Genomic DNA, 57,671 nt, shown 5'->3' on the forward strand with positions numbered 1-57,671 from the left:
CGGGCCGACGAGAGCGAGGAGCCGCGCCAGACCGAGGAGCCGCGCCAGACGGAGGAGCCCCGGGAGACGGAGGAGACCCGGGAGGTTCGGGACGAGGACTCCGAGGATTCGGAGGACGAGCGGAAGACGCCCGAGCAGCGGGCGGAGGAGGAGCGGCTGGCCGAGGAGAGGCGCGCGGGGAAGCGCCGGGCGGACGACGTCGGGGACGTGCCCTCCGTCCCGCATCCGCCGCTGAACGACGGTCTCACGATCGTCGCGTCGGAGACCCGCGACAACGTCGACCAGGGCCCGCAGGTGCCGAAGCTCGTCCTCGACCGCGGGGTGCTCGCCGGCTCGCACATGGTGACCAGCCTCGGCAAGCCGGACACCGTGCTGGTCAGGGAGCTCGGTACGAAGATCGCCGAGGCCCTCCCCGCCGACACGCCGAACCGGGAGTCCTTCGCCCGGGCGCTCGCCGAGAGCGTCGCCAGCGGCACGAGCCTGCGTGCCCTGGTGTCGGCCCTGTCCAGGGGGGACGTCCTGCACATCCCGGTCGGGACCGACGCCCGCCAGGGCACCGTCACCATCCGTGGCGAGGTGGCGGACCTGGTGCGCCACACCCGGAAGGAGAAGTTCGAGTACGAGGGCGGCGGCGACCGCGTGGTGACGCTCGGCGAGACCAAGGGCGCGAACACGTCGGGCGGCCTCGGGCTCCAGGGGCGGGGCGACTTCTTCAAGATCATGCGGGTGGCTCTGGACGCCTTCGGCGTGAACCGCGACAAGACGCGTTCCGACGAGCTCACGACCAGCTCGAAGTTCTTCTCGCGGGCCAAGACCACGGAGGTCACCGAGGTCTTCCGCGGGAACCTGCTGGTCGAGGTGGGGTACCAGCCGAGGGGCAAGCGGGAGACCGACATCGCTCCGGCCCGACTGGATCCGAGGAACCGGAACCTCCTGACGACGCCGCTCGAAGTGGGCATCCCGGAGCGCGAGACCCGGCCGTCCACCGAGGCCGACATCAACAAGAACCTGCTGGGCGACCTCGACCAGGACCATCTCCGGCAGCAGCGGCTGCATTCCTCCAACGTCCTGCTGGACGTCCACGTGACCGGCGCGCCCCACGTCCGCACCACGGTGCGGGAGGACGCGGGCGGCTCCGTGCAGATGACGGACCGGAGCAGGCCGCAGGACACCCTGCCGACGCGCCGACAGGCCATGGTGGGTGTGGTCGAGGCCCTTCGCGAGAGCATCGTCCGCGAGAAGGCGACCCACGAGCAGACCGTCCGCGAGCGCACCGCCGACCAGGACGCCGCCGACCGGGACACCGCTCTCGACGACGCCGCCCGCGCCGACCGCACCCGCCGCGAGACGGAGACCGGCGCGAGGCTCGCCCGGGCCGAGGAAGCGCTCACGTACCACGGGAGCGTGCTGTCCGAGCGGCTCGTGGCCGAGTTCGGCTTCCGGCGTCTCCAGCAGGACTTCAAGGGCCTGACGAACGGCGAGTCGGTGATCGTCCGGGTGCCCGGCACCGACGTGTGGGCCGAGGTGAAGGCCGCCAGCCGCGGGATGCGCCTGGTGGCGACCACCAAGGACACCGAGTTCAACACCGGCGCCGGCGCGGCCATGACCAAGCTCCGGCGGAAGGTGGTGACCGGGTTCCTGCAGCTCCAGGGCGGCGGCCGGTTCGGCACCGACGTTCTGAACGTCGGCGCCAGCTACGGGAAGCGATGGGGCAAGGACAGGATCATCGTCTCGGGCCGGACGCTGGAGACCGCGGTCACGACCAAGACCAAGGAGAACGGCGCGGTCCTCGACGGGGACGGCTACCTGGAGGTGACGATCCACAAGGGCGACGAGAAGCTGGGCGACACCATCGAGGTGCCGGTCGGGTTCCGGTCGCTGATGCCTCAGTCGGACCTCCTCGCCAACCAGCAGAAGGGGCCCGTCCTGGAGGCCGAGTACCTCCTCCCGGAGTCCGCCGTCATCCGCGACATCGGTTCGCTCGCCGAGGTGCGGAGCGATCTGGAGAGGGTCGGCCGGGAGCAGTACGGGAGCCTCTGGCCGCAGATCCGTACCGAGGTGATGCAGATCGTCACCCAGCCCTCGCTGGCCTCCAAGCTCGGTGCGATGAGCCGCGGGGACGAGTTCGAGCTGACCGCCTTCGACCGGGACAAGGTGGCCGGCGCGGTCGCCGCACTGGCGCAGCGCGGTCTCAAGGTGACCGTCAAGGCCACGCTGACCCACACCCAGCTCCTCCGGACGAGCGAGAAGGCCGACCTCAGCCGGCAGAACGAGTCCAGCAGCTTCAGGACCGAGCAGCGGTACACCAGTAAGTTCGATCTCAAGCAGGGGGCCGTCGGATACGCCCCGGTCAGCGAGATGCCCTCCGGCCAGGTACAGCTCAGCCAGGAGATCAGGGTCCGCGGCGGTGTCCGGGACGACGTCAACGACAAGCTCTACTCGAACAGCAAGATCCGGGAGGCGCAGGAGATCCACGGCGGGAGGATGAACCTGACGGTGGTCCTGGAAGGCGGCGGGTTCGGAACCCGCGAAGTCTCCGCGGGGATCGACACCGAGTTCAGCGTGAAGTCCCGCACCGACGCGCCGGCAACGGGCGGGCCGGGCCCGCTGCCGCGCAACGAACTCAGTGCCGCCTCCGTGGTGTCGTTCAGGAACGAGCCGGGGACACCGGGCGGTGACCGGTTGTTCCAGGACGTCCGGAACGCGCTGAAGGACCGCTTCCAGTGGCGCGGGGGCGTCTCCGACTCCCTGGAGCGCACCCTCCGGTCGGATCTCGGCGCGGTCGCGATGCAGGCCAAGCTGTCCGAGCTCACCCGGGGCGGGGTGCTCAAGGTGCCGGTCGCCGGCCCGGGCTGGTCGGCCGAAGTGGTCGTCCGGGCCGTATTGAGGGCGGCGCCCGTCACGAAGTACACCGTGAACGACGCCGAGTTCGAGGTCGGGACCCAGAACCGGACGGGGCACGGCGTCATGCGGGACATCCGGGACCGGGTGACGGGGGTCCTCGGGCTGACCGGCAGGGCGCAGAAGGAGCAGGGCGGCGGGCCCGGGCTGACGGTGACGGGCGACTACTCCTACCGTCACGAGTCGTCGACCGGTGGCAACCTGCAGAGCTCCGGCACCGCCGTCAACCGGGCGAAGAACGTCTCGACCGCCGTCGTGTCCGACGTCGACGTCCAGTACCAGGTGGAGATCCGCGGCTGGACGGGCGGGCTGGTCCCCAGCACGACGAAGCTCGACCCGATCACGATGCCGGCGGAGGTCGTCACCCCGCAGTACGGCGTGTTGGCACCGGCCGATGTGCGCGCGGTTCCGGACCGCATCTGGCAGGACCACGTGCTCGGCTCCTCCGACGTCGTCACCAACGTGTTCAGGCCCAGCGGCCCGGCGGCCACGGTGACGCCGACCGACTTCGGCAAGGCCGTCCTGCGGGGGAGCAACGACCCGGGGGAGTTCGGCGGGCGCAACGTACAGGAATGGCTGCACGGGCTCGGCAGGTCCGGCCTCCGCCACAAGCTGTACGACGCGCTCAGCCCGAACAACCTGCACGACCAGCTCAAGACCATGATGTCGGGCCGGGAACTGGTGGTCTCCGACGGCGGTGTGACCGTCAGGATCGGCGCGTCCGTCAAGCGGCTGGCCCACGAGGGGAACACCACGACCACCGAGTTCAACACCGGGACGAACGTCGAGCACACCCACTCGGCGGCCGACGGGGCGACCGGCGGCGGCAGCGGCTCCAGCCACCAGCTGCGGGCCGGGGTGGCCGTCTCGACCGGCCTGTTCTACGCGGGCGACACGCTGGCCGCGTCCTCCAGCAACAGCACGCGCGAGACGTGGTCGAACCGCACCGGCTCGGGCAACACCACCAAGGTGAAGCCCGTGGGCAACGTCTTCACCGGCGAGGCCAACCTGCACTTCTCGGTCGAGTGGAAGGACCTGGTCAGCACCGAGGGCCGGTTCGTCATGGTCACCAAGCGGGCCTACTTCCGGCGCGAGGTCGGCATGGACGTGGTCATCGACATCGCGGAGACCCGGGAGACCGTGCCGGGCAACCCGCCGAACGAACCGACCAAGGTCTTCGTGGCCGCGACCGCGCCGCGCGGCGCGGACCTGCGCAGAGGACTGAACGACGACCGGCCGGTCGCCGAGGCCACCCCGGCCCCGCCCGCCCAGATCCCTCCCCCCCGGGTGTGGACGCACGGGCTGGTCGACACCGATGTGGTGCGCGACGCCGGCATGTCCCCGGACGCGCGGAAGCAGCTGACGGACGGCGCCGAGGAGTTCCTGGGATCGGACAACTGGGACCGCGTCCGGGGCATGGTGGAGCGGATGATCGACCCGGTGGCGCTGGCCAGCCGCCTCGTCACCCCGCACACCCCGGACGCCTCGGCGGGGGACACCCGGAACGACGCCTCGGACCCCGCACCGGAAGGCGCTCCCACGCCCCCGGGCTCCGTCCGACCGACCCTCACGGACGGCCCGGGCAACTCCACCCTCCTCCTGGGACGGACCGATCTGGCCGGCGACGTCCAGGTGGAGGTGCGGATGAAGATCAAGGAGCTGGAGTTCGTCAAGACCGACACCAGGACCGACTCCAACCCGACCAACACGTCGTCGGTCACCGACGGCGTCCGGGCCCAGCGCGCGTTCCGCGTGGCCAACCGCATCACGGGGGGCGTCGTCACCCCCGATACCTTCGGGATGGGCCACGCCAGCCTCCGTGGCGGCATCTACGTCGACACCGCCTACGAGCGCCGGACCGACGTCGAGACGGTCGAGGGCGGCCAGATCGTCAACAACGCCAAGATCTCCACCCCGACCGCGCGGTACCGGGGCTTCGCCGAGGTGGAGGTGATCTACCACAAGGGCGAGCTGACCATGCCCCGCATGGAGCTCATGGCGATCGAGATCGACATCCCCGCCGGTGACACCACGCCGACGCCGGTACCGCACAACGGCTTCCTGCGCTTCCACGAAGAGGCGCAGAGCGGCGAACTCCGCCTGCACGGCGCGCCGCCGGACGCGCTGAAGTCGGTGGCGGGTGCGCTGGGGCTCGACGTCGGCGCGCCCTCCGACCACGAGCGGATCCTGCGCGTCGGCCACATCGCCCGGAGGCTGCTCCCCGAGTCGCTCACCGTCGAGGGCCCCAGGGGCGAGCGGTGGTTGCGCGGCCTCGACCGGCTGCTCGACCTCGCCGCGAACGAGGAGGCCGGGGCTCCCTTCGACCGCCTGCGCGACGCGATGGCGGGCCGGCCGGTGCCGGTCCAGGATCGACGCCGCCTCCAGGACCTCGTCGAGCACGTCGGCGCGGACCCCGATCTGGCGGCGGGAGCCGCGAACGGCCACTGGGAGGTCCTGGGGGCGGGGCAGGAACAGCCGCAGCAATCGCAGCAGGGCGGGCAGCGGCAGGAGCAGCGGCAGCCGGACCTGAGCCTGCGCGAGCCGACCGTCCCGGACGTCCGGTGGACCGCCGACGCCGCCGACACGAGGTCCATGTCCCGACTGCTCGACCGGTTCCGGGCGACCGTCCTCCAGGAGGCCGCCCTCCGGGGGAACGCTCCGAGGGCGGAGGGGGACACCAGGCCGCCGGTGGTCGAGGTCACCCTGGACGGACCGGTCAATCGGGCCCAGCGGGAGGCCGACGCGCTGGAGCGGCGGCTGCGCACGCTGGCCCGGGGACTGACGTACGAGGTGGACGTGGTCATCCGGACTGTGGAGTCTCCGGTGCGGCGAGCGGCAGCCCCGGGCGAACCCGCAGGCGCCGTCCGCTCCTTCCGGATCGGACCGGAGACGCCGGACGCGGAGGACGGCCCGTCGGTGCGGCGTGCGGACGACGGGGTGATCCGGCAGTCGGAGGAGGCATCGGGCGCCCTGCCGGGCGGATCCTTGCCGAACGTTCCGCAGGTGCGGCGTCCTTCGCCGGAGGACGGGGCGGACGACCACGCGGACGATCAGGCGGACGATCAGGCCGATGGCCACGCGGACAACCAGGCCGACGATCAGGCCGACAACCGGGCGGACGATCAGGCCGGCAACCGGGCGGACGAGCAGACGGAGGACGTGCGGGAGGTCCCGGGCGGTCCGCTGTCGTGGAACGGGTCGGGTCCGGGCCAGGGCTCGAACGTACCGCTGACGCGACGGCGGGACGACGAGTCGGACGAGGAGCAGGCGCCGAAGCCGTCCGCGCTGCGCGACACGCTGGACGAGGAGCAGGACGCCGGCCTGATCGTGCCGGGCCTGTCGGAGAGCCGCTCGCAGGAGAGCCGCTCGCAGGAGAACCGGCCGCAGGAGAACCGGTCTCAGGAGGAGCGGTCGCCGGAGAACCGGGAGGTTCCGCTGCTGGACGCCGGTGCGTTCGTGCCGCAGCCGGTGCCGTCCCCGGACGACCCGCGTCGGCGCCCGACCGTGCCGACGGCGAGTACGCGGCACGACGAGTCGGACGACTCGCTGACGTCGGGTTCGTCGTCGCCGATCGAGCGGTCGGAGGGGCTACAGCACGAGCGCACGGAGTCGGGCGATTCGATGGTGACGGCCCCGCTCTGGCCGGTCGACGCCGCGACCTTCTACCAGCACGAGGGTGCGCGGTTGGGGGACGACTCGGACAACGCGTCGGTCGATTCGGACCTGCCGGACCTGCCGCACGAGCGCGACGCGTCGGGCGCCTCGTGGCGGACGGCACGGTTGTACGAGGGCGAGGAGGACTTCTACCAGCACGAGGGTGCGCGGTTGGGGGACGACTCGGACAACGCGTCGGTCGATTCGGACCTGCTGGATTCCCGGAGCGAGCAGTCGGAGGACTCGTGGGTGGAGGTCCAGCCGCCCCGGTTCTACCAGCAGGGCTCGAACGTGCCGCTGGGCAACGAGACGCCCCCGGTGGTCGAGTCGCTGCCGTTGCCGCCGTTGCCGCCGTTGCCGCCGTTGCCGCCGTTGCCGCCGTTGCCGCCGTTGCCGCCGCACGAGGCCGGCGGGCCGCCGCGGATCGAGGAACCCGCTCCCCAGGAGACCCTGGAGGACAGCATCTTCACCGCCCTGACACAGATGTACAACAACGGCGGGGCGGCGGGTGAACCGCCCGGCGGTGCCCGGCCGTAGAGAGGGAGTGGGAGCACCCGAGGTCCTGTCGGCCGGGTGGTCCCACCGACAGGGACTGCATGCGGAGCCGAGGAGCTGCGGTGGGGACGAGCACGGGCGGGAACGGAACGACGGGCATACAGCTGCCGTCGGTGGCCTGGGAGATGGAGGAGGAGGGCGACGGGGCAGTCACGGCCCCGTCGGCGGGTCCGGTGCCCTCCTCCGGTCCCTCGCCCTCCTCCGGAGCGGGCGCGGGCGCCGCGTCCGCTGCCGCCGGGGCTGCCGCCGTGGCGGCAGCGGCGCCTCCCGCGGTGCCGCAGTACGGGCCGCCCACGCCGGAGGCGTCGCCGACGCCGGCGGCCGTGCCCGCTCCGGACCCCGGCTCCTCCGGCAGCTTCCCGGAGGAGCCGGGAGCGCTGGAGCCCGTCGCTCCCGAGCCGGAGGGCGGCGCGCCCGACGGCGCTCTTCCCGGGCGGCGCGCCAGGTTCAAGCGGCCCGCACTGGTCGCCGCCGCCACGGCGGGGGTCGTGCTGATGGGCCTGCCGTTCCTGATCACCGACGGCGCCGACCGCCGGGACGGCCACGGCGGGCGGGGCGACGACCTCGGGGTGAACCAGCCCGACCTCCAGCTCGTCGACGGTCCGCAGATCGACGACGCCCCGGTGCCGCCCGCACCCGTCGACCCGCCCGTCACCGGCGACCCGACTGCGGCGCCCACCGAGCCGGCGCCCGTCCAGGGACCGACCCCGGGCACCCCCGAGACGCCCGTCATCGACGGCGTGCCGGCCGGCCAGCCGGTGACCGCCGCCGTCCCCGGCGCGGCCCCGAACCCGCAGAACACCCGGCCCTCCAACGGCTCCGCCCCGGTGGCCAAGGCGCCGGTGGGCGGTGGGACGCAGCAGCAGGGGAGCGGTGGCGGTTCGGGCTCGCAGCCCGCCCAGGGCCGGCCGCCCGCGGCGCAGCAGCCCGCGCCGCCGCCCGCCGGGCTGCCGCCCGCCGCGCAGCAGCCCGCGCCGCCGGCCGCCGGGCAGCCGCCCGTGGCCCAGCAGCCCGCGCCGCCGCCCGCCACCCAGCAGCCCGTGCCCCCGGTCCCGGCCCAGCCGCCCGCCGCGGCGAAGGCGACCTACAAGGCCGTGGGCGGCACCGGGTGCTCCACCTCCTCCGCCACCTACGCCCAGCACGGCTGGTACGAGCAGGACACCAAGGGCTGGCTGAACAACTCGGCCGGCGGGTACACCGGTTCGGGCTGCAACGGCAAGTACGTGTCGATGCCGATGTCCGGCGCGGAGGCCAAGGACGACACCGACAACTGGGTGCTCTGGACGTTCTCCACGGCGCCGGTGACCAATGGCAGTTGCAAGATCGCCGTCTACGTGCCGAACAACTCGGACGTCAAGGCGGTCGGCGCCGCGCCGGCGTACTACACCGTCCAGAACGCCTCGGGCGGCACGATCGGCGACTTCCCGGTCAACCAGAGGACCAACCGGGGCAGTTGGGTCACCGGGGGGACGTTCGCGGTGAGCGGCGGGAAGATCGCCGTGAAGCTGCACTCGCGCGGCATCGACTGGAACGACAAGGCGCACATCGCCGCGTCCGCCGTGAGTGCCGACTGCACGGCCGCCTGACACCGCCACCCCGGGCACCGCGCCCGCCTGCCCACCGCAGCACGACCCACCGCACCACGACGACCGCAGCACCACCACCGCACCACGACGACCGCTATACGGCGAAGAACCCCAGGAGATGAAGGCCATGTCGCGCCATGTGCTGACGGTGTGCCCGGAGCAGCGCGGCGGCCCGTACCGCACGATCGGCGACGCGCTCGCGGCGGCCCGCAACGGGGCGGTGATCTCCGTGCGCCCCGGCCGCTACGAGGAGAACCTCGTCATCACCAAGATGGTCACCATCACCGCCGAGGAGCCGCGCGGCAGCGTCCGGATCACCGCCCGGCGAGGGTGCGTCGTCCAGGTGGTGGCCGAGGCCGTCCAGCTCACCGGCCTGATCGTGCAGGGGCAGGACGAGGAGCTGCCCGCGGTCGACGTGCCGCGCGGGCAGGCGGCGCTGTCCGACTGCGAGGTGGTGGGCAGCTCCTGGACCGCGGTGCTCACCCGCCAGCAGGGCTCGCTCGCGATGCGCGACTGCCGGGTCACCAACCCGGCCGGCGCCGGCATCGTCGAGACGTCCACCGGCACCAGCGTGATCGAGGACTGCGTCATCGAGCACCTCGGGACGTCGGCCGTGGTGATCGGCGAACGGGCCAACCCGCTGCTGCGCAACTGCGTCCTGCGTGACGCGCGCGGTAACGGCGTCTGCGCGAACGGCGAGGCCCGCGGCACCCTGGAGGACTGCGAGATCTCCGTCACCGACAAGCCCGCCGTCGCGCTGGAGGAGCGCTCCACCACGCGACTGCTGCGCACCACCGTCCACGACACCACCATCGGCGTGTACATCAGCTCCGAGGCGCGCGTCCTGCTGGAGGACTGCACGGTCACCGGCACCTCCGGCCACGGCATCGCGCTCGCCGGCGGTACCGATCCCGAGCTGCGCCGCTGCCGGGCCACCCGTACGGCGGGCCACGGCATCCACGTGACCGCCCGTTCGCGCGGCGTCTTCGAGGACTGCGAGGTGGACGGCGCCGAGGGCACCGGCATCTGGGTGGGCGAGTCCGCCGGCCCGGTCCTGACCCGCACCGTCGTCAAGGACTGCGGCGCGGTGGGCGTCGAACTGACCGGGGGCAGCACCGCCGACATCGACCGGCTGGAGGTCCGGGACGCCACCGGCGCCGGTGTGTCGATCACCGACGGCGCCAACCCCAGGCTGCGCCACCTGACCGTCACCGGCGCGGGCGCCGACGGCGTCGAGGTGATCCGGGACGGCCGGGGCCGGCTGGAGGGCGTCGAGGTGGTGGACGCAGGCCGGTCCGGGCTGCGGATCGCCGACGGCGCCGACACCTTCGTCGGCAACGCGGTGGTGCGCGGGGCCAAGGGGGCGGGCGTCCTGGTCGGCAAGGTCGGCCGGGCCGCACTGCGGGACTGCGAGACCTCCGCTTCCGGGGACGACGGCCTCGCGGTCGAGGACGGTGGCGAGCTGACCTGCACCCGGGTCCGCACCCACGGCAACCGCCGGCACGGCGTGCGGATCGGGGCCGGGGCGCGGGCCGTGCTGACCCAGGTCGACGCGGTGGAGAACATCGGCGACGGAGTGCGCCTCGACTCCGCCGAGGCGGTCCGGCTGACCGGCTGCACGCTGGCCCGCAACCGGGGCTCCGGCCTGCGGCAGACTGCGCCGAGCGAGCGGCTCGCCGTCGAACAGCTGGCCAGCGAGGAGAACGGCCTGCCCGACGCGCACGGCACCGCGACCGCGGCGACCGCCCGGCCCGCCACCGGCGCGGAGACCGCCGACCCCGGCGGGCCGTCCGCGGCCGATCCGGGGGGCCGGCCCGCCGGTGAGGCGGGTCCGGTCGTCGCGCCCGGTCCACTGGAGGTGCTGGAGTCCCTGGTCGGCCTGGCGGGCGTCAAGGAGCAGGTGGCCACCCTGGTCAACCTCAACAAGCTGGCCCGGCGCCGGGAGCTGGCCGGCATGCCGAGCCTCCCGATGAGCCGCCACCTGGTCTTCGCGGGCCCGCCCGGCACCGGCAAGACGACCGTCGCCCGGCTCTACGGCGCCATCCTCGCCGAGCTGGGCGTGCTGCGCAGCGGGCACCTGACCGAGGTGGCCCGGGCCGACCTGGTCGCGTCGATCATCGGCGGCACCGCGCTCAAGACCACCGAGGTGTTCCAGTCGGCGCTCGGCGGGGTGCTCTTCATCGACGAGGCGTACACGCTCTCGGCGGGCTCCGGCGGCAGCGGGCCGGACTTCGGCCGGGAGGCGATCGACGCCCTGGTCAAGCTGATGGAGGACCACCGCGACGACATCGTGGTCATCGTGGCCGGCTACTCCGCCGAGATGACCGACTTCATGGCCAGCAACCCCGGCCTCGCCTCCCGGTTCAGCCGGACCGTCGAGTTCGCCAACTACGCGGTGGACGAGCTGGTCACCATCGTGGAGAAGGCCGCCGGGGCCCACGGCTACGAGCTCGCCGACGGCAGCGTCGAGGCCCTGGCGCTCCTCTTCGAGCAGATGCCGCGCGGCGCGGACTTCGGTAACGGTCGAGCGGCCCGCAAGGTCTTCGAGGAGATGGTCGACCGGCAGGCCACCCGTCTCGCCGCCCAGCCCGAGATCAGCGACCAGGACCTCGCGCTGCTCGTCCCCGAGGACGTCGGCGTCGAGCTCGCGGCCCCCGTGTCGGCGGCCGACGGCACCGAGCCGCTCGCCGAACTGGCCGCCCTGGTCGGCCTGCCGGCGGCCAAGGAGCAGGTCGAGGACCTGGTCAACCTGCTCCGCCAGGCCCGCCGCCGGGAGGAGGCCGGGCTGCCGACCGCGACCATCAGCCACCACCTGGTCTTCGCCGGGCCGCCCGGTACCGGCAAGACCACCGTCGCCCGCCTCTACGGGCGGCTGCTGGCCGAACTCGGCGTGCTGCCCAAGGGGCAGCTGATCGAGACCGCACGCGCCGACCTGGTCGGCCGCTACGTCGGCCACACCGCGCAGCTCACCAAGGAGGCCTTCGAGCGGGCGCGCGGCGGAGTCCTCTTCGTCGACGAGGCGTACACCCTGACGCCCCGGCACGGGGGCGGCGGCGACTTCGGCCAGGAGGCGGTGGACACCCTGATGAAGCTCATGGAGGACCACCGGGACGAGGTGGTGGTGATCGTGGCCGGCTACGACGACGAGATGCGGCACTTCCTCTCCTCCAACCCCGGCCTGGCGTCCCGGTTCTCGCGCCAGATCGACTTCGGCCACTACACGGACGACGAGCTGGTCACCATCGTGACGAACCATGCCGAGTCGGCCGGGTACAGCTGCGCGCCGGAGACGCTGGAGGCGCTCGGGCGACTGTTCGCCTCGGTGCCGCGCGACCGGACCTTCGGAAACGGTCGCTTCGCCCGGCAGACCCTGGAGGGCATGATCACCCGCCAGGCGGGCCGGCTCAGCCGACTGGACGTCGCCGACCTCTCCGAGCTCAGCCTGCTGCTGCCCGGGGACATCGCGGCGGACCGCCTCGGCAGCACGGTGTGAGCGGACGGGCCAGCCGGGCCGGGCGGGCGACCGTCGCGGTGTGTGGTCTCACCCTGCTCGCCGCGGTCGCCCCGTCGGTGGCGGCCGGGCCTGCGGCGGTGGCTGCCGTGCCGGCCGTCCTGCCGGCGGCGCCCGGGGCGGGGCCGACGGCCGCCGTGCCCGCCGCCCCCGCGGTCCCCGCCGCACCCGGCGTGCCCGTCGCACCGGGCGCGGCGTCGGTGCCCGCGGCCCCCGGGGTGTCGCCGGGCGCGGCGGAGCTGCCCGGGGTGGCGCAGACGCTGCCCGACGTCAAGCAGAACGGCTGCCGCAAGCCCTCCACCCGGACCCTGGACCGGCCCGGGTGGGCCCAGGCGTACCTGCGGTCCGACGCCGTGTGGCCGCTCAGCCGGGGCGCCGGCGTGACGGTGGCCGTGATCGGCTCGGGGGTGGACGCCTCGGCGGGGTCGGCGTCCGGTGCACTGGCCGGGCGTCTGAAGCTCGGCCCCCGGCAGTACGGGTCGGGCGACTCGGGCCAGGACTGTGTCGGCCACGGCACGTTCCTCGCGGGCCTGGTCGCCGGCCGCCGGATGCCCGACGGCGGACCGTCCGGACTCGCCCCCGGGGCGACCGTGCTGGCCGTGGCCGCCACCGACGACGCCGGCAGCACCACCTCCGACCTGCTCGCCAAGGGCATCCGCGCGGCGGTCGACGGCGGCGCCCGGATCGCCGTCGTCGCGGCGCCGGTGGCGGAACCCGCGCCGGCGCTGGCCGAGGCGGTCGGTTACGCCGCCGCCAAGGGCGTGCTGCTGGTCGCGCCCGCCGGGCCGGACGGGCAGACGGCCGCCGCGCCGGTGTACCCGGCCGGCTACCCCGGCGTGCTCGCGGTGGCGGGCCTCGCCCCTGACGGATCCGTGCCCGTCGGGGCCGCGGGCGGAGGGGCCTCCGGTGGCGGTGCCGCCGCGTCCGGGGCCGCCGGAGCTCCCGCCGGGCGGGCTTCGCGGGTGGACCTGGCGGCGCCGGGCGAGGCCGTGCAGGCCGTCGGCCCGGGCGGGGGCCACTTCACCGCCTCGGGTCCGAGTTACGCCGCGGCCCTGGTCGCCGGGGCGGCGGCGCTGGTGCTCGGCCGGTCGCCCGAGCTGACTGTCGAGCAGCTCGCCGACCGGCTGCGGGAGACCGCCTACCGGCCCGGCTCCGCGGTGCCCGATCCGGTCGTCGGCTGGGGGGTGGTGGACCCGGTGACGGCCGTCACCGCCCCGCCCGCCGCACACGCTCCGCTCTCACCGACGGACCCGGTCGTCGTCCCTCCGCCCGCCGACCGCTCGGCCGTCCGGCGGGCTTCGGCGCTGGCCGGCGCGATCCTCGGCGGGGCCGCGCTGGTCGGCCTGGCCGCCGCCGCGGTGCGTGCGGGGCGCCGACGGGGCTGGCGCGCGGGGTGATCGCCGACGGCCGCCAACGCCGGGCCAACGGCCCGGTGCCGGTGGCATTGGCGTGACGTTGGCCCGTCGTTGGCGACGGCTGCGAGCGTGGCACCGCCGGGGGGAGCGGTCCGAAGGGAGCGGTACACCCGGCGCACCGAGTCAGCGGTCGAGTGATCGACCGATGCACCGACGAATGTGGTAAGGGACCCAACAGCCGTGGCCATCGACGCTACCGCCCACGACGGAACGACCATCCAGGACTCCGGGTCGCCGAGCCCGGAGAGCACCCTGGGGGGCGAGCGGAGAGGGTCGGAGCCCGCCCGGCGCAGCCCTGACCTGCCCGCGCCCGAGGGGGCGACGGACGGCGGGCCGACGGCGGAGGCGACCACCGTGCCGGCGGCCGAACCGGCGGCCGGGGCCGGGAAGGCCGTCGCCCCGGTGACCGTGCCGCAGGCCGCCCGGCCCACCCTGGACCAGGACACCCTGGCCGAGCTCTTCCGCCTGCACGGCGGCTACCTGCTGCGCGCGATGCTCCGCGTCACCAGCGGCGACCGCGGCAAGGCCGAGGACATCGTGCAGGAGGCCCTGCTGCGCGCCTGGCAGAACCCGGCCGCCATCCACCGAGGCCCCGAGCACAGCCGCCCCTGGCTGTTCACCGTGGCCCGCCGGATCGCCATCGACCACTACCGGATGCAGGCCGCCCGGGCCCAGGAGGTCGCCGACGAGGCGCCCGAGGAGCACGCCGGCGCCCACGACCCGTACGACGAGGTGCTCGCCGCCCGGGACATCGCGGTCGCCATGGCCGAGCTCCAGCCCCACCACCGGGACGTGCTCGTCGAGCTGCACATGAGGGGCCGCTCGATGGCCGAGGCGGCGGTGGTGCTGGGGGTGCCGGTCGGGACGGTCAAGTCCCGCAACTTCTACGCCGTCCGCGCCCTGCGGCCGATCCTGGAGGCGCACGGCATGGCGACGGCCGGCTGACCCGTCGCGCCGTTGCTCCGTCCCGCCGGGTGGGACCGGCCCCGGCCTGTGGGCGTCGGCCGGTTCTCTGGCGGTCCTCTCCGGACCCGTGCGGTTCCTCCGTGCGGCCCCTCCGTGCGGTTCGGCGGAGAAGTCGGGCGGAGGCCGGTGAACCGTCCGGCCCCCGCCGCCCGTTGATCACAGTGGCGGCACCGCCACCGGAGCTCGTTCCCCCCGTGCGGGCACCGGTAGCCACCGCTCCGGCGGGGCAGCAGTCCCTTGCGCGGGACTGCTGCCCCGCCCGGGGGACCGTCAGGTCTGCTCCCGCCCGTCCCGACCGGTCCGCCGGCGGGTGAACCGGGTGTGACGGACCGTCCGTAGTCACTGCTGAGCGGCCGAACTCCCGGCTCCCGCGCCCCGGCGGGTGTCGGGCCCCTGCGGCGGCCCGGTGTTCCCCCTTGTGGGAGGGCGGACACCGGGCCGCCGGTCCTCGGGCCCGCCGACCGGTCCGTTCCCGGCGGTGGAGAGCTCCGGCCGTCCGTGCCCGTCCGAGCCCAGGAGAGTCCCGATGGCCAGACACCGGCTCAGCCGCCGGCGGCGGATCACGTTAGCCGCGACGGCCCTCGCCGCCGGCAGCGCGCTGATCCTCGCGCCGCGCGACGCGCCCGCCGCGGCCACCGCCACCGACCCGGTCGGCCTCAACGCCGCCCACGCCTACCTCGGTTGGGGCGACGCGCCGGACCCGGTCGCGGTCATGAAGGCCACCGGTCTGCGCCAGTTCGCCCTCTCCTACGTGCTCGCCGGAGGTTCCGGCTGCGAGCCGCGCTGGGACGGCTCCCGACCGCTCACCGGCGGCTCCGACGAGGCCGCGATCAAGCGCATCCGCGCCGCCGGCGGCGAGGTGCTCGCCGCGTTCGGCGGCTGGGACGGCGCGAAGCTGGGCGAAGGCTGCGGCACCGCCGCCGAACTCGCCGCCGCCTACCAGAAGGTGGTCGACGCCTACGCGCTCAAGGCGGTCGACATCGACGTGGAGTCCACCGAGCTGACCGACCCGGCGGTGCGGCGGCGGATCGTCGAGGCGCTGCGGACGCTCAAGGCGAAGAACCCCGGCCTGCTCGTCTACGTCACCTTCCAGACCGAGCAGAAGGGACCCGACGCGGACGGCGCCGACCTGATCGCGCTCGCCGCCAAGTCCGGTCTGGTGGTGGACGGCTGGACCGCGCTGCCGTTCGACTTCGCCGGTCGGGAGAGTGACCTGCCCGCCGTGGTCCGGCAGTCCGTCACCGGCCTCCAGCGCGCCGTCGCCACCGCGTACGGGTGGGCGGACGACCAGGCCTGGCGACACGTCGGCCTGGTCGCGATGAACGGCCGCACCGACCAGCAGGGGGAGCAGCTCACGGTGGCCGGCCTCCGCACCGTCCGGGAGTTCGCCGCCACCCACCACCTGGCCCGCCTCGGCCTCTGGGCGGTCAACCGTGACCGGCCCTGCCCGGCCGACGCCCCCGCCGGTCCGACCTGCAGCGGTGTGAAGCAGGCGGCGTACGACTTCACGCGCGTGGTCGCCGGGTACCACACGGACTCGGTACCCGGGGACGTGGGCGGCCCCTGCCGCATCCCCCTGCCGTCGATCCCGCCGCTGGCCGTCCCGTCCGGCTCGGCGTCGGGTTCGCCGTCGAATTCACCGGCCGCCGGACGGTCGGTCTGCCCGACCCCGACCCCGACCACCACCGTGACGCCGACGCCGACCCCCACGGCGACCTCGACGCCCACGTCCGGCGGGTCCCCGTCCGGCACGCCGAGCGCGAGCCCGACGTCCGCGAGCCCGACGTCCGCGGCCCCGGTACCCGGCTCGGCCGTCCCCCCGGCGGTCCCGCCGGCCACCACCGGCGCCGCCCCGGTGCCCGGTGCCGGCGCCGACACCCCGGGCCCGGTGGCCGTGGCCGCACCCGCTCCGGCCCCCGCCCCGGGCGGCTCGCTCGCCGCCACCGGCGCGAGCGGCGTCACCGACACCCTGCTCACCACCTCCGGGGCGCTGCTGTTCCTCGGCGGCGCCATCGGTCTGGTCGGAACCCGTCGCCGCGACCCCGAGGGCACTCCGGCCGGCGGCCCGACCCCGCCCTCGGCCGCCTGACGCCACACCGCACCGGCCCCGTCCGGCGCTCCCGTCGTCCCGGGAGCGCCGGACGGGGCCGGCGGCCGTTCTGGTCGCCGACCGACGCCGGGCGGCGCAGGGCGGTCACCCGCCCCGCGGGGACCCCGGGGACCCGGGGGGTCACCACCCGAGGAGGTAGGCCCCCCGCCGCAGGCCGGCCAGCACGGCTCCGGCCGTCTCCTCCGCCGTCCCCCTGCCACCCTCGCTCCGGTGCGCGCTCGCGCCCCCGTTCAGCACCACGTAGTGCAGCGCCGCCCCCGTCGCCCGGCTCTCCCGGCGGAAGGAGTCCAGCGCCGTCGGCGCGACCGAGCCCTCCACCACCACCTGGTAGCCGCCCGAGGCGAAGGCGAAGGCGGCCTGCGCGGCCGCCGCGAGTGCGGTCACGTTCTGCCGCCGGGCCTCCGGCAGGTGCGGCGCGACGTACCCCTGCCGGACCGCCCGCTGGAAGTCCTCCGCGCGCAGGTGGACGCTCGGGTACAGCGCGTCCGCGACCAGCGGGGCGACCGCACCGATCCCGGCCCCGGCGGCCGGGTCGGAGAGGACGACCACGCTGCCCGCTCCCCGTCCGCCTCCGAGCTCGGGCCCACCTACGGTCGTACGGTTCACAGCTGCTGATCCCTTCACGGGCGGGGAAGGACGGGGAGCCGGGGCGGGACGGCCGGAGCGCGCGGGCCGGCCCGACGCGGAACACAGGCGGGCCGAACCCGGCAAAGCGGACAGCCGACCGCCTCGTCCCCACGAGTGACTGCTGTCGGAGATCAACCTAGTCCACCGCGCGGCCCCGAGTCCTCCCCCTCCCGATACCTCCCGCCGGTCCTCCCCGCGCTCCTCACGCCTGCCCTTCCGGACCTCGCCTCCGGGGCCCTTCGCGCTACTCCGCCACCTGAAGGACGATCGGGTTGGTCAGCGCCGCCATCGGGCCCCACGGCAGGTCCGGCCCCATGGAATTGCCCTTCCCCGGGGTCCCGTCGGCCCTGGGGCGCCGGACCTCCGCCCGGACGAACGCCGCCAGCGAGGCCGTCGTCCGCCAGACCACCGTGCCCGCGCCGTCGGCCGGCAACGACTCCTGGTGCAGCTGGCCCTCGTCGGTCAGGAACCGCACCGTGCCGTTCGGCACTCCCGCGACCGCGAGCCGGACGTCCACCGGCGCGTCCGCCGGGACGGTCAGCTCCTCGCCGATGCCCGCCTGCCGGCCGTTCCCGGTGGCGGTGAACTCCAACTGGACGGTTGCCGATTCGGCCAGCCAGCTGCGCCCGGACCGGATCCCGTCGAGGACGTCGTCCCGGGTCAGGTCCTCGGCCAGGACGACCGTGTGCGGCGAGCCGATCACCTGCGGCGCGCTGTGCGCGTCGCTGTTGCCGACCGCGGGAAGCCAGGACCGGCCCTGCCGCAGCGCCACCGCCAGCTGGGCGTCCCAGTCGTCCACCGCCGACTCGTCGTCGTACGTCCACGGGCCGTTCCACACCTCGACGGCGTCGGCGTCCTCGTACCCGAACTTCCACTGGCAGGCGACGTACGGGCAGAACGGGTGCGCCGGCACCACGAGGCCGCCCTGCCGCCGCACCTGCCGGGCGAAGCGGGGGAACACCTCGTCGCGGGAGCGGTACCGCCAGTCGACGAACCGGCCCGGCTCCAGGCCCAGCGCCAGCCAGTGGCCGTTCCGGGTGGTGACCTCCTCGCCGAGCATGATCAGCAGGTCCGGCCCGGCGAGCGGACCCCAGACACCGTGGGCGGAGGTGGTGTTGTGGTCGGTGGAGACGAGGAAGTCCAGCCCGGCGGCCCGGGCACCGGCCGCCACCTCGGCGGGCAGCCGCCGTCCGTCGGAGTGCACGGTGTGCAGGTGGCAGTCGCCCCGGTACCAGGCCCGCCCGCGCCCCCGCGCCCGCTCCGGCGGGTACGAGGGGGTGAACACGCCCCCCGGGGCCCCGGAGCGGAGGGTCACGTCGACCCGGTACTCCAGTCCCTGGGGTGCCACCTGGTACGGGCCGAGCACGACGTGCCACCGCCCGGGCCGGACCGGTCCCGGCAGGTAGCCGGGGGTCGCCTGCTCGCGGCTCACCGAGAACTCCGTCCGGAACCCGCCCGACCAGCCGCGGAAGCCGCGCCCGCCGAGGTCCGTGCCGCGCTCGTCGAAGAGCCCGATGTCGCAGGAGTTCCCCGGAGTGCCGGCTGGAACGGTCGGCTTGTCGTACCGGTAGGCGACGGCGACCTCCCGCACCCCCGCCGGCACGTCGAACGGCAGGTAGACGAAGTCGGGGGCCCCGGTCGGCAGCCGTCCGGTGAGCGTGATCGTCCGGTCCGCCGCTCCGGGCGTTCCCTCCTCCGCGCGGGCGGCGCCGGCACCCGCCGCACCGAGTGCCCCGGCCGCGCCGGCCGCCCCGGCCGCGAGCAGCCCGCGCCGGCCCAGTAACCCCTTCTCGCCGTGCACATCCTCCGCCATCAGATCCTCCGACTCGCCCGGGACGTTTTCCGCCTCCTACCCGCGCTCCCGCCCGCCCCGGTGAACCACGGGTGAGCCGGACCTCACGTTCACGCGGCAGCCCCGTGAAGGTCGCCCGGGTTGCGCGGACTGACGATCAGTCTCTTCATGGGACGTGGATCATCTGAACATCAGACAGCCCGGGAGGCTCCCCATGTCAGTCAGCCGGCGGACCCTCCTGGCGGTCGCGGCCGGCAGCGCGCTGGCCGCGTGCCGGCCCTCCACCGCGCGTCCGCCGACCCCGCCCGGCCCTCCCACCCCTCCACCGACCGCCTCACCCACGCCCACCCCCGCGCCCACATCCGCGCCCGCAGAGACGCCCACGCCCACCCCCACCGCGGCAGCCGCCTCCGCCCCGGCGGCCATCCCCGTCCCGCTCCCCACCCGCACCACCGTCACCACCCGCTACGCCGAGGCCGCTCCCACCGACTGGGGCCTCGACGTCCCCGGCGTCCTGAGCGCGCTCCCCGACGGCGAGCGCGCCATCGCCCTCACCTTCGACGCCTGCGGCGGACCCGGCGGCTCCGGCTACGACGCCGGGCTGATCGAGGCCCTCCGCACCCACGACGTCCCCGCCACCCTCTTCCTCAACGCCCGCTGGATCGACGCCAACCCGGCGGCCTTCGAGGACCTCGCCGCCGACCCCCTCTTCGAGATCGCCAACCACGGCACCGCCCACCGCCCCCTGTCCGTCACCGGCCGCTCCGCCTACGGCATCCTCGGCACCGGCGACGCGGGCGAGGTCTACGACGAGATCTCCGGGAACCTCGAAAAGCTCACCGCGCTGCTCGGACGGCCACCCCGCTACTTCCGCGCGGGCACCGCCCACTACGACGACGTCGCCACCCGCATCGCCGCCGACCTCGCCCAGCCCGTCGCGGGCTTCACCACCAACGCGGACGGCGGAGCCACCCTCACCGCCACCCAGGTCCACCGCGAACTCCTCGACGCCCCGCCCGGCGCCATCGTCATCGCCCACATGAACCACCCCACCGCCGGCACCGCCCGCGGCCTCGCCACCGCCCTCCCCACCCTCCTCGCCACCGGCCGGACCTTCACCCGCCTCTCCGACGCCTTCCACTGATTCCACCGAGCGCTGCTCCGACAAAGCAGATGTCGGCGGTTCGAACCGCTCGTACGCGTGTGAGGAAGGGCCGGGCGCGCCTCCACCGGGGCGCTGCTGTCGTCCGGTGCGTGAGGTTTCGCGCTCGGGGTGTCGAGAACCGGCGTGCTCAGGCCGGTCGGCTCTCGCCGGCGGCCGCCGCCCCGGTGGCGCGGGCGGTGGAGACCGGGAGGGCCGCGGCCACCCGGAAGCCCGGACCGTACGGGGCCGCACTCAGCAGGCCGCCGAAGAGGGCGACCCGCTCGCGCAGCCCGAGCAGCCCGTGCCCGGTCGACAGCTCCCGCTGCGCGCCCGGGGGCTGCCCGGCGCCGTCGTCGACGACCTCGATGATCAGCGACTCGTCCCAGGTGATCCGCACGACCGCCCGGGTGCCCGGTCCGGCGTGCTTGGTGATGTTGGTGGCCGCCTCCTGGACGAGGCGGTAGGCGGTCTGGCCGACGCTGTCGTCGATCCGCAGCGGCGTACCGCGCGTCTCCAGGGAGATCTGGACGCCGGCCCTGCGGATGTCCGCCAGGAGCCGGTCCAGGTCCCCCAGGCCGTGGGTGTTGCCCTCCTCGGCCGGGGTCTCCGAGGTGCGGAGCAGCCGCAGCATGTGCCGGAGCTCGGCCATCGTGGACCTCCCGAGGTCCTCGATGTGCTCGAAGGCCTCACCGCGCGCCGGGTCCTCGAACGCCGTGACCCGGCCCGTCTCGGCCCGCATCACCATCACCGCGACGGCGTTGGCGACGATGTCGTGCAGCTCCCGGGCGATCCGCACCCGTTCCTGGGTGACCCGCCGGCGGACCTCGGCGACCTCCTGCTGTTGACGCTCCGCAGCCCTCCTCGCCGCCCGGCTCCACCGGGCGAGCCACCAGACCGCGAGGGTGATCGGCAGGTAGAAGGCGATGTTCGCGACCAGCACCGGGAGCGTGGACGACCCGCCGTAGAAGGCCACGGTGGAGTAGATCGCCAGCGACAGCGGCACGAAGGCGAGGGCGAGCGCCGGCAGGGCGACGGACCGCCGGCACTGCTCGGAGACGGTGTAGAGGGCGATCAGCAGGCCGAAACACGGCGTGTAGTCGAAGACGTGGGCGATCGAGAGCAGGTTGGCGCCGGTGGCGATCACCCACACGGCGCCGAACGTGACCACCGGGCGGTGGCGGCGCAGGAGCAGCGCCGCCCCCTCGGCGGCGGCGAGCAGCAGCATCCACAGCCGCTGCTCCCACGTCGTGGAGGGGACGATCAGGGTGCCGAAGTAGAACAGTTCCGGGAAGAGGGCGACGAGCGCCAGCGCGGCGTCCTGCAGCCGGACGGAGCGCACGCCCCGGGCGTCCCCCGTCCGGCCCTGCGGCGTGGTCATCGCGCCCACGGTCCGGTCAGGGGCAGGGCGAGCACGTGCGGCTGCTGCAGCATGTCCTCTCCCCGTACTCCCGGGCGCCGGAGGAGACGTCGCCGTCGGCCGTGAGGGCGTCGAGCCACCACTTCTCCGGCGGGGCGAGACCTTCCGGGCGCACCACGCCGAAGCCGAGCTCGGCGTAGACCGCCCACTGGTCGCCCTGGTGGCGGACGAGGCCCTCGGCGAGCCGGGCCGGCGAGACCCGTTCGACGTGGACGCCGAACCGCGAAGGGCTGATCAGGCTGAGCACGGCCGCCGCCGCGGTGATCCCGTCCCCGTTGACCGCCGACAGGCTCAGCCCGCCGGACAGGACGACCTGGGAGTCCTTCCCGTCTCCGGGTGACCGGGATATTCGCACGAGATATCTCTTCCAGGGGCTGGCGAGTGCCTCGGGAGGATCCGGCACCAGCACGGTCTCCGCGCTGGTCAGGATCCCGTGGGCCAGCGGTTTGCCGAGCTCACCGCCCCGTTGGGCAGGGTGCACGGTGACGGCGACCGCGGGCGCATCGGTAGTGGGCTTTGTACTCATCGTAACGCCTCGGCATCGGACGGGCCCGCCCTGGGGGTGCGGGCGACTACCTCCACAGTCGCCCCGCCCGTGTCCCGGGAGCATGAGCCCGAGGCCCCACCCGGGCCCCGGTTCGCTCGGCGGCCGGGGTGTGCCGGGTCGCTCCGGCGGAGTCGGCCGGGGCGGCCGACCCGGGGTCAGCGGGGGGTGGGTCGGGCGAGGAGTTGGAGGAGGCCGACGAGAGCGACGCCGGCGACGATCTCGCGGCGGTCGATCATCCCCTGGACGCGGTCGAGCGGGATCCACGCGATCCGGTCCGCCTCGTGGGTGTCGACGGGCGGTCCGGTGTGGACGGCGCCGCGGGCGAGGAAGACGTGGTGCCGGGCGTTGCTCATCCCGCCGACGGGATGGGTGTAGCCGAGGGGCTCCACCGAGGCCGGCCGCCACCCGGTCTCCTCCTCGGCCTCCCGGACGGCGGCGGCCTCGGGGCTCTCGCCGGGCTCGACGATGCCGCAGGGGATCTCCCAGCCCCAGGTGTCCGTGGTGAACCGGTGGCGCCAGATCATCAGGACCTCGTCGCGCTCGTTCAGGACGACGGCTGCCGCGACCGGCGCCCACTTCACCAGGTGGTGCTCGTAGCGGGGCATCCCCTCCGGCTCGACGTCCACCAGGTCGAGTTCCACCCAGGGGCTGGAGTAGACGGTGCGGCTGCCATGGACGGTCCACTCGCTGCTCACGGGTACCTCTGTTCGGGACGGGACGGTCCGCGCCATCCTGCCAGAGGCGCCGGGCGGGGCCCCGCCTACGCCTCCGGCAGGACGGTGATGGCGGTGGCGAGGAGGCCCCGGTCGACGCGCCAGCGGCCCGCGAGGGTGGGGAGCGGCGAGGGGACGAGGAGGGTGGCGTCGAAGGTGCCGTCCGGGCGGAGGGTGAGCTCGGCCTCGGAGAAGTCGAGGAAGCGGTGGGTGAGGGGGAACCAGGTCTTGTAGACCGACTCCTTGGCACTGAACAGGATGCGGTCCCAGGGGACGTCGGGGTGGGCGGCGGTGAGGGCCGTGTTGCGGCGCTGCTCGGCGGGCAGGGCGATGGCGTCGAGGACGCCCTCGGGCAGCGGCAGGGCGGGTTCGGCGTCGATGCCGACGGAGACGACGTCACCGGCCCTGGCCACCGCGGCGGCGCGGAAGCCGGCGCAGTGGGTGAGGGAGCCGATGACGCCGTCGGGCCAGCTCGGCGCGCCGCGCAGGCCGGGGACCAGCGGGCGGTACGGGACGCCGAGCCGGCCGAGGGCCAGGCGGGCGCAGTGACGGACGGTGGTGAACTCGCGGCGGCGGGAGTCGACGGCGCGGGCGACGACCTCGGCCTCGGCCGGTTCGAGCCGGGCCTCGGCCGGGTCGTCGTAGGCCGTCTCGACGACGACGGACGCGGGCAGGAGTTCGCCGATCACTGGTCCCCCTCAAGAAGTTGCTGGCCGGACGAGGGTAACGCGGGGCTACTCGAAGGCGGCGGCCGCCTCCCGCAGTGCCCCGGCGACGGTCTCCGGGTCGTACGGGGCGGGTTCGCCGGGCAGGTAGGTGACGGCGCGCAGGCCCCCGCTGTACCGGAACGAGCGGTGGCGCTCGTACAGCGGCCAGGAGACGGGGGACTTGCGGTCGACGCCGACGCTGATGCCCTGGAACGGGGCCATGCCGATGAGCTGGTGGACGGGGCCCAGCCGGCCGGTCTCGATCCCGTCGACGAGGACGCGGAACTCCCACCTCAGGTCGGCGACGGCCGTGGCCTCGACGGTGACCAGCCGGGCGCCGGGGGCGAGCGGGCCGGCGTCGGCCTCGGTGAGGTCGCCGTACTGGTTGTAGGCGAGGCGGAGCCGGCTGTCCTCGACGTAGAGGCTGTAGCCGCCGCCCTGGTCGCCGTGGGAGACGAGCACGCCCTCGTCCTCGGGGCCGTGGCGGTCCAGCTCGACCTCGATCGCGAAGGAGCGGAAGGAGATCAGCCGGGAGGAGCGGTAGCGCTCCAGTTCGGGGGTGCCCGCGAGCAGCCGGACCGGGCGGCGGAGGCGGGCGTCGTCGGGGTGCCGCAGGGCGAGGGCGCCGCTGCCGTCGGCGAGGGGGAAGACGCCGTTGCGCCGTGCGGCGGTCTCCCAGGCGGCGGCGAGTTCCTTCACCACGTCCGGGTGGCGGTCGGCGACGTCGTGGATCTCGGTCGGGTCGGTGCGCAGGTCGTGGAGCGCCCACTCGCCGTCGTCGTAGGGGGTGCCGGGGCGGTGCAGGGTGACGAGCTTCCAGCCGTCGCGGTAGTAGCTGCGGTTGCCGGTCATCTCGCAGTACTGCTCGTGGTGGGTGGAGCCGGCGGTCGCCTCCCGCAGGACGGGGGCGAAGCTGACGCCGTCGAGGGACTGGACGGGCCGGCCGGTGCGGTCCGACGGGCGTTCCACGCCCGCGAGTTCGAGCAGGGTGGGGAGGATGTCCGTGACGTACTGGTACTGGGGGCGGACGCCGCTGTCGCCGTCGGCGCGGGGCAGGCCGGCGGGCCAGGAGAGGACGAACGGGACGCGGACACCGCCCGCGTGGGTCTGGCCCTTGTAGAGGCGGAACGGCGTGTTGGAGGCCATGCCCCAGCCGCGCGGGTAGTGGACCAGCGACTGCGGGCCGCCGATCAGGTCGATCTCGCGCCGGACGTCGGGGTTCCAGTCCGCCGGCAGGTTCGGATGGTGGACGAAGCGGCTGAAGTAGCTGCGGGTGCCCTCGGCGCCGCCCTCGCCGGTGCCGCCGTTGTCGGAGGTGAACACCACGATGGTGTTGTCGAGTTCGCCGAGTTCGGCCAGGGTGCCGAGGAGTCGCCCGAGGTTCTGGTCGACGTTGTCGACCATCGCCGCGTACACCTCCATGTAGCGGGCGTACAACGTCTGCTGGACCTCGGTGAGTTCGTTCCACGGGCCGACCTCGTACCCGGCCTCGGAGTTGCGGTCGGGCAGGTCGGTGCCGGGCGGGAAGTGGCCGGCGGCGAGCTGGCGGGCGAACCGGGCGGTGCGCAGCTCGTCCCAGCCCTCGTCGTAGCGGCCCCGGTGCCGGGCGAGGTCCTCGGGCTTGGCCTGGAGCGGGCCGTGCACGGCGTTGTGGGCGAGGTAGAGGAAGAACGGCTTGTCGGCGTCGTGGGCGCGCAGCGAGGTGACCATGGAGATGGCCCGGTCGGTGATGTCGTCGGTGTAGTAGTAGCCGTCCGGCAGCTCGTCGATGTCCAACGGGCTGTTGTCGCGCACGAGTTGGTGCGGGTGGAAGAGGCTGGTGAGCCCCTCCAGGACGCCGTAGTACTGGTCGAAGCCCTTCTGCAGCGGCCAGTTGGCGCGGTTGTCGGCGGCGTTGGAGGCGGAGTCCCGGGTGAGGTGCCACTTGCCGACGGCGTAGGTGGCGTAGCCGGCGTCGTGCAGCAGTTCGGCGAGGGTGGGGATGTCGCCGGCCACCTCCATGCCGTAGCCGGGGAAGCCGGGGTCGGCGTTGGCGACGAAGGAGTAGCCGACCCGGTGCGGGTTGAGGCCCGTGAGCAGCGCGGCGCGGGCGGGCGAGCAGAGCGGCATGGTGTGGTAGTTGGCCAGCTTGACGCCGCTCTCGGCCAGGGCGTCCAGGGTGGGGGTGGGGATCTCGGCGCCGAACGGGCCGATGTCGCTGTAGCCCATGTCGTCGACGAGGACGACGACGATGTTGGGCGCGCCCTCGCGGGGGCGGACCCGGTCGGGCCAGGCGGCGGTGGACTCGCGGAAGGTGCGGCCGACGGTACCGGGGAAGCCCGCGTAGGGGTCCCGGTGGTGGGGGTCGGCGGCGTCCGGGCCCGTGGCGTCCGTGGTGTCCGCGGGCCGGTGGTCGGGCGTGCTGCTCATGCGGTGCTCCGGGCGGTGAGGGGGGTCGGCGCCGCCAGCTGCGGTACGGCGGAGAGGAGTTCGGCGGTGTAGGGGTGTTCCGGCGCCGTGACGACGCGGTCGGCCGGTCCGGTCTCGACGATCCGGCCCCGGTGCATCACGGCGATCCGGTGGCTCACCTGCCGGACCACGGCGAGGTCGTGGGCGATGAAGAGGATGGCGAGGCCGAGTTCGCGCTGGAGCCGGGCGAGCAGTTCGATCACCTGGGCCTGGACCGAGACGTCCAGCGCGGAGACCGGCTCGTCGCAGATCAGCACGCTGGGTTCGGGGGCCAACGCCCGCGCGATGCCGATGCGTTGACGCTGTCCTCCGGAGAAGGCGCGCGGGTGGCGGTCGGCGGTGGTCGGGTCGAGGCCGACCTGCTCCAGCAGTTCGGTCACCCGCTTCTCGCGCGCGGCCCGGTCGCCGTAGCCGTGGGCGATCAGCGGTTCGGCGACGATCTGCCCGGCGGTCATCCGCGGATTGAGCGACGCGTACGGGTCCTGGAACACCATCTGGAGTTCACGCCTGGCGGCACGCTCGCCGCCGCGCCCGAACTCCTGGCCCCGGAATCGGATCTCGCCCCCGCTCGGCGCGTGCACCTGGACCAGGGCGCGGGCCAGTGTGGACTTGCCGGAGCCGGACTCGCCGACCAGGCCGAGGGTCTCGCCGGGGTGCAGCACCAGGTCCACGCCGTCCAGGGCGGTGACGGCGCGCCTGCGCGAGCCGTACGTCTTGCGCAGGCCGCTGACGGCGAGGAGCGGCTCGGCGCCGGGGGTGCTGTTGGCGGCGGCCCCGGAGGGCGCGTCGAGCCTCGGGACGGCGGCCAGCAGCTGCTTGGTGTACGGGTGTTGCGGTGCGCCCAGGACGTCGGACGTCTCCCCGGACTCCACCACCCGGCCGTGCCGCATCACCAGCAGCCGGCGGCAGGTCTGGGCGATGACCCCGAGGTCGTGGCTGATCACCACCAGCGCGGTGCCGGTCTCCCGGTTGATCCGGGTGAGCAGGCGGAGGATCTGCTGCTGGACGGTCGGGTCGAGTGCGGTGGTGGGCTCGTCGGCGACCAGGACCTCGGCGTCGTTGGCGAGCGCGAGGGCGATCATGATGCGCTGGCGCTGGCCGCCGGAGAACTGGTGCGGGTGGTCGCGCAGCCGGTCGGCGGCACCGGGGATGCCGACCAGGTCCAGCAACTCGACTGCCCGGGTGGATCGTTCGGCCCGGTCTGCGGTGCCGTGGGCGCGCAGTGCCTCGTCGAGTTGGCGGCCGACGGTGAGTACCGGGTTGAGCGAGGACATCGGGTCCTGGAAGATCATCGCGATCCGCCGGCCGCGCAGCGCGCGCAGGGCCGGTTCGGGCAGGGCGGCGAGGTCCTGCCCGGCCAGCTCGACCGAGCCGCCGGTGATCCGGCCGCCGGCCGGCAGCATCCGCAGCAGCGCCAGCGCGGTGGTGGACTTGCCGGAGCCGGACTCGCCGACCAGGCCGAGGGTGTCCCCGGCGGCCAGCTCGAAGCCGACCCCGTCGACGGCGGTCACCGCGCCGGCGGTTCCGGCGCCGGGGCCGAAGGTGACCGTCAGGTCGCGGACCCGGAGGACGGTGCGGGCGGCGGAACCGGGGGAACCGGCGGCGGTTCCGGCGGCTCCGGTGCTTCCGGTGGCGTCGGTGGGCCCCGCGTCGCCGGGGTGGGCGTCGGTGGCGCCGGGCACGACGCGGGTGTCCCGGACAGGGCTGCTCATCGGCGGATCCCCCGGTTCAGGGCCTCGGCGATCAGCGTGAAGCCGAGCACCAGCGCGGTGGTGGCGGCCAGCGGGGCCGCCGCGAAGGTCGGATGGGTGGAGAGGTAGCCGACGGACTGGCTGAGGATGGAGCCGAGGGTCGGCTCCGGCGGGCGGACGCCGAGCCCGAGGAAGCTCATCGCACCCTCGATGAAGACGCCGATGGAGAGGGCGACGGCGGTCTGCACGATCAGCGGGTCGACCGCGTTGGGCACGACGTGCCGCAGCAGCACCCGCCGCCGGGTGGCGCCGCCGACCCGCGCGGCGAGCGCGTACTCGCGCTCCCGCTGGACCAGGATGCCGGAGCGCAGCTGCCGCCCGAAGCCGGGGATCTCGGCGAGCGCGATGACGATGAACACCGGCCAGCGGCCCGGCCCGAGCACGGCGGTGACGGCGAGCGCCAGGATGATGCCGGGGAAGGCGAGCACCAGGTCGAAGGAGCGCTGGACGGCGACGTCCGCCCACCGGTGGGAGGCGGCGAGCAGGGCGAGCGAGCAGCCCAGCAGCGCGCCGACCGGGACGGCGCCGAAGGTCAGCGCCAGGTCGGTGGTGATGCCGTGCAGGACCCGGCTGAAGAGGTCCCGTCCCAGGTCGTCGGTGCCGAACGGGTGCTCGGCGCTCGGCCCGGCGAGGGCGAGGGCGCTCTGCGCGTTCGGGTCGAGGTCGGTGAGCAGCGGGGCGAGCAGGCCGGCGAGGGCGACCACGCCGACCAGGGCGAGGCCGGTCAGGCCGCGTCCGGTGAGCAGCCCGGCGAGGTAGCGGTTGCGGCGCCGCGCCGGCGGCGGGGCCGGGGCGGTCGGTGACGGGGCGGGGGCGGTCAGGGCGGTCATCGGTTACTCCCACCGGATCCGGGGGTCCAGCCAGGCGTACGCCAGGTCGGTGAGCAGCTGGACGGCGACGTAGACGGCGACGATCAGCAGCAGGAGGTCCTGCACGACGGGGTAGTCGCGGCGGATGACGCCCTGCTCGATCAGCTGGCCGAGTCCGGGCCAGGCGAAGATCCGCTCCACCAGCACCGCGCCGGCGACGAGGTGGCCGACCTGGAGGCCGAGCACGGTGACGGCGGAGGGCAGCGCGTTGGGCAGGGCGTGCAGCCAGACGATGCGGCGCCGGGAGACGCCGACGGCGGTGGCGGTGCGGACGTAGTCCTCGGCGAGGGCCCGTTCGATGCCGTCCTTGAGGTAGCGGGCGAGGACGGCGGCGCTCGGCAGCGCGAGGCAGACGGCCGGCATCAGCAGGTACTGGAGGGCGAGGTCGGGGGCGTCGAGGAACGACTCGTGGCCGCCGGCGGGCAGCAGGCCGAGGGTGACCGCGAACAGCAGCACCAGCAGCACGCCGGTGACGAACGGCGGGACGGCCAGGACGGCGGTGGTGAAGGCGTGGACGGCGGCGGCGACCGGCCGTCGGCGGGCGGTGGCGCCCAGGACACCCAGCGGCAGGGCCAGCAGGACGACCAGGAGGAGGGCGCCGAGGGTGAGTTGGACGGTGGCGGCGATGCCGTTGCCGATCAGGTCGGAGACCTGGCCGCCGATCGCGTAGCTGGGCCCGAGATCGCCGCTCAGCAGGTTGCCGATCCAGGTCAGGTACTGGCCGACGAGCGGTTCGTCCAGGCCGAGTTGGGCGCGGATGGCGGCGACGGCCTGGGGTCCGGCGTCCGGTCCGGCCAGGGTGGTGGCCGGGTCGCCGGGGATGAGGCGGAGGATGAGGAAGACGAGGAAGGAGGCGAGGAGCAGGACGAGCAGCCCGGAGGGCAGCCGCTTGAGGAGGAAGGTTCGCATCGGTCGGGCCGTCCGTCAGGCCGTCAGGTAGGCGTCGTCGAGGTTGAGGTAGCCGAACTTGTTGAGGGTGGCGCCGCGGACCTTGCTGCCGGCGACCTCGGTCAGGCCGGCGATGGCGAGGTCGATCACGAACTGCTCGTCCAGCAGGACGTCGGTGATCTGCTGGTAGAGCGCCTTGGCCTCGGGGCTGTCGCTGTCGGGCCGCTTCCACGCCTTCTGCACGATCTCGGTGTAGGCGGGGGAGGAGAAGTGCGAGCTGTTCTTGGCCTCGTTGAACGGGTAGGCGCTGACCGCCAGGGTGGCGGGGTGGAGCTGGGCGAAGCCGTGGCTGAGCGTCCAGAGGGCGGGCATGGTCTGCGAGATGAGCTGCTTCTGCATGGTCGGCGAGTCGGTGGGCTGCAGCACGGTCTCGATACCGACCTGCTTGAGGTCGTACTGCAGGATCTGCGCGATGGCCGTGTTGCCGGGGTCGTTGGAGTGCGCGAAGGGCAGGGTGATGCCCGTCAGGCCGGCCTCCTTGAGCAACTGGCGTGCCTTTTCCGGGTCGTGGCGGTAGCGGCCGGCGGCGGCCTCGCTGTACGCGGGGGAGGACTTGGGCCAGGGGGTGGAGGACACGGTGCCGTAGCCGCCGAGCGCCTGCTGGACCAGCCGGTCGCGGTCGACGGCCCAGGCGATGGCCTGGCGGACCCGCTTGTCGGAGACGTGCTCACCGGTCACGTTGGCGCCGATGTAGTGGGCGCCGGCGCCGGTGTCGTACGAGGTGATCCGGAACTGCGGGTCCGTCTTGAGGGTGGCGACGTCCTTGCCGCGGATGCTGTAGGAGAGGTGCGTCTGGCCGGTCTTGAGGGAGGAGAGCAGCGACTCGGCCTGCGGGACGATCCTGATCTCGACGCCGTCGAGGTAGGGACGGCCCGGGTTCCAGTACTTCTCGTTGCGGGCGAAGGTGATCGAGCTGCCCGGCTTGCGGTCGGTGAAGGTGTACGGGCCGGTGCCGATCAGCTTCGTCCCGGCGAAGGCCTCCTCGACGCTGGCCGAGTCCGGGATGATCATGAACTCGAAGAGGTCGAAGATGTTGCTCACCGGGTGCGCGAGGGTGAGGGTGAGCTCGAAGTCGCCGTTCTTGCGGAAGTCGGTGACGGCGGCGGCGGTGGAGCGCAGCTGGGCCGAACGGACCGGGTTCTGGAGGTTCTTGACCGCGAAGACCACGTCGTCGGCGGTGAACTTGCGGCCGCTGTGGAAGAGCACGTCGTCGCGCAGCTTCAGCGTGACGGAGGTGCCGTCCGGGGAGACCTGCCAGGAGGTGGCCAGTTCGGGCTGCGGCTGGAGCCGGTCGTCGTACCTGGTCAGGGTGTTGAAGACCAGGCGCTGGACGAGGGTGTTGGCGCTCTGGGCGAAGAGCAGGGCCGGGGTGAAGTCGACACCGGCGCCGACCGTGAGGACGCCGCCCCGGCGAGGGCTCGCCGCGTCGCCCGCGGGGGCGGTGGCGGTGTCGGCCGCCGAACGGCAGGCGGCGAGCGTCAGCAGGCCGGCGCCGGCCAGGCCGCCACGGAGCAGGGTCCGGCGGGAGAGCCCGGAGGCGGACGGAGCGGGGAAGACGGGCATGGGCGGAAGTCCTTTGCGGTGAAGAAGGGTCGGCGGGCGACGGTCGGCGGGCGGGGCGGTGGGCGACGGGGCGTGGTCGGCGGGCGACGGTCGGGGGACGGTGCGGGCCCGCCGGCGGTCAGCCGAGCCGGACCGGGACGGCCGGCGGGGCCTCGGCCGCCGCCGCCATGGCGTGCAGCGGCCGGGCGTAGAGGGCGGCGAGCGCTGCCGCCCCCGCCGCCACGGCCAGCACGTCGGCCCCGCGCTGCTGGGCGATCAGCAGGTCGGCGTCCCGGCGAAGGTGCGAGCGGAGCGCGAACTCCTCCCGCACCACGTCCAGGTAGGCCTTGTCCAGCAGGGCGAAGGTCTCGGTCAGGACCAGCAGGTCCGGATTGACCACGTCGGCGAGCAGTGCCAGCGCGCGTCCGACGGTCGCGGCCCGGCGCCGGACCAGCTTGTCGGCGCGCGGGTCGCCCGCCAGTACGGCGGCGGTGAACTCGGTGCGGTCCGGTTTGCGGGTGATGCCTTCGGCGGCCGCCGCCTCGAAGAGCGTGGTGTCCGAGGCGGCGACCGCCAGACAGCCGGTGCGGCCGCAGTGGCAGAGTTCGTCGCTGTCCGCCACGGGGAGGTGGGCGACGTCCCCGGTCGGGGACTGCGGTCCGACGTGCACGGTGCCGGCCACCGCGAGCGCGGCGTCCACCACGTGGCCGACGAACAGGTGCACCATGGAGCGGCGGGCCGCGGGGTGCCCGAACAGGATTTCCGCCTGGGCCAGCGCCCGGGCGTGGTTGTCCACCTGGACGGGCAGGCCGGAGGCCTTCGCCAACAGCTCGCCGAGCGGCAGGTCCCGCCAGCCGAGGGGTTCGTGACGGACCATCATTCCGCGTTCCCGGTCCACCGCGCCGCCGGTCACCGCGCCCAGGCCGACCGGCGTCCGGCCGTCCGGCACGGCGGCCAGCAGCCGGGGCAGCCGCTCCAGCAGCGGTCGGAGCACCGCGTGGCCGGTGCGGCCCCGGTTGCTCAACTCCTGGCGGTACAGCACGTTTCCGCGTAGGTCGAGGAAGGCGAAGGTGGTGTACGGAACACCGATGTGCAGGCCGGCGACGGCGAGCCGGCCGGTGTCGACGTCCACCGGGAGCTGCGGGCGGCCCACCGTCCCGGCGCCGCCGCCCGCCAGTTCGGGCCGCTCGCGGAGCAGCCCGAACCGGGAGAGGTCGACCACCTGCCGGGACACCGCGGCCGGACTGAGTCCGGTGAGCGCGGCGACCCGGCTGCGGGCGACCGGACCGTGGTCCAGCACCGCCCGCAGCACGGCCGCGGCGTTGACGTCCCGCCGCTCGTCCCCGGTGCGGGGCTTCTCGGCCGGGGGCGGGGATGCGGTGAACATCGGCGGTCCTTCGGGGCGTCGGGGGCGATGGGTGCCGGGGCGGTGGGCGGTCCGGCGAATCCGGCGGTCTGCCCGGGTGGCGCGGTGTCGCGCCCCCCCGGCCCCGCGTCGGGTTCGCAGGGCCGGGGCGGGGCCGGCGGGGTCAGCCGCGGGCTGCGGCCTCCAGTTCCTCGGCCGGCACCAGACCGGCCACCTTCGGCGGGTCGGCGGGCTCCAGCAGCCGGCTCGGCACCCCGTCCACGCCGACCGGCAGGTCGCCGTCCAGGGTGATCCGGCGGACCAGGCGCGGCTCGTCGCCGTAGTCGTTGACCGCGTAGTGCTGGGTGGCCCGGTTGTCCCAGATGACGACGTCACCGACCTGCCAGTCCCAGCGGACGGTGTTCTCCAGGCGCTCCACGTACCGCTGGAAGAGCGTGATCAGGGCCCGGCTGTCGGCGCCCGAGACGCCCTGGATCCGCTGCGCGAACGCGCCCAGGAGCAGGGTCTTCTCACCGGTCACCGGGTGCACCCGGACCAGCGGGTGCTCGGTCTTGAACGCGGTCGAGACGAACACCTGACGGAACAGGTTGGCGATCTCGGCGTTGTCCGCGAGCTCCGGGCGGAGGGCCAGGCTGGCCGCGTAGTCGTAGTCGTTGGTGTGGACGGCGCGCAGCGACTCGGCCAGCACCTTCAGCGGCTCCGGCAGGTCCTCGTACGCGGCGACCGTGTTGGCCCACACGGTCGATCCGCCGGCCGGCGGGAGCTCCAGCGAGCGCAGGATCGACGCCTTCGGGTAGGACGGGACGAAGGTGACGTCGGTGTGCCAGTTGTTGGCGCGCACGCCCTTGGTGGCGTCCAGCTCGAAGATGTAGCGGCCGTCCGCGCTGGGGACGGTCGGGTGGCCGACCGGGTGGCCCAGCAGGCGGGCGAACGCCTCGTGCTCGGCGTCGTCCAGGTGCTGCTGGCCGCGGAAGAACAGGACCTTGTGCGCGTAGAGCGCGGCCTCGATGGCGGCGACGGTCTCGGTGGGCAGGTCGCCGCCGAGGCGGACGTCGTTCACGATCGCGCCGATCCGGCCGGCGGCCGGGGTGAGGTCGAGCTCGGTGATCTGGTTCTGGGCAACGCTCATGACGGTTCCTCAGCTCTCGTGGGGAGGCGGGGTGGAGGGGAGTGGGAGGCCGCTTCGACGGCGTGCCGCGGTGCGCCGGGGCGTGACGGCGGCAGGGCCGGTCGCGGGCAGGCGGAACGGGAAGCGGGTGACGTGGGTGCGGCGGTGTGCGGGCCGGCCGCGGCCGGACGGGCACAGCGGGGCGGCGCGCCACCCCGGGTGCGGGTGCGGGTGCGCCGGTCCGGGGACGCGGTCGGCGCGGCCCGGACGGGTGTCAGCGGGCGAGCGCTCCGCGACAACAGCGGCGGCGACACGGGCCCCGGCGGGCGGGGCCGTGCTCGGCACGGTCAACGGTGCTCATCGGCCCTCCTTCCGGGCGTTTCGAGTGGCTCGGCGCTCATGGTGCTGAAGGCGCGGCCTCCCTGTCAATCGTCCGTTCTGCCTGGTGGACAGGGGTGTTGCGGCGCTGTGGCGCGGTGTTGCGGCCGATGTCGGGGTGATGTCGGGGGTGCGACGGCGGAGTGTTCCCGCCTGTCGGGGGAGTATCGGGATTACTAACTTTCGCAGCGGAAGAAACCCCGGAGGAGGCCCGCACGCATGCGAAAGGCCCGCCCGGAGCAGCTCCGGACGGGCCCGCGTCGCCCCGTGTCACGTCAGGAAGCCCGCGACCTCGGCCGTGAACAGTTCGGCGTCGTCGAGCCACGGGTAGTGCCCGGCCTTCGGCTGCACGGCCAGTCGGCCGGTCCGCCGCGCCCGGAGGCGATCGCCTCCAGCGCCGCGTACGCCTCGGCGAACCACGGCTCGCCCCGGTGGAGCCGGGCGGTCTCGCGCACCGGGTCCCCGCCGGTGCGGGGGAGCCGGCCCCGTCAGGCGCCGAGCAGGCGGGCGAAGTCGAGCCCGAGGCTGCCGAGCACGGGCAGTGCGCCGAGGTCGGTGACGGCGCCGACGGGGATGCTGTAGCCCTGGTTGACCTCCCGGTGCGCAGGGGCAGGCGCGTTCGCGGGCGCATTCACCGGAACCGGCACCGGCGCGGCGGCGGCCTGGCCGGCGGCCGTCCCGAGGAGCGCGGCGGCGCCGAGCAGCACGGCCAGGACGGTGGGGAGGGCGGTGGGGAGAGCGGTGCGCACGGGGGCCTCCGAGGACGCGTGGACGGTGCCGGGTCAACGAGCCGGGGGACCGTGCGGTCACGTGTCGTCCCCCCTTCGGCCGCGGTGGTAGAGCCCCCTGACCAGTGTTCATGGCGGCACGTCACATGTCTGTGCCGGCCGGGCCGGGCCTGCCTACCGTCCTCCGGCGCCGGCTCCGGGGCCTGCGGGAGCATCCCCCTCTCCGACCCGGTCACCGGCTCCACCCCGGGCTGAGCGGGCCCGCCGGCACCTGCCGGCCCGGCCGTCCCTCCCTGACAGGGTGCAGGGGCGGACGGCCGGATTCCTTGCACGGTGGCGGTGGTCCGGGAGCCCGGGGCGCGCGTAGCGTCCGGGGATCCGGGAACGGCGTGAGTGGAGGTCGGGGTCGTGGCGTCTGGCGTTGCGGGTGTGAACGGCGGGGTGTCGTTCTGGTGGCGGCAGCTGGGGGTGCCCGAGGCGCGGCCCGCGCTGCCCGGGGACCTCGACGTCGACGTGTGCGTGGTGGGCGGCGGGTACACGGGGCTGTGGACGGCGTACTACCTGAGGAAGGCCGACCCCGGGCTGCGGATCGCCGTACTGGAGGCGCGGTTCTGCGGGTACGGCGCGTCGGGGCGCAACGGCGGGTGGCTCTACAACGGGTTCGCCGGGCGCGGCGCGTTCGCCCGGCGGTACGGGCGGGAGCGGGCCGCGGCGATGCAGCGGGTGATGGACGCGGCCGTCGACGAGGTCGCGCGGACCCTGGCGGCGGAGGGCGTCGACGCCGACCTCGTCCGGGGCGGGGTGCTGGAGGTGGCCCGGACACCGGCCCAGCTGGCCCGGCTGCGGGCGTTCGCGGACGCGGAGGCCGCCTACGGACCGGGCCGTGTCGAGGAGTTGAGCGCGTCGGAGACCCGGGAGCGACTGCGGGTCGAGGGCGCGCTCGGCGGGGTGTGGAGCCCGCACGGCGCGCGCGTGCAGCCCGCCAAACTGGCTGCGGGGCTGGCGGCGGCCGTGGAGCGGCTGGGCGTGGCGGTGTACGAGGGAACCCCGGTCACCGAGATCCGGGGTGGCGACCGGCCGGCCGCCGTCACACCGCACGGCACCGTCACCGCCCGGTACGTGCTGCGCGCCACCGAGGGGTTCACCGCCGGGCTGGCCGGGGAGCGGCGCACCTGGCTGCCGATGAACTCGGCGATGATCGCCACCGAGCCGCTGCCGCCGTCGTTCTGGGCCGGGGCCGGCTGGGAGGGCCGCGAGGTGCTCGGGGACTTCGCCCACGCCTACATGTACGCGCAGCGCACCGCCGACGACCGGATCGCCCTCGGCGGGCGCGGCGTGCCCTACCGCTTCGGCTCGCGGACCGACACCGACGGCACCACGCAGGAGGCGACCGTCCGGCAGCTGCGTGAGGTCCTGGACGCCTTCTTCCCCGCCGCCCGGTCCGCCCGGATCGACCACGCCTGGGCGGGTGTGCTCGGCGTGCCCCGGGACTGGTGCGCCACCGTCGACCTGGACCGCCGCACCGGGCTCGGGTGGGCCGGCGGGTACGTCGGCAGCGGGGTGACCACCACCAACCTGGCCGGGCGGACCCTGTGCGACCTCGTCCTCGGCCGCGACACCGAGCTGACCCGGCTGCCCTGGGTCGGCCACACCGTCCGCCGCTGGGAGCCCGAGCCGCTGCGCTGGCTCGGCGTGCACGCCCTCTACGCGGTCTACCACGCCGCCGACCGTCAGGAGGCCGCCGGTCGTCCCACGACCTCCCCGCTGGCCCGCCTCGGCGACCTGGTCGCCGGCCGGTAGGCGGGGGCCGGCGGACCGGGGCGCGCGGCACCGGTCCCCGGGGGCCTCGGTGGCGGTCGCGGGCCGGGCGGGCGCGGACGGTCGGCCACGCCGGACGCGTCGCCCTCACCGGGGGTGCCGCCCGGCCCCGCCTCCTCCGCACCGAAGGCGCGGCGCACCGACGAGGGCGGCCGGAGTGTCGGGTGGGGCGCAGGCCCGGAGTGTCGGGCGGGGCGCAGGCCGGTGCTCCGGCGCGGGCTACGCCGGAGGGCGGTAGCGGGCCCCTGGCGGGGAGGTGGCCCGGGGGGAGCGGATAGGCCGGTCGGAGCCTGCCCGCTGGCGGGTCGGGGAAGGACACCGGACGGTGGGGCGAGGGCGGACGGTGGAGGTGAAGTGGGTGCGGACGTGGCGCGTGGCGGTGGGTGTGGCGGTGCTCGCGGCGGTCGCGGCGACGGTGCCGACCGGGCAGGCGACGGCGGGGCCCGGATGGGCGGTCGTCGTGGTGGACCAGGCGTCCCGGCGGGTGCTGGTGCTGCAGAGCGCCGAGGAGCTGATGGCCTACCGGGGGCCGGACCGCCTGCCGGTGGTCTGGTCGTGGTCGGCGGACACCGCGCCGGACCTCGACGACCTCCGGCCGGAACGCAGTTGGTCGATGCCGGACGAGGCGAAGAGCCGGGTGCGGCACGGTCGCCGCTACCTGCTCACGACCGCCTCGGGCGGGCTGGCGGCCGCGGTCGACACCGCGACCGGTGCCGCCGCCTGGGCGGTCGACACCGGTCCGCTCGCCAACCCGCACAGCGCGGAGCTGCTGCCGGACGGGAACGTCGCGGTGGCGGCCTCCACCGGCGGGTGGATCCGGCTCTACACGGCCTCGCAGGGGCCGCGGAGCTCGGTGCACGCCGAATTCCGGCTCCCGGGCGCGCACGGCGTGCACTGGGACCGGCGGACCGGACTGCTCTGGGCGGTCGGCGACGACACGCTGACCGCGCTCCGGGTGGGCGGCACCGCGGCGGCGCCGACCCTGACCGCGGTCCGGGCGGTGCCGTTGCCGGAGCCGGGAGGTCACGACCTGGCGCCGGTGCTCGCCACGCCCGGGCGCTTCTGGGTGAGCACCGCCGGGCACCTCTGGCGGTTCGACCCCGCGACGGACCGCTTCTCGAAGGTCGGACTGGGCGGCGAGCAGGCGGGGAGGGACGTCAAGAGCGTCGGCGACGAGCCGGGTTCGGGGCGGTTGCTCATCGCGGCCCCGGACCACGCGGGCCCCTGTTCCTGGTGCACCTCGGTGCTCTCGCTGCACCGTCCGGACGCCGTCCGGAGGTTGCCCGGCGCCTGGCTCTACAAGGCGCGCTGGTGGACCAGTTGGGGGAGCGCGGCGTGAGCGGAAGGCCCGGGGGAGCGACCGGTGGGACTATGGGACCGGGCTGGCATTCGGTGGATGCGGCTGATTTTATGCAGCGGCAAACTACTCCAATGGTGGTCAGTTTCCGCTCTGGTTCCGTAAACCATCCGCGAGGTGCCCGGGCTGGGATAGCGTCCATGGCGCCGGGGGGACTCGAACCACTCACTGGGTTCGAACATCAGACAATGCCGTATCCGTTTCGGGAGAAAACTGTGCGCAATTGCCTTTCGGAAAACCGGTCGGACACCGTCGACGAACTGCGGCTCGCCGTGGACTCGCTCGCCGCGTTCCCGGCCCGTGACGCGGCCTCCGGGGCCGACGTCCCCGAGCGTTTCGCGGCGGTGGCGGAGCTCTGCCGCGCCGTCGACGGGGTGCTCGACAGCCTGGTCGTCCAGGCCGCCGCGGAGGCCGCCGAGGAGGGCTGGACCGCCGCCCGGATGGCGTCCGAACACGCCGTCTACTACGCGAGGTTGCAGCGGGCGCTGCTGCCCGCCGGGGCTGCCGCCGCCGGTCGGGGCGACGCCGGGCCGAAGCAGCGGTGAGCGCGCCGCACACGCACGCGGCGCACGCCAACGCGCACGTCCTGGCCTGTCCTACCCGGTGGAGCGACGTCGACGAGAACGGGCACATCAACAACGCCCGGCTGGTCTCCTACGTTCAGGAGGGAATTTACGACCTGTTCTGTCACCACGCGGTCGCCGTCCGGGATTCGCTATTTCCGTCCGGATTCCTGATCGCCCGGCACGAGATCGATTACCTGGAGCAGCTGCACCATCAGCCGGAACCATTGCTGGTGCGGTTGAGCGTTGAACGTCTGGGGCGCAGTTCCGCGCATGTCGTGGTGAATGTGTGCCGCGACCCGCGGACGTATATGCGGGCGCGGACGGTGGTGGTGGCCCGGGACGAGGCGTCCGGCCGGTCCCGTACGCTCAGCCCGTCCGAGCGGAGCTTCCTCTCGGCGTTCCAGCCGGTGGACCCGACGGCCGAGGGGCCGATCGCAGACGGATCGACGGGCGAGGGCCCGGCGCAGCCGCCCCGCGTGGCGGTGAAGTCGCCGCGCGGTCCGGTGGCCGCGCCCGTGCCGGCCCACCACCGGCCCCGCCGGCGCCTGCCGGGTCTCGGTGCGCTGACCCGGAGTGTCCCGGTGGGGTCGTACCGCCACCGCGGGCGCTGAGCCGCCGCGCGAGGCCGGGACACCGCGCGCACCGAACCATCGCGTGCGCCGATCCACCGCACGCGCCGAACCACCGCGTGAGCCGACGCCGGGCACAGGAAGTCGACTGGGGCTTCTTCCTGTGCAAGGGGTGGGAGGTGGTGTCCGGCGCGTACCGCTCCTCAGCCGCCGACGGTGGCGCGGAAGAGCTCCGCGCCCGGGCCGGTGAGACGGACGGGACCGGCGCCGGGGCGGAGGTAGGCGGAGCGGCCCGGGGGGAGGTCGAGGCCGGCGCCGCCGGGGGCGCGGAGGCGGGCACGGCCCGCGGTGCAGAGGAGGATCTGCGGGGCGTCCGCCAGGTCGACCCGGACGGGTACGGCCGTGGGTCGTAGCCGTGAGAGTCGGAACTCGGCAGCGGGCGAGGGGAACTGCTCCTCGATCCCGCCGCCCGGAGTGTGTGCACCGTCCGGGGTGCCCCCGTCGTCGGGGGTGCGGGCGGTCAGTACGGCCGGCTCGCCGGTGCGGAACGCGGTCACCGCGAGCAGGCCGTCGACGTCGACGTGCTTGGCGGTGAGGCCGCAGCGCAGCACGTTGTCCGAGTTGGCCATCAGCTCCACGCCCACCCCGCGCAGGTAGGCGTGCGGCACGCCCGCGTCCAGGGAGAGCGCCTGACCGGCCCGGAGCCGGACGTGGTTGAGCAGCAGGGCGGCGACCAGCCCGGGGTCGCCGGGGTGGTCCGCGGCGGCGCGGGCGTACCCGGCGCAGGCTTCGGCGAACGGGCCGCCGTCCGCGGCGGTCCGCTGCAGGGCGGCGGTGACGGCGGCGAGGTCGCCGGCCCCGGGGCGGGCTACCTCCAGGACGTGCCGCAGCAGCGCGGGCAGCACCTCCGCGGCGGGGAGCCGCCGGAGCGCCGCGGCCCACGGGGCGATCAGCGGCACGGCCAGCCGGTCGAACAGCACGGCCGTCGCTGCGGCCGGGCGGAACCCGCAGAGCGCCTCGAAGTCACCCAAAGCACAGATGAGTTCGGGCTTGTGGCCGCGGTCCCGGTAGACCCGGTCCGGGGCGTCGAGCGGGACGTCACGGGCCTCCTCGGCGGCCCAGCCCGCCTCGGCCTGGGTACGGGTCGGGTGGACCTGGAGGGAGAGCGCCCGGTCGGCGGCCAGCACCTTGAGCAGGAAGGGGAGCCGTGGGCCGAACCGCCGGACGGTCTCCGGCCCCAGCAACTGCGCGGGGGCCTCGGCGATCAGCCGGTCCAAGGGGCGCGGTCCGTGCCCGTCGTCGAGCACCGACGGCGCGGACGGGTGTGCGCCCATCCAGAGTTCCGCCTGCGGCGCGCCGGTCGGCGGGGTGCCGGTGAGCGCGGGGATGGCGGTGGTGGAGCCCCACGCGTAGTCGCGCACGGGATTGGCCAGCAGGGCGAACGGGGGCGGCGCGGACGGGGGTGTGTGCGCGGGCGGGGCGGACGACGGGGTGGGCATGCGGGTGCTCCGGGGGAGGGTCAGCGGCAGAGTGCGGCGGCGCCGATCAGGCCCGCGTCGGTGCCGAGTTCGGCGCGGCGGACGTCGAGCCCGCGGACGTACGGCAGCGCGGCGTACCGGTCCAGGTGGCGGGCGAGCGGGTCGAACAGGGCCGGGCCGGCGGCGGCGACCCCGCCGCCGATCACCACCCGGTGCAGGTCGACCAGCGAGGCGGTGGCGGCGATCCCGGCGGCCAGTGCCTGGGCGGCCCGGTCGTAGGCGGCCACCGCGACCGGGTGGCCGGCCAGCGCGTCGGCGGCCACGGCGCGGGCGGAGCGGTCGTCCCCGGTCGGGCGCCAGCCCCCGGCGAGGGCGCGGCGGGCGATCGCGGTGCCGCTGGCGAGGCCCTCCAGGCAGCCGCGCGAGCCGCACGGGCACGGGTCGCCGTCGAGGTCGACGGTGATGTGGCCGAGGTGGCCGGCGTTGCCGCTGGGGCCGGGCCGGACGGCGCCGTCCAGCACCAGCCCGGCGCCGACGCCGGTGGAGACGACCAGGCAGAGCGCGTTGTCGGCGCCGCGTGCCGCGCCGCGCCAGTGCTCGGCGGCGGCCATCGCCACCCCGTCCCCGGCCAGGACGACGGCGCGGGGGCCGACGGAGGGGTGCGCGGCGACCTCGGCGGTGAGCGGGAAGTCGCGCCAGCCGGGGATGTTGACCGGGCTGACGGTGCCGTGCCCGAGGTCCACCGGGCCGGCGCTGCCGATGCCGACGGCGCCGACGGCGGCCCACCCGGGGGCGGCCGCCAGTTGGTCCAGCACCCGGTGCACGACGGCGAGGACGGCGGCGCCGGGGTCCCGGGCCGGGGTGGGGAACCGGACCCGGTGCGCGAGGGCCCCCGCGGAGTCGACGAGCGCCCCGGCGATCTTGGTCCCGCCGATGTCGAGTGCGGCGAACAGCGGCCCGGCGGCGGAGCCGGCGCCCGCCTGCGCGTCGGGGGCCGGCGCGGCGGAGGCCCGGGCGGAGGAGGGCGGCGTGGGGGCGGTCATGGCGGGTGGCTCCGGGGCGGGGTACGGGCCCCCGCCCGGGGGCCGGGCGGGGGCGATCGATCGCGACGGCGACGGGGCGGACCGTCGACAGGGACAGCAAACAGGATCAGGCCGAGGGCGTCAGCCTCAGGGTGACCAGCTCGAACGGCCGCAGGCTCAGCGTGACGCCGTCGCCGTCCACCACGACCTCGCCGCGCGTGCCGTCCCACGGGCGCTCCAGCAGGTCGCAGGGCACCGCGGCGGCCGGCCGGAAGGACGTGCGGAGCCGGCCCCGGGCCCGCCCGCCGCCGGCCTCGTAGACCCGGACCACGAGGTCGCCGCTGCCGTCGTCGGCGAGCTTGACGGCGCTGACCACCAGCGCCGCCTCGTCCAGCTCCACCAGCGGCCGGACCGCCTCCGCCGAACCGGTCACCCGGCGCTCCGGCAGGCCGACGGCGTACCCCTCGCGGACCGCGTCGCCGATCGCCGCGCCCGGCACCAGCGCGTGCCGGAACCGGTGCACGCCCTGGTCGGTCTGCGGGTCGGGGAAGCGCGGCGCGCGCAGCAGGGAGAAGCGGACGGTGGTGGTCGTCCCGCCGTCCGTCGCGCGGACCGCCCGGGTGACGTCGTGGCCGTACGTCGAGGGGGTGACCAGCGCGACGCCCCAGCCCGGCTCCTCCAGGTGGACGAAGCGGTGGTTGCAGGCCTCGAACTTGGCCGCCTCCCAGCTGGTGTTGGTGTGGGTCGGGCGGAACTGGTGCCCGAACTGGGTCTCGGCCGCGTACCGCTCGGTGTGCACGTCCAGCGGGAACGACGCCTTGAGGAACTTCTCGGTCTCGTGCCAGTCGACCTCGGTGTCGATGTCCAGGCGCCGCGACCCGGCCCGCAGGCTCAGCGTCTGGACCACCGTGGAGGAGCCGAACGAGCGGGCCACCCGGACGGCCGCCTCGTCGGGGGAGGAGACGGACACCGCGACCTCGTCCGCCGCGGTCAGGTCGGTCACGGTGTTGCGGTAGAACTGGTCCACGTCCCAGGCGTCCCACATGTTGGGGAAGTCGGGGTGCAGCTGGAGCAGGTTGGCCCGGGCCCCGGGGGCGACCGTCTCCCGGCCGCTCGCCGCGTCGACCGCCGAGACCACCAGCCCGTCGCCGTCCACGGCCACCGACAGCAGGCCGTTGTCCAGGACGAAGCCGCCGCCGTCGCGCGCCGTCACCGTGCAGCCGCCGCCCGCGCCGGTCGCCGGCACCGGGGACGCCCCGCCCGCCGGCACCGCCGAACGGACGTGCGGGGCACCGTTGAAGACCAGCTCGCACCCGCCCGCCGCGTCCCCGGCCAGGGCCTGCTGGGCCGCGCCGATCAGTTCCTCCAGCTCCGCCGCCAGACGCGCGTACGTGGCCTCGGCCTCGCGGTGCACCCAGGCGATCGACGAGCCGGGCAGGATGTCGTGGAACTGGTGCAGCAGCACCGTCTTCCAGATCCGGTCCAGCTGCTCGTACGGGTACGGGTGGCCGGTGCGCAGCGCGGCGGTGGCGCACCAGAGTTCGGCCTCGCGCAACAGGTTCTCACTGCGCCGGTTGCCCTGCTTGGTCCGCGCCTGGCTGGTGAGCGTGGCCCGGTGCAGCTCCAGGTAGAGCTCGCCCACCCAGACCGGCGGCTTCGGGTACTCGGCCTCGGCCTTCTCGAAGAACTCGGCCGGCCGCTCCCAGCGCACCGTGGCCGAGCCCTCCAGGTCGCGCAGCCGGGCCGCCTTGGCGATCATCTCGCGGGTGGTGCCGCCGCCGCCGTCGCCCCAGCCGGTCGGCGCGAGCGAGTGCCGGGCGACGCCCTTGTCCTTGAAGTTCCGTGCCGCGTGGGCGATCTCGCTGCCCTTCATCGAGCAGTTGTAGGTGTCCACGGGCGGGAAGTGGGTGAAGATCCTCGTGCCGTCGATGCCCTCCCAGAGGAAGGTGTGGTGCGGGAACTTGTTGACCTGGCTCCACGAGATCTTCTGCGTGAGCAGCCACTTGGAGCCCGCGTTGCGGATGATCTGCGGCAGGCCGCCGGTGAAGCCGAAGGTGTCCGGCAGCCAGGCCTCCTGGTTCTCGACCCCGAACTCGTCCAGGAAGAACCGCTTGCCGTGCACGAACTGACGGGCCATCGCCTCCGAGGACGGCATGTTGGTGTCCGACTCCACCCACATGCCGCCGGCCGGCACGAACCGGCCGTCCGCGACCGCCTTCTTCACCCGGGCGTACACCTCGGGGCGGTGCTCCTTGATCCAGGCGAACTGCTGCGCCTGGGACATGGTGTAGAGGAAGTCCGGTTCGTCCTCCAGCAGCGCGGTCATGTTGGCGGTGGTGCGGGCGACCTTGCGGACCGTCTCGCGCAGCGGCCAGAGCCAGGCGGAGTCGATGTGGGCGTGGCCGATCGCGCTGATCCGGTGCGCGGACGGCACGGCGGGCGCGGCCAGCACCTCGGTGAGGTGCGAACGGGCCCCGGCCGCAGTGCCGTTGACGTCCTGGAGGTCGATCGCGTCGAGTGCCCGCTCGACCGCCCGCAGCAGCTCCCAGCGGCGGGCGCCGTCGGCCGGCAGTTCCGCCATCAGCTCGCCGAGCACCTCCAGGTCCATCACCAGCTGCCAGACCGTCTCGTCGAAGACGGCCAGGTCCATCCGCTCCAGCCGGTACTGCGGCTTGCTCCCGGCGGTCTCCTTGTCGCCCAACTCGGTCGGCAGGAAGGGGTGGTAGTCCAGGATGACCGGGTTGGACGCCGCCTCGACGTGCAGCAGCACCGGCTCGCCGCCGGCCGCCGGGGAGGCGACCCGCACCCACTGGTTCTGCGGGTTGAGGCCCTTCACGGGCGTGCCGTCCGGCCGGTAGACCAGGCCCTCGCACTGGAAGCCCGGCATGTTGGCATCGAAACCGAGGTCGATCAGGGCCTCGACCGTGTGCCCGGCCCACGCCTCGGGCACGGTGCCGGTCACGGTGATCCAGCTGGTGCCCCACGGCGCACCCCAGGCGTCGCCGACGGCGATCGGCGAGCGCGGCGCGGCCAGGCCCTCGGCGACCGGGACGGGCTCACCGGGCGCCGTCCAGATCGTGACCGAGAGCGGGACGGACTCGGGGTGGACCGCCGGGCGGATGCGCTCGTCCAGGACGCGCTTGAGGCGGGCTTCGACCAGGCTGCGGTCATCGTGCATGTCAGCGGACTCCGTTGTGCGACTGAGGGGGAACGAACGTGGGAGGGGTCGTCAGCGTACGTCGTCCGGGTGGACGACCTCGGTGATGCCCCGGGCGGACAGGTGGGCGGGATCCCCGGCGTGTTCGGCGAGCACCGCGGTCGGGCGGGCGCCGTCCTCGGCCAGGCGCATGAACGCCTCGAAGACGCTGCCGCCCGGGCCGCAGACCGAGCGCTTGGGTGCGGTGACCTCGTCGCCGGTGGCGACCACCACCGCGGTGGTGCGCGGGGCCGGTGACCGCCAGCCCTCGCGGACGGCGGTGACGGCGGCGGCCAGCCGGGCGCCGACCGGCTTGACCCGCCGGTCGGTGGTGAGGATTCCCAGGCTGTACTCCAGCTCGGGGAAGTCGGCCAGCGCGCGGTCCACGTCGTGCGAGCACCACCAGGTGACGCCCCACAGGTCGGGGCAGTCCAGGACGGCCTCGACGGTGGCGCCGGTGAACCGGGCGGCGTCCTCGGCGGCGATGTGCGGGGCGGGGGCGCCGACCTCCTGGAGCCAGACCGGCCGGTGCGGGTCCGGCGCCCAGGCCTTCGACAGCTCGACCAGGTAGGCCGCGTGCTGGTCGGCGGCGGTGGAGCGGGCGCCGTAGCGCTGCGCGGTGCCGTTGAACACCCAGGAGTGCACGGCGGTGGCGGCGCCGATCCGGGCGGAGTGCCAGGGCGTGAACGGGTGCTCGTCCAGGTACCAGGCGGCGTCGTAGGAGGCGTGCAGGTGGAGCCGGCCGGGCGCGCCCTGCTCACAGGCGCCGACCATCCGGTGCAGCCAGGCCTCGACCTGCCCGGGGGTGGCCCGGTCCGGGTCGGGGTGCGGCTCGCCGGAGAACTGGTTGACCTCGTTGCCGACGGTCATGCCGAGGAAGTGGGGCCGGTCGGCGAGGGCGGCGGCCAGGGTGCGCAGGTACTCGGCCTGGCCGTCGAGGACGTCCGGGTCGGTGAAGATGTTCCGCCGGTGCCAGGTCTGGGTCCACGAGGGCTGGAAGTCGAAGCTGGAGAGGTGGCCCTGGAGGCCGTCCACCGCGACGTCGAGTCCGCGTTCACCGGCCGCGTCGGCCAGGTCGACGAGCTGCTCGACGGCGCGCGGGCGGATCAGCGTGCGGTTGGGCTGGAAGAGCGGCCAGAGCGGGAAGACCCGGACGTGGTCGAGGCCGAGCGCGGCGATCGAGTCGAGGTCGGCGCGGACGGCGTCGAGGTCGAAGTCGAGCCAGTGGTGGAACCAGCCGGCGGTGGGGGTGTAGTTGACGCCGAAGCGCGGGGGTGCGGCGCGCGGCCGGGAGGCGGTGGGGCGCGGGTGGGGGGCGGTGGCCGGGGAGAGGGGCTGGGCGGCGGTCATGCTCGGTGCGCTTCCTCGGTGGGTGCGGCCGTCGCGGGGCGGTCGGGGCGGCGACGGGTGGTCGGGGCGGCGACGGATCGGCGACGGGTCGGGCGGGCGGCGGGCTATCCCTTGACGGCTCCCTCCTCCACGCCCTTGAAGAAGAACCGCTGGCAGACGGCGAACACCACGACGATCGGCAGGAACGCGATCATGGTGCCGGCGGCGATCAGCCGGGGATTGGCGCTGAACGTGCCGTTCAGGTACTGGAGGCCGACGGTCAGCGTGTACTTCTGCGGGTCGTTGAGCACGATCAGCGGCCAGAGGAAGTCGTCCCAGGCGCCGATGAAGGTGAAGATCACGATCACGCTGAGCATGCCGCGGACGTTCGGCAGGCCGACGTGCCACAGGCGCTGCCGGACGTTGGCGCCGTCCACCAGCGCGGCCTGGTCCAGTTCGGGCGGTACGGCGGCGAACGCGGTGCGCATCAGCAGCACGTTCAGCATCGCGATCGCGCCGGGCAGCGCCACGCCGGTCAGTGAGTTGGCCAGGCCCAGCCCCCGCACGGTGACGTACTGGGAGACGATGGTCGCCTCGCCGGGCAGGATCAGCGTGGCCAGGAGGAGGCCGAAGAGCAGTCCGGCGCCGCGGAAGCGCAGTTTGGCCAGCGCGTAGCCGGCCAGGGTGCAGCCGACCACGTTGCCGAAGATCGCGATCGCGGCGACGACCAGCGAGTTGGCGGCGTAGGTCCAGACCGGGATGGTGTCGGCGACCTTGCCGTAGTTGGCGAAGGTGAGGTCCTCGGGGAAGAAGCTCGGTGTCGAGGTGTAGACGTCCTCGTCGGGGCCCTTGAGGGAGGTCGAGAGCTGCCAGAGGAAGGGGCCGATGACGAGCAGGAGGACGGTCAGCAGGAGCAGGTAGCGCCCGGCCGTCCGGACCGGGCCGGGGTTGTGGAGGCTGCGGGGCCGCGGTGCGCGGCCGGTGCGCGGTCCGGGTCTCCCGCCGGGCGGGGCGGCGGTGGCGGTGGCGGGGTCGGCGGCGGAAGCGGGGGCGGCGGGCCGGGGCGGCGGGACGGGGGCGGCGGTGTGGGTCACGGTTCAGGCCGCCTTCCGGTTCAGGCGCGTCAGGAGCAGCATCGGGCCGAGGGTGATGACGAAGAGCAGCAGGCTGAGCGCCGACGCGTAGCCGAGGTGGCCGGTGAAGCCGCGGCTGTACATCTGGATCAGCATGACCACCGACATGTCCCGGCCGCCGGGGCCGCCGGTGCCGTTGGAGAGCACGTACAGCTCGGAGAAGACGCGCAGCGCGGAGACCGAGATGAGTACCGAGACCAGCATCATGGTGGGCCGCACGCCCGGCAGGGTGACGTGCCAGAACCGGCGGACGCTGCCCGCGCCGTCGACGGCGGCGGCCTCGTGCAGCTCGCGGCCGACGTTGGCCAGGGCGGACAGGTAGATCACCATGTAGTAGCCGAGGCCCTTCCAGGTGGTCAGGGCGATCGCGCTGAAGAGCAGCAGCCAGCGGTCGGTGAGGAAGGGGACCGGGGAGTCGGCCAGCCCGGTCTGCCGCAGCACGCCGTTGACGAGGCCGCGGTCGTCCAGCACCCAGCCCCAGATCAGGGCCACCACGACGGCGGAGGCGACGACCGGGGTGTAGAAGGCGGTGCGGAAGACGGTGATGCCGGGGAGCTTGCGCCGGACCAGCAGGGCGAGCAGCAGGGGCAGCACGGTCAGCAGCGGCAGGCAGATCAGCAGGTAGACGGTGCTGTTGAGCAGGGCGTCCGCCAATTGGTCGTCGCTGAAAGCGCGTTCGTAGTTGTCGAGGCCGGTGAAGTGCCCGCCGCCCAGGGGCTTGGCATTGGTGAACGAGAGGATCACCGTGTTGATCGCCGGCCAGAGGTTGAAGACGGCCAGCCAGATGATCGCGGGCCCGGCGAGCAGCCAGGGGGTGAACCAACGCCGGTGGGTCATGCCGATGCCTTCCTGGGGCGAGCGGTGCGGGTCGTTCCCGGCGGGCGGCGGCCCGGGGGTGCCGCCGCGCCGCCGGTACCGGTCGGTCCGGTGCGGGATCAGCCCTTGAGCAGCTGGTTGCACCGCTCCACGGCGGTGTCCAGGGCCTGCTTGGAGCTCGTGTCCCCACTGATCGCCAGGGCGATCTGCTGGTTGATGACGGTGCTCATCGCGTCGTCGACCTGGACGGGCTGGAGGATCTTCGCCTTGGCGAGGGAGGTGAACGCGACGACCTTGGCGTCGCCCGCGTTGGTGCCGTCGCTCCTGCTGAAGAACGGGTCGCCGGCCGAGGTCTTGGTGGACGGGAAGATGCTGGTCAGCTGGGCGAACCTGGCCTGGTTCTCCGCGCTGGTGACCCAGCGGGCCAGGGCCACCGCGGCGGCCGGGTTCCTGGTGCTCTTCGGGATGGACAGGCCCTGCACGTAGAGCGGCGGGGTGCCCATCGCCGGGGAGGAGAGCATCTTCGGCGCGAGGGTCGGGTTGTCGGTGGCGAGGCTGCTGATGAAGTTGCCGCCGCCGGTGGTCCAGGCCGCCGTGCCGGCGTTGAAGAGCTTGGAGTTGCCGGCGTAGGTGTTGGTGAGGACGTCGTTCGGCAGCAGCCCGTCCTGGTACGCGGCGCGGTACTTGTCCAGTAGCGCGGCGGCCTCGGGGGTGTTGAAGGTGAACGACCTGCCGTCGTCGGCCATCACCTTGACGCCCGCGTTGACGAGGTCGCCGAGGCCCGGCTTGCGGCTCATCAGGTAGGTCGAGCCGCCGGACTTCTCCTTCATGGTCCGGGCCTGGGCGATCAGTTCGTCGAGGGTGCCGGGGAGGTTCTTCGGGTCCAGCCCGTTCTTGCTCAGCAGTTCCGAATTCCAGTAGTTCACATCGGTGTTGAGGTACCACGGGTAGCCGAAGGTGCCGTCCTGGCCGGCGAACCGGTAGGCGTCGACACCGCCGGCCACGTACTCCTCGGCGAGTTTCGGATCGGCCTTGGCCACGTCGAGCAGCAGGCTCTGCCCGGCCAGCGGGAGGGCGAAGTCCGGCGGGAGGTTGACCACGTCGGGAAGGGTCCCGGCGGCGGCCTGGCTGAGCACCTTGGCGGAGTAGCCGTCGCCCGGCTGGTCCAGCCACTCGACCTCGACCCCCGGGTACGTCTGCCGGAAGCCGTCGATCACGCCCTGCACGTAGGCGGTGAACTTCGGCTTCAGCGCCCAGGTCTGGAGCGAGACCTTGCCCTTGACCTCGCCGGTGGCGGCGGCGACCTTCGCCGCCGTGTCGTCGCTCCTGTCGTCGGAGCTCAGTCCGCAGCCGGTGAGCACGGTGGCGGCCACCGCCGCCGTCGTCACTGCCGCCCAGATTCTTCGCATGAGGGTCTCCCGGTCCTGGGGAATGGGTGGGGGATGCGTCTTCGGGGATCGTGCTGGGGGGTGGTTCGGGGATTGCGCCGGATTGTGGAACCTGTCTTACTAAACCGGTCTAGCTATGCCAGGGACTATGCTCCCGCCTAAACTTGGATGTCAAGAGAGGAGTCGGAACCCGTGGGCAGACCGACGATCGCCGACATCGCGCGCCAAGCCGGTGTCTCCAAGGGCGCGGTGTCCTTCGCGCTCAACGGGCGCCCCGGGGTGAGCGAGGCGACCAGGGCCCGGATCCTCCGGGTCGCCGAGGAGATGAACTGGCGGCCGCACAGCGCCGCCCGCGCCCTCGGCGGGGCCAGGTCCGACGCGGTGGGGCTGGTGATCGCCCGCCCGGCCCGGACCATCGGCGTCGAGCCGTTCTTCAGCCAGCTGCTCTCCGGCCTCCAGGCCGTGCTCTCCGCCCGCTCCGTCGCCCTCCACCTGATGGTGGTCGAGGACACCGCGGCCGAGATCGAGGTCTACCGGCGCTGGACCTCCGAGCACCGCGTCGACGGCTTCATCGTGGTCGACCTCCAGCTGCGCGACCCGCGGCTCGCGGTCCTGGAGGAACTCGGCCTGCCCGCCGTCGTGCTGGGCGGCCCCGGCAAGGGCGCCGGCCCCCTGCGGATCTGGGCCGACGACCGCGAGGCGATGCTCTCCATCGTCGACTACCTGGCCGCCCTCGGACACCGGCGGATCGCCCACCTGGCCGGGCTGCCGCACTTCCAGCACACCCAGCGGCGGATCCGCGCGCTGCGCGACGCCTCCCGGCGGCTCGGCCTGGAGGAGGCGCTCTCGGTGCCGACCGACTTCAGCGACGCCGAGGGGGCCGCCGCCACCCGCGCCCTGCTCTCCCGGCCCAGACGCCCGACCGCGATCGTCTACGACAGCGACGTCATGGCGGTGGCCGGCCTCGGGGTGGCCGGCGAGATGGGCGTCGCGGTGCCCGGCGAGCTGTCGATCGTCTCGTTCGACGACTCGGTGCTCGCCCGGATCGTGCACCCGCCGCTGACCGCGCTCAGCCGGGACACCTTCGCGCTCGGCGAGCAGGTCGCGCGCAGCCTGCTCGCGGTGATCGACGACGCCGGGCCCGGCCGGGACCTGCAGATGCCGACCCCCCGGCTGACCGTCCGCGAGTCCACCTCGCCGCCCGGGGCGGGTTCGTCGGCCGCGACCGGCCCGGCGCGGGGGGCAGGTTCACCCTCCGGGGTGGCCTTCGCGGGCACCGTTGACAGCGGCTCTGAACCGGTTTAGCCTCGCTGCGCCGAGCGACCCCCGCTCGGCGCGCCACCGTGGGCGGGCGTCCGCCGAACCGCCCACGGTCACTCCGCCGGTCCGTACGCACCTGGAACCGCGCGTCCTTCACGCCGCCCCAGAGCCGCGCGCCCTCCGGCCGCAGGAACGCCCGGCATCACCACGCACGCATGCACCCCCGGGCCCGCCCCCTTCCGGGCGGTCCGCCCCACCCTCCTCCGCGCGATCGGAGCCACCGCATGTCACGACGGATATCCCTGCTGCTGAGCGCCGCTCTCGGGGCCGCCGCCCTGGGCACCGCACCCACCGCGTCCCAGGCTGCCCCGACCCCCGCCGCCCCCTCCCCGGCGGCCCCCGCCGCGGCGAACGCCGCCGCCGGCACCCAGCCCTACGCCTCCTACTGGTACCCGAACACCCTGCTGAACTGGGACCCGGCCACCGATCCGGACGCCCGGTTCAACCGCTCCCGGGTCCCCCTCCAGCCGCGCACCGGTGACCCGGCGCTCAGGGCCAACCCCAACGCCCGGGCCGGCGAGGGGAAGATCGCCTCCCTGGTCTCCTTCGGCCCCACCTCCAACAACCCCTCCCAGGGGTCCGCCGACCCCCACTACTACGCGTTCGGCTACTGGCAGTACGTCGACAAGCTGGTCTTCTGGGGCGGTTCGGCCGGCGAAGGTCTGATCCTGGCACCCAACCCGACCGTCATCGACGCCGCCCACCGCAACGGCGTCAAGGTCTACGGCACCGTCTTCTTCCCGCCCGCCGCGTACGGCGGACAGCTCCAGTGGGTCCGCGACTTCGTCCAGAAGTCCGGCTCCCGCTACCCCGTCGCCGACAAGCTGGCCCAGGCCGCCCAGTACTACGGATTCGACGGATGGTTCATCAACCAGGAGACCGGCGGCGGCGATTCGGCCCTCGCCGGTGAGATCCGCAACCTCATGCAGTACACCAGGGCGCAGACCGCCACCGACTTCATGTGGTACGACGCCATGACCGAGTCGGGGCCCGTCAACTGGCAGAACGCGCTGACCTCCGCCAACGACGCCTTCCTCCAGGAGGGCGCCCGGCGCACCTCCGACTCGATGTTCCTCAACTTCAACTGGTCGTCCGGAGGGCTCGGTTCCTCCCGGACCCTGGCCCGCGGCCTCGGCCGCAGCGAGTACGAGCTCTACTCCGGCATCGACACCGAGGCCAACGGCTACAACACGGGTGTGGACTGGAACAGCCTCTTCCCGGCCAACGGCCCGCACACCACCTCGCTCGGCCTCTACCGGCCCGAGTGGACCTGGAAGTCCGCCGCCGACCGCGCCGACTTCCTCGCCAAGGACGCCCGCTACTGGGTCGGCGCCAACAACGACCCCTCCAACACCTCGACCTCGTCCGGCTGGAAGGGCCTCGCGAGCTACGTCGCCGAGTCCACCCCGATCACCGCGAAGCCCTTCGTCACCAACTTCTCCTCCGGCGAGGGCGACTTCCACAACGCGGCCGGCACCCGGGTCGCCACCGGCGGCTGGAACAACCTCTCGCTCCAGGACGTCCCGCCCACCTACCAGTGGCTGGTCTCCTCGACCGGCGCCAGGCTCACCCCGTCGGTCGACTTCACCGACGCCTACGAGGGCGGCTCCTCGCTGCGGCTGACCGGCAACCTGAACGCCGTCAACACCGTCCGGCTCTACCAGACCAGGCTCCCGGTCGCCGCCGACAGCAAGCTCTCGGTCGTGGTCAGGACCCCGGCCGCCGGAGCCACCGGCCTCAAGGCCGCGATCTCCTTCACCGACGCGCCGACGACCTTCACCACCCTCGACCTCGGGAGCAACTCCGGTACCGGATGGGAGCGCAAGACCCTCGACCTCTCCGCCTACGCGGGCCGCACCATCGCCCAGATCGGTCTCCAGGCGGCCGGCTCGAACCCCTCCTACGACGTGAGGATCGGCCAACTCGCGCTGTACGACGGCGCGGTGGACGCGCCCGGCGCACCCGGCGGGCTGACCGTGCTCGGCGCGAGCGACGTGGTGGCCGGCGCCAGCCAGTCCCTCCGGCTCTCCTGGACACCCTCGACGAGCGGCGCCGTGCACCACTACGAGCTGTACCGGCGCAACGCCGACGGCACCCGCGGCTACCTCGGCGCCACCCCCTCCGACGCCTACTACGTCAACCGGCTGGACCGGGTCGGCACCGAGGCGAACACCGTGATCGAGGTCGAGGCCGTCTCCACCGAGTACGGCCGCTCCACCGCCGCCGCCACCACCGTCTCGTGGACCGGCACCCCACCGGCCGGCGGCAACCTCGCGCTCAACCGCCCGGCCGCCGCCTCCGGCCAGTGCAACACCGGCGAGGGCCCGGCCAAGGCCGTCAACGGCACCGTCAACGGCGGCAACGGCGACAAGTGGTGCACCACCGGGAGCAGCAAGTGGCTTGAGGTGGACCTCGGTTCGGCCAAGGCGCTGTCGAAGTTCGTGGTCAGGCACGCCCAGGCCGGTGGCGAGAGCGCGAGCTTCAACACCCGCGACTTCACGGTCCAGGTCCGCTCGGCCGACACCGACCCGTGGACCACCGTCACCACCGTCACCGGCAACACCGCGGGCACCACCACCCACCCGGTGAGCACCACCGCGCGGTACGTCCGGCTGGTGGTCACCAGGCCGACCCAGGGCACCGATCCCGCCGCCCGCGTCTACGAGTTCGAGGCCTGGGGCGCGTAGGGCGTCGGACACGCCCGGATCTCCGCCCCACCGAGGAAAGGACCCGCCCCCGTGCCGGTCACCATCACCGCCGTCGAGAGCACGGACCTGTTCGTCGGACCCGAGGAGGCCCCGCGGCAGCTGCTGCGGGTCACCCTCGACGGCCCGCCCGCCCGGATCGCCGTCACCGGCCCGGGCGTGCGCGGCGAGATGTCCGGCACGGGGCTGGTCGAAGTCCCCCTGGAGATCACCGGTGCCGCGGTCGGCGCCCGACTCGCCGTCGAGGTCACGGCCTTCGGCGCGACCCCCGGCGCCGCCGGGACCGACGCCGGCGCCGGGACCGGTGGCGCCCGCGCCGAGGGCGTCGTCGAGGTCGCCGAGCCCGGCTGGACCATGTTCATGGTCCCGCACTTCCACTACGACCCGGTGTGGTGGAACACCCAGGCCGCCTACACCTCGCCCTGGGAGCTCCTCTCCGCCGACGCCACCACCCGGCCGCTCTGGGAGCGCAACGGCTTCGCCCTCGTCGACGCCCACCTGGACCTCGCGCTGCGCGACCCGGTCTACACGTTCGTGCTCGCCGAAGTCGACTACCTGAAGCCGTACTTCGACCAGCACCCGGAGCGCCGCGCGAGCCTGCGCCTGCTGCTCGACCGCGGCCAGGTCGAACTCGTCGGCGGCACCTACAACGAGCCGAACACCAACCTCACCGGCGCCGAGACGACGATCCGCAACATCGTCCACGGCATCGGCTACCAGCGCGACATCCTCGGCGGCGACCCTCGGACGGCCTGGCAGCTCGACGTGTTCGGCCACGACCCGCAGTTCCCCGGCCACCTCGCCGCCGCCGGGCTCACCGGGAGCGCCTGGGCGCGCGGTCCGTTCCACCAGTGGGGCCCGATCCAGAAGAACTTCCGCGAGGCCAAGGACGACGCGCGGGTCATGCAGTTCCCCAGCGAGTTCGAGTGGATCGCGCCCTCGGGCGACGGCGTGCTCACCCACTACATGCCGCACCACTACTCGGCCGGCTGGTGGATGGACTCCTCCGCCGACCTCGCCACCGCCGAGCAGGCCGTCTACGAGCTGTACCGGAAGCTCAAGCCGGTGGGCGCGACCAGGAACCTGCTGCTGCCGGTCGGCACCGACTACACCCCGCCCAACAAGTGGGTCACCGAGATCCACCGCTCCTGGGCGGGCAGGTACCTGTGGCCGCGCTTCGTCTGCGGGACCCCGCGTGACTTCCTGGACGCCGTCCGCGCCGAGCTGGCGGAGACCGGTCGCCGGCCCAGCCCGCAGACCCGCGACATGAACCCGGTCTACACCGGCAAGGACGTCTCCTACATCGACACCAAGCAGGCCCAGCGGGCGGCCGAGGTGGCCGCCGTCGACGCCGAGAAGCTCGCCACCCTCGCCGTCGTGCAGGGGCTCGGGCGGTACCCGTCGGCCGCGCTGGACAAGGTCTGGCGCCAACTCGCCTACGGCGCGCACCACGACGCGATCACCGGCTCCGAGTCCGACCAGGTCTACCTGGACCTGCTCGGCGGCTGGCGGGAGGCGTACGACCTGGCGGCGGACGTCCGCGACCGGGCGCTCGACGCGCTGGCGGCCCGGATCGCCACGACGGGGGAGGGCGACGCCGTGGTGGTCACCAACACGCTCTCCTTCGACCGGACCGACCTGGTGGCCGTCCGGCTGCCCCCGGGAACCGTCGACGGGGAGGGCCGCCCGGGCGTCCGCGTGCTGGACGACACCGGGGCCGAGGTGCCCGGAGCCGTCGACCGCGGCACCCTGCGCTTCCTGGCCGAGGACGTGCCGGCGCTCGGTTGGCGTACCTGGCGGCTGGTCCCTTCGGCGGCCGGCGGCGGCGACCCGGCCTGGTCCGTCGCGGAGGGCCTCACCATCGCCAACGGCCGCTACCGGGTGACCGCCGACCCGGCGCGCGGCGGCGGCCTCTCCTCCGTCCAGGACCTCCTGCACGGAAGGGAGTTGATCCAGGACGGCCGGATCGGCAACGAGCTGCGGGTCTACGAGGAGTACCCGCAGCACCCCGACTTCGGCGAGGGCCCCTGGCACCTCGTCCCCAGGGGGCCGGTGGCCGGCTCCGGCGATCAGCCGGCCGAGGTCCGTCGCGAGACCGGACCGCTCGGCGAGCGACTGGTCGTCCGCGGCACCGTCACCGATACCGCGCCCCATGACGGTGCCGGTGCCGGGGCCCGGGGCCTCCGGTACGAGCAGACCGTCACGCTGTGGCGCGGCCTCGACCGGGTGGACTGCCGGACCAGGGTCGTCGACTACACGGGCGCCGACCGGCTGTTGCGGCTCCGCTTCCCCGTCGACCTGCCCGGCGCCCTGCCGGTCAGCGAGGTCGCCGGCGCGGTCGTCGGACGCGGCTTCGCCCTGCCCGACGTCGACTCCGCCGAGGCGCCCTGGACCCTGGACAACCCGGCCAACACCTGGTTCGGTCTCGGCGCCACGGCCCGGGTGACGCTCACCGATCCGGTCTCCGGCGCGGTGCTGGGCGATCGCGCGCTCGGCGTCGCGGAGGTGATCGTCCCCGATCTCGCGTCGGCCGCCGACGCGCGGGAGCTGGTGGTCGCGCTCGCCCGGGTCGGAGTCACCGCCACCACCTCCGGAGCCGACTGGGCCCGGTACGGCTGGCTCGACGTGGACTCCAACCTGCCGGACTTCCGGATCCTCCTCGGCGGACCGGAAACCAACGACGCCACCCGGGAGTTGTTCGACCGGGTGGGTGCGGAGTACGCGGCCGTCCTGAAGGAGCGCGGCGCCGTCTGGGTGCCCGCCCGCACCCCGCTCGCCGAGGTCTGGCAGCCCGGCGCGGACCTGCGTGACCTGAGGGCCCTGCCGGCCCTGGTCGTCACCGACCCGGCCCCGCTCACCGCCGACCTCGCCGACGCCCGGATCGCCGCCGCCTGCCCGGGGCCTCTCCCCGACACCGAACAACTCGTGGACCACACCGCGGCGTTGCTGAGCTTCGGTCTGCCCGGCTTCGCCGTCGATGCCACCGGTGCGCTGCACCTCTCGCTGATGCGCTCCTGCACCGGGTGGCCCTCGGGCGTCTGGATCGACCCGCCCCGGCGTACCCTGCCCGACGGCGCCTCCTTCCAACTCCAGCACTGGACCCACGAGTTCCACTATGCGCTGACCGGCGGACCGGGTGACTGGCGGGAGCAGGAACTCCCGGCCCAGGGGCAGGAGTTCACCCATCCGCTGTACGCCCGGCTCGCCCCCGCCCAGGACGGCCCGCTGCCCGGCACCCTCTCCTGGCTGCGGGTCGAGCCGGCCCGCCGGACCCTGCTCGGCGCGCTCAAGCCGGCCGGCAACCCGATCGCGCACGGCTCGACCGCCCCCTGGGACGGCCGACTCGCCGTCCGGCTGGTCGAGTCCACCGGCCTCGGCGCGGCCGTCACCCTCGGCGGCGCCCTCGGGCTGACCGACCTGCACGCCGCCGACCTGCTGGAGCGGCCGACCGGCCCGGCCGATCCGGACCTCGCGGGATCCCGGATCGCCACCGTGCTGGCCCGCCCCGCGGTGGCGGAGCCGGCCGGCGGCCCGGTCCTCGGCCCGGTCGCCGAGGCGGCCCAGCCCGTGCACGCCCGCTACTGGCTGCACAACCGGGGCCCGGCGCCGCTCGGTTACCTCCCGCTCTCGGTCGGCGCCTCGCCCGGCCTGCTGCGGACGGCGGGCGAGCCGGTCACGCTCTCGGCGGCCCTCTCCTCCCACCTGCGGGACGCCACCGTCGAGGGCACGGCGCGGATCCTCGCGCCCGACGGGTGGGCGGCGAGCCTCGGCGCCCGCCCCTACCGCCTGGAGGCCGGCGGACACCTCCGCTTCCCCGTCACCCTCACCCCGCCCGCCGGTACCGCCCCCGGCCTGTACTTCGCCGCGGTCCGGCTCACGCACGACGGCCAGGACGTCGAGGACGTGGTCACCGTCGCCGTCGGCGACCTGCCGGAGATCCTTCCGGTGCCCGGCGACACCCCCGAGGACTGGACCGCCGCCCAGGGCACCCGGTCCGTGGAGGGGCGTGACACCGGCCTGACCGTCGAGGCGGCCACCGCGTCGGTCCGGCTGACCCCCGGCGTCGGCGCCGCCCTCGGCGTCCGCCTCGTCAACCGCACCCGGGGCGAGATCCGCGGCGAACTCCAGCTCGTCTCGCCCTGGGGCACCTGGGAGGCGGTCGGCGCGCCGGTCCGCGGCTTCACCCTCGCG

General features: G+C 74.4%; 34 protein-coding genes and 1 pseudogene (1 of these 35 running past the window's edge). 14 read left to right on the top strand and 21 right to left on the bottom strand.

Annotation, left to right across the window (positions count from 1 at the left end; translation table 11 throughout):
- From PUR61_RS21685 to PUR61_RS21710, 6 genes and pseudogenes are all read left to right on the top strand, one after another.
- Positions 1 to 7,092 (top strand): annotated as a pseudogene (locus PUR61_RS21685) (hypothetical protein); the annotation flags it as partial.
- An 80-nt stretch (positions 7,093 to 7,172) separates the two neighbouring features.
- Positions 7,173 to 8,696 carry a hypothetical protein gene (locus tag PUR61_RS21690; protein ID WP_329880892.1) on the top strand — a complete coding sequence of 508 codons (1,524 nt, stop codon included), beginning with the start codon at positions 7,173 to 7,175 and terminating at the stop codon, positions 8,694 to 8,696.
- Between the two features lie 127 nt (positions 8,697 to 8,823).
- Positions 8,824 to 12,189 (top strand): right-handed parallel beta-helix repeat-containing protein, encoded by a 3,366-nt coding sequence (locus PUR61_RS21695; RefSeq protein WP_329880893.1) that lies wholly within the window; start codon positions 8,824 to 8,826, stop codon positions 12,187 to 12,189.
- Positions 12,186 to 13,604: a S8 family serine peptidase gene (locus PUR61_RS21700; RefSeq protein ID WP_329880894.1), complete on the top strand. Its 1,419-nt coding sequence runs from the start codon at positions 12,186 to 12,188 to the stop codon at positions 13,602 to 13,604. The genes PUR61_RS21695 and PUR61_RS21700 overlap by 4 nt, the downstream gene beginning before the upstream one ends.
- A gap of 198 nt (positions 13,605 to 13,802) precedes the next feature.
- Positions 13,803 to 14,567: a sigma-70 family RNA polymerase sigma factor gene (locus tag PUR61_RS21705; RefSeq protein WP_329880895.1), complete on the top strand. Its 765-nt coding sequence runs from the start codon at positions 13,803 to 13,805 to the stop codon at positions 14,565 to 14,567.
- Between the two features lie 547 nt (positions 14,568 to 15,114).
- Entirely contained in the window at positions 15,115 to 16,677 is a 1,563-nt protein-coding gene (locus PUR61_RS21710; RefSeq protein WP_329880896.1) for a hypothetical protein, read from the top strand.
- Positions 16,678 to 16,818: 141 nt separating this feature from the next.
- Here PUR61_RS21710 and PUR61_RS21715 read toward each other — a convergent pair whose 3' ends face one another.
- Both PUR61_RS21715 and PUR61_RS21720 read right to left on the bottom strand, forming a co-directional pair.
- A complete protein-coding gene (locus tag PUR61_RS21715) occupies positions 16,819 to 17,304 on the bottom strand; it encodes a hypothetical protein (RefSeq protein WP_329880898.1) in 486 nt (161 codons plus the stop codon).
- Between the two features lie 265 nt (positions 17,305 to 17,569).
- Complete coding sequence (locus PUR61_RS21720; RefSeq protein WP_329880899.1) at positions 17,570 to 19,138, bottom strand: CehA/McbA family metallohydrolase; 1,569 nt, start codon at positions 19,136 to 19,138, stop codon at positions 17,570 to 17,572.
- 193 nt (positions 19,139 to 19,331) lie between these two features.
- Between PUR61_RS21720 and PUR61_RS21725 the strand changes: the two genes are divergently transcribed.
- Positions 19,332 to 20,261 (top strand): polysaccharide deacetylase family protein, encoded by a 930-nt coding sequence (locus PUR61_RS21725; protein ID WP_329880901.1) that lies wholly within the window; start codon positions 19,332 to 19,334, stop codon positions 20,259 to 20,261.
- 148 nt (positions 20,262 to 20,409) lie between these two features.
- Here the strand turns inward: PUR61_RS21725 and PUR61_RS21730 are convergent, their stop codons facing one another.
- The 12 genes from PUR61_RS21730 to PUR61_RS21785 all read right to left on the bottom strand — a co-directional run bounded on the left by PUR61_RS21730 (position 20,410) and on the right by PUR61_RS21785 (position 34,804).
- Positions 20,410 to 21,639, bottom strand: coding sequence for a sensor histidine kinase (locus PUR61_RS21730; RefSeq protein WP_329880903.1), 1,230 nt, complete (start codon positions 21,637 to 21,639; stop codon positions 20,410 to 20,412).
- Positions 21,640 to 21,655: 16 nt separating this feature from the next.
- Positions 21,656 to 22,204 (bottom strand): hypothetical protein, encoded by a 549-nt coding sequence (locus tag PUR61_RS21735; protein WP_329880905.1) that lies wholly within the window; start codon positions 22,202 to 22,204, stop codon positions 21,656 to 21,658.
- 176 nt (positions 22,205 to 22,380) lie between these two features.
- Positions 22,381 to 22,920 (bottom strand): NUDIX hydrolase, encoded by a 540-nt coding sequence (locus PUR61_RS21740; RefSeq protein ID WP_329880907.1) that lies wholly within the window; start codon positions 22,918 to 22,920, stop codon positions 22,381 to 22,383.
- A gap of 65 nt (positions 22,921 to 22,985) precedes the next feature.
- Positions 22,986 to 23,627: a 4'-phosphopantetheinyl transferase family protein gene (locus PUR61_RS21745; protein ID WP_329880909.1), complete on the bottom strand. Its 642-nt coding sequence runs from the start codon at positions 23,625 to 23,627 to the stop codon at positions 22,986 to 22,988.
- 45 nt (positions 23,628 to 23,672) lie between these two features.
- Positions 23,673 to 26,054 (bottom strand): arylsulfatase, encoded by a 2,382-nt coding sequence (locus PUR61_RS21750; protein WP_329880911.1) that lies wholly within the window; start codon positions 26,052 to 26,054, stop codon positions 23,673 to 23,675.
- Positions 26,051 to 27,805 (bottom strand): ABC transporter ATP-binding protein, encoded by a 1,755-nt coding sequence (locus PUR61_RS21755; protein WP_329880913.1) that lies wholly within the window; start codon positions 27,803 to 27,805, stop codon positions 26,051 to 26,053. The genes PUR61_RS21750 and PUR61_RS21755 overlap by 4 nt, the downstream gene beginning before the upstream one ends.
- Entirely contained in the window at positions 27,802 to 28,674 is an 873-nt protein-coding gene (locus PUR61_RS21760; RefSeq protein ID WP_329880915.1) for an ABC transporter permease, read from the bottom strand. Before PUR61_RS21760 ends, PUR61_RS21755 begins: the two co-directional genes overlap by 4 nt.
- A 3-nt stretch (positions 28,675 to 28,677) precedes the next feature.
- Entirely contained in the window at positions 28,678 to 29,622 is a 945-nt protein-coding gene (locus PUR61_RS21765) for an ABC transporter permease (protein WP_329880916.1), read from the bottom strand.
- Between the two features lie 15 nt (positions 29,623 to 29,637).
- Complete coding sequence (locus PUR61_RS21770; protein WP_329880917.1) at positions 29,638 to 31,224, bottom strand: ABC transporter substrate-binding protein; 1,587 nt, start codon at positions 31,222 to 31,224, stop codon at positions 29,638 to 29,640.
- Positions 31,225 to 31,342: 118 nt separating this feature from the next.
- Positions 31,343 to 32,590, bottom strand: coding sequence for an ROK family transcriptional regulator (locus PUR61_RS21775; protein WP_329880919.1), 1,248 nt, complete (start codon positions 32,588 to 32,590; stop codon positions 31,343 to 31,345).
- Positions 32,591 to 32,732: 142 nt separating this feature from the next.
- Positions 32,733 to 33,698, bottom strand: a complete 966-nt coding sequence (locus tag PUR61_RS21780; RefSeq protein ID WP_329880920.1) for a TauD/TfdA dioxygenase family protein — start codon at positions 33,696 to 33,698, stop codon at positions 32,733 to 32,735.
- Positions 33,699 to 34,543: 845 nt separating this feature from the next.
- Complete coding sequence (locus PUR61_RS21785) at positions 34,544 to 34,804, bottom strand: hypothetical protein (protein ID WP_329880921.1); 261 nt, start codon at positions 34,802 to 34,804, stop codon at positions 34,544 to 34,546.
- 387 nt (positions 34,805 to 35,191) lie between these two features.
- On the opposite strand from PUR61_RS21785, the gene PUR61_RS21790 reads away from it, so the two are divergent.
- The 4 genes from PUR61_RS21790 to PUR61_RS21805 all read left to right on the top strand — a co-directional run bounded on the left by PUR61_RS21790 (position 35,192) and on the right by PUR61_RS21805 (position 39,135).
- On the top strand, positions 35,192 to 36,583 hold the full coding sequence (locus tag PUR61_RS21790) for an NAD(P)/FAD-dependent oxidoreductase (RefSeq protein WP_329880922.1): 1,392 nt from the start codon (positions 35,192 to 35,194) through the stop codon (positions 36,581 to 36,583).
- 376 nt (positions 36,584 to 36,959) lie between these two features.
- Positions 36,960 to 37,940, top strand: a complete 981-nt coding sequence (locus PUR61_RS21795) for a DUF6528 family protein (RefSeq protein WP_329880924.1) — start codon at positions 36,960 to 36,962, stop codon at positions 37,938 to 37,940.
- A gap of 233 nt (positions 37,941 to 38,173) precedes the next feature.
- Entirely contained in the window at positions 38,174 to 38,503 is a 330-nt protein-coding gene (locus PUR61_RS21800) for a hypothetical protein (protein WP_329880926.1), read from the top strand.
- Positions 38,500 to 39,135 (top strand): acyl-CoA thioesterase, encoded by a 636-nt coding sequence (locus tag PUR61_RS21805; protein ID WP_329880928.1) that lies wholly within the window; start codon positions 38,500 to 38,502, stop codon positions 39,133 to 39,135. Before PUR61_RS21800 ends, PUR61_RS21805 begins: the two co-directional genes overlap by 4 nt.
- A gap of 161 nt (positions 39,136 to 39,296) precedes the next feature.
- Here PUR61_RS21805 and manA read toward each other — a convergent pair whose 3' ends face one another.
- The 7 genes from manA to PUR61_RS21840 all read right to left on the bottom strand — a co-directional run bounded on the left by manA (position 39,297) and on the right by PUR61_RS21840 (position 49,476).
- Positions 39,297 to 40,592, bottom strand: coding sequence for a mannose-6-phosphate isomerase, class I (manA, locus tag PUR61_RS21810; protein WP_329880930.1), 1,296 nt, complete (start codon positions 40,590 to 40,592; stop codon positions 39,297 to 39,299).
- A 20-nt stretch (positions 40,593 to 40,612) separates the two neighbouring features.
- A complete protein-coding gene (locus tag PUR61_RS21815; RefSeq protein ID WP_329880932.1) occupies positions 40,613 to 41,614 on the bottom strand; it encodes an ROK family protein in 1,002 nt (333 codons plus the stop codon).
- 106 nt (positions 41,615 to 41,720) lie between these two features.
- The gene (locus PUR61_RS21820; RefSeq protein ID WP_329880934.1) at positions 41,721 to 44,771 is read right to left on the bottom strand and encodes an alpha-mannosidase; all 3,051 of its coding nucleotides are present in this window, start codon (positions 44,769 to 44,771) and stop codon (positions 41,721 to 41,723) included.
- A 51-nt stretch (positions 44,772 to 44,822) separates the two neighbouring features.
- Positions 44,823 to 46,139 (bottom strand): glycoside hydrolase 5 family protein, encoded by a 1,317-nt coding sequence (locus PUR61_RS21825; RefSeq protein ID WP_329880936.1) that lies wholly within the window; start codon positions 46,137 to 46,139, stop codon positions 44,823 to 44,825.
- Positions 46,140 to 46,243: 104 nt separating this feature from the next.
- A complete protein-coding gene (locus PUR61_RS21830; RefSeq protein WP_329880937.1) occupies positions 46,244 to 47,212 on the bottom strand; it encodes a carbohydrate ABC transporter permease in 969 nt (322 codons plus the stop codon).
- A 3-nt stretch (positions 47,213 to 47,215) separates the two neighbouring features.
- Entirely contained in the window at positions 47,216 to 48,088 is an 873-nt protein-coding gene (locus PUR61_RS21835; protein ID WP_329880939.1) for a carbohydrate ABC transporter permease, read from the bottom strand.
- 98 nt (positions 48,089 to 48,186) lie between these two features.
- Positions 48,187 to 49,476, bottom strand: a complete 1,290-nt coding sequence (locus PUR61_RS21840; protein ID WP_329880941.1) for an ABC transporter substrate-binding protein — start codon at positions 49,474 to 49,476, stop codon at positions 48,187 to 48,189.
- A gap of 171 nt (positions 49,477 to 49,647) precedes the next feature.
- Between PUR61_RS21840 and PUR61_RS21845 the strand changes: the two genes are divergently transcribed.
- The 3 genes from PUR61_RS21845 to PUR61_RS21855 all read left to right on the top strand — a co-directional run.
- Entirely contained in the window at positions 49,648 to 50,760 is a 1,113-nt protein-coding gene (locus PUR61_RS21845) for a LacI family DNA-binding transcriptional regulator (RefSeq protein ID WP_329880943.1), read from the top strand.
- A gap of 239 nt (positions 50,761 to 50,999) precedes the next feature.
- A complete protein-coding gene (locus PUR61_RS21850; RefSeq protein WP_329880945.1) occupies positions 51,000 to 53,462 on the top strand; it encodes an endo-beta-N-acetylglucosaminidase in 2,463 nt (820 codons plus the stop codon).
- Positions 53,463 to 53,513: 51 nt separating this feature from the next.
- Positions 53,514 to 57,671, top strand: the 5' portion of a protein-coding gene (locus PUR61_RS21855) for an NEW3 domain-containing protein (RefSeq protein WP_329880946.1). Its footprint extends 141 nt past the window's final position; only the first 4,158 of its 4,299 coding nucleotides appear in the window; it begins with the start codon at positions 53,514 to 53,516; its stop codon lies beyond the right edge, outside the window.

Origin of the sequence: Streptomyces sp. BE20 (genome assembly GCF_036322525.1) — a bacterium.
Lineage (GTDB): Bacteria > Actinomycetota > Actinomycetes > Streptomycetales > Streptomycetaceae > Kitasatospora.

Excerpts from the sequence above, each read along its gene's own strand:
- PUR61_RS21695 (WP_329880893.1), top strand. The coding sequence starts at position 8,824 with ATGTCGCGCCATGTGCTGACGGTGTGCCCGGAGCAGCGCGGCGGCCCG.
- PUR61_RS21710 (WP_329880896.1), top strand. The coding sequence starts at position 15,115 with ATGGCCAGACACCGGCTCAGCCGCCGGCGGCGGATCACGTTAGCCGCG.
- PUR61_RS21720 (WP_329880899.1), bottom strand. The coding sequence starts at position 19,138 with ATGGCGGAGGATGTGCACGGCGAGAAGGGGTTACTGGGCCGGCGCGGG.
- PUR61_RS21725 (WP_329880901.1), top strand. The coding sequence starts at position 19,332 with ATGTCAGTCAGCCGGCGGACCCTCCTGGCGGTCGCGGCCGGCAGCGCG.
- PUR61_RS21730 (WP_329880903.1), bottom strand. The coding sequence starts at position 21,639 with ATGACCACGCCGCAGGGCCGGACGGGGGACGCCCGGGGCGTGCGCTCC.
- PUR61_RS21735 (WP_329880905.1), bottom strand. The coding sequence starts at position 22,204 with ATGAGTACAAAGCCCACTACCGATGCGCCCGCGGTCGCCGTCACCGTG.
- PUR61_RS21750 (WP_329880911.1), bottom strand. The coding sequence starts at position 26,054 with ATGAGCAGCACGCCCGACCACCGGCCCGCGGACACCACGGACGCCACG.
- PUR61_RS21755 (WP_329880913.1), bottom strand. The coding sequence starts at position 27,805 with ATGAGCAGCCCTGTCCGGGACACCCGCGTCGTGCCCGGCGCCACCGAC.
- PUR61_RS21760 (WP_329880915.1), bottom strand. The coding sequence starts at position 28,674 with ATGACCGCCCTGACCGCCCCCGCCCCGTCACCGACCGCCCCGGCCCCG.
- PUR61_RS21765 (WP_329880916.1), bottom strand. The coding sequence starts at position 29,622 with ATGCGAACCTTCCTCCTCAAGCGGCTGCCCTCCGGGCTGCTCGTCCTG.
- PUR61_RS21770 (WP_329880917.1), bottom strand. The coding sequence starts at position 31,224 with ATGCCCGTCTTCCCCGCTCCGTCCGCCTCCGGGCTCTCCCGCCGGACC.
- PUR61_RS21775 (WP_329880919.1), bottom strand. The coding sequence starts at position 32,590 with ATGTTCACCGCATCCCCGCCCCCGGCCGAGAAGCCCCGCACCGGGGAC.
- PUR61_RS21780 (WP_329880920.1), bottom strand. The coding sequence starts at position 33,698 with ATGAGCGTTGCCCAGAACCAGATCACCGAGCTCGACCTCACCCCGGCC.
- manA (WP_329880930.1), bottom strand. The coding sequence starts at position 40,592 with ATGCCCACCCCGTCGTCCGCCCCGCCCGCGCACACACCCCCGTCCGCG.
- PUR61_RS21815 (WP_329880932.1), bottom strand. The coding sequence starts at position 41,614 with ATGACCGCCCCCACGCCGCCCTCCTCCGCCCGGGCCTCCGCCGCGCCG.
- PUR61_RS21820 (WP_329880934.1), bottom strand. The coding sequence starts at position 44,771 with ATGCACGATGACCGCAGCCTGGTCGAAGCCCGCCTCAAGCGCGTCCTG.
- PUR61_RS21825 (WP_329880936.1), bottom strand. The coding sequence starts at position 46,139 with ATGACCGCCGCCCAGCCCCTCTCCCCGGCCACCGCCCCCCACCCGCGC.
- PUR61_RS21835 (WP_329880939.1), bottom strand. The coding sequence starts at position 48,088 with ATGACCCACCGGCGTTGGTTCACCCCCTGGCTGCTCGCCGGGCCCGCG.
- PUR61_RS21840 (WP_329880941.1), bottom strand. The coding sequence starts at position 49,476 with ATGCGAAGAATCTGGGCGGCAGTGACGACGGCGGCGGTGGCCGCCACC.
- PUR61_RS21850 (WP_329880945.1), top strand. The coding sequence starts at position 51,000 with ATGTCACGACGGATATCCCTGCTGCTGAGCGCCGCTCTCGGGGCCGCC.